Here is a 57,671-nt window from a genome sequence, read left to right as displayed (position 1 = left end):
ACTTTTCTCTTTTGATCGGCCGTGAATCTGCCGCCAGCTGCCCTATTCCGGGCGTGTTGGCGATCACAGTTGTGCATCCCGATACCGGTAAACATTGCCGAACCGCCTGCGTTAGTGCGATAAGGTAATTATTCTATCTTGAAAACTAAGTCCACTTTCATTAACGTAACTTTCACCTGCGGATCTGTTCACTCCCTGACCGGTTCCCTCACTCACGAGAACTCACCATGGCGAATCAAGGTGTCATTCGTCCGGCCACACCGGCGGACTACCCGGCGCTCTACCGCATCTGCCTGGAAACAGCCGATGCGGGCGGCGATGCCCGCGCGCTTTACTCCGATCCTGACTATCCCGGCCAGCGTTTTGCCGTGCCTTATGCGCGCTTTGCGCCTGACTTTGCTTTTGTACTGGAGCGGGACGGTGAAGTGCAGGGTTACGTCGTCGCGGCGCCTGATACCCGCGCGTTTGAAGCGCAGCTTCAGGCCGAATGGTGGCCGCAGCTGCAGGAAAAATATCGTGATCGCAGCGCCAGCGCCCCGCTCGACAGCAAAGTGCTCGATTCAATCCGCCATCCTGATCAGGCCGCAGACACCCTGGTGACGCAGTGGCCCGCTCATCTGCATATCAATCTGCTGCCAGCGGCACAGAAAGGCGGCTGGGGTCGCCGGATGATTGAGCATGAACTGGCGGCGCTGCGAGCTGCGGGTATCAGCGGTGTCCATCTTGGCGTCAGCCTGCAGAACGAGCAGGTCTGTGCTTTCTATGAGCGCATGGGGTTTACCCCAATCGTGCGCAGCAATGCCATCTACATGGGCCAGTTACTCTGAGTGAGGTAGCCGATGACCAGCCTGCGCTTGCAGAATGTGAAGAAGTCGTATGAACACGTTAATGTCATTCATGGCATCGATCTGACAATCAACAGTGGCGAATTTGTGGTGTTTGTCGGGCCATCCGGCTGCGGCAAATCGACGTTATTGCGAATGATCGCCGGGCTGGAGGAGATCAGCAGCGGTCAGTTGTTGATTGAGGAGCAGGACATGACGCAGCAGCCCGCCACCGAGCGCGGCATTGCTATGGTGTTTCAGTCTTATGCGCTCTACCCCAACATGACGGTGCGCGGTAACCTGGCTTATCCGCTGGAAGTCATGAAAAAGTCCAAAGCAGAGATCAACGAGGCGATTGCCCAGACGGCTGCTCGTCTGCACCTCACCGAACTGCTCGATCGCCTGCCGCGCGCGCTCTCTGGCGGACAGCGACAGCGCGTGGCAATTGGCCGGGCGATTATCCGTCATCCGCGCATTTTCCTGTTTGATGAGCCACTCTCTAACCTTGATGCCGAGCTACGTTTACAGATGCGCATTGAGATTGCCCGGCTGCACGCCTCGCTCGGCAACACCATGATTTATGTCACCCACGATCAGCTGGAGGCGATGACCCTGGCTGACCGCATTGTGGTGCTGCGTCAGGGCCGCATTGAGCAGGTCGGCGCGCCGCTAACGCTCTATCACGATCCGGATAACCTGTTTGTCGCCGGCTTTATCGGCTCGCCAAAAATGAACTTCCTGCAGGCGGAAATCAGCGCCACGGGCAAAGGTGAAGTGCAATTGCGGGTGCCGGAACTGAAGATTGAGGGGCTGGTGCTGAAAATCGCCGCCGACTGTCGCGAGGGGCAAACCGTGACGCTCGGCATTCGTCCTGAGCATTTCCAGCCCGCCGCGCAGACGCCGGATGCACAGCGCTTTCACGGCGAGCTGGCTTATGGCGAGATGCTGGGCCACACCAACTACCTCTACCTGGATATCGGGCGTGAACAGATGCTGGTCGTGGAAGAGCGCGAGGCGATTACGCGCGATCTGGGAACCCAGGTTGAACTGGGCTTTTCTGCCGCGCACTGCCTGCTGTTTGATGAGCAGGGAATGCGCCTGCGCTAACGAAGCGTGGAAACAAAAACGGGCGCCGCAGCGCCCGTTTTTTTATTTGAGAGGTCACTCAGGTAACCGGCTCTTCATCGGCCTGTGCCGCGAGCAGATCAAGCAGCCGGTTGACGGCAAAACCCGCCGCGCCCAGCGCCCACATGCGGTTCGATTCTGTCAGGAACTGCAGCGGCGTCATGTGTGGCGTCAGTTTAAGCCGGTAGGCCTGGAAGCTCTGGGTGATGTGATCGAGCAGAATGCGCGATGCCATGTGCGGCTCCATCGCCAGATAGACGACATCCGGATCGTAAGCCACCGACAGGTTCGCCAGCGAAATCCCCAGCTCACGCCCGGCTTCCTGCAGGACCGCCAGCACGTCGGGTGTTGGCCGCTGATCCAGCGCCTGCAACGTAAGGCCTTCCACCGACTCCTGGTCAGCCAGCCGCTGCAGAATAGCGCGCGATGAGGCGACATCCTCCAGCAGACGCAGCGAGCCGTCGCCCACCAGCCCGTTGCCGATCTCCCCCGCCTTGCCGTGACGACCACGATAAAGCTGACGATTCAGAATGATGCCCGCACCAATCCCTTTACCGTAGGTGGCGATCACCGCCGACTGGGCATTGCCGAGCTGACCAAACACCAGCGCCGCCATCGCCATGGCGTTGGCGTCGTTCTCAATAAACACCGGTAGCGAGAAGCGCTCTTCCAGCAGACGCGCAATCGGGACGTTGTCCCAGTCGAGCACTTTGGAGCGGATGCAGTAGCCGTTTTCGGCATCAACCAGCCCCGACAGCGCCAGCCCAATTGCCCCGACCCGCTTCTCCTCCACGCCGCGCAGGAACTTCGCCAGCGCATCGCCGAGCTGGCGCGGTGTCAGCGTGCCTTTGGGCATCTGCTGTTCGCCCAGCAGGTTGCCGCTGAGATCGGTCATGACGATCAGATTACGTTCCGCATTGAGCTGAATACCAATCACGCTGGCGCGATCGGGATTAAGTCCCAGCAGGGTTTTAGGCCGCCCCATCGACACGCGACGCAGCCCCAGTTCCTGCACAATCTCCTGCGCCAGCAGGCGATTAGTGGCCTGCGACACGGTTGACATGCTCAGTCCGCTGCGAACTTTCAGGTCTGACTGGCTGATCGGCGCATGTTCAACAATCAACCGCAGAATACGTGCGGTTACGTTGGGAGCGGTCATAAGTTCCTCGGATTATCTGGCGGAAGAGACTCAGCCAGCGTCAGATCGGTAATCGGACAGGCGTCAGCTGCTGCGCCAGTGTCAGCGCCCCGCTCAGGGCATCGCCCTGCGGCGTCACCAGCCGGGCCTGAATATCGTCGTCCAGCCAGCGCTGAATCGGCGTGGACAAGCCACCCATCAGCGCTACCCGTCCACTGCTCAGCGCAATCAGACGGCGCACCATCAGGCCGATATCGGTGGCGGTCTGATGCAACAGATCCTGAGCGTGACGATCGCCTGCGTCGGCGGCCGCAAAAATCTGTGGCACCACGCGCGCCCAATCGGCAGGCGTCGCTGATCGCGTCCAGAGCAGCATCGTTTCGGGGCTGTCACCGAACGGCATCATCAGCTGCCGCGTAAAAGCGGTGGGCGGGATAATCGACTCCTGGGCCAGCAGCGCCAGACGCAGTGCCCGACGGCCCAGTTCCGCGCCGGATCCCTGATCAGAAAGGGCGAAGCCCCAGCCGCCAAGCAGCGTAAAGCGTTCGCCATCCCAGGCGGCCCCCTGACTACCGGTGCCGATGATAAAGACGGCGCCTGGTGCGCCACCGTGGGCGCCCGCACAGGCGATCTCCACGTCACTGACCACCTGTAACGCCGCGCAGGCAGGCTGCCAGCTGGCGAGTCGCGCCTGCACTGAGGCGACATTGGCACCGGCTAATCCGGCAACCAGCGCGGTCTGCGCCAGCGCCTCCTGGGGTAATCCCGCCTGTGACAACACCCGGTCAATCAGCTGCCCGACGCAGGTCAGCGCCGCATCATAGTCTGACCAGACGTTGGCTGGCCCGCCAGTGGTTTGCGCCAGCACGCGACCCTGCAGATCAGTTAACCGCGCGCGACACTGTGTACCGCCGCCATCAATGCCAAGGAGATAGTGTGGTTGCACGCGCTTCCTTCCCTGATTAAGGGTTATAGCCATAATGAGCGAACGATAGGATAAAAAAACTTAAATCGCAATAACAAATAAATATGGCAAAAACATATCGAAACTTTTTATTTAATTTACATAGAGATAATAAAAAACACTCCGCAAAACGCGCAGCGCGTTATTGACATTAGTTTTTCTGTCGTAATAAGTTGATGGTCAGATTATCAACAGGCGCGCCCGATCACAGGTGAGCCAGGCATCATCCGATTTCAGGAGCAGGGGTTTAACATGAAAGTAGGCATTATCGGTCTCGGCTTTCGTCTGTCCCACGTGATCAAAGAGTTCAGCAAAGCCGACGACGCCTTCTCGGTAGTGGGTTATTACGATCCGGCTCCAGCTGGACTGCCTAATCTGCACAGCTTTGGTATTGCACCCGGCCAGTCCTTTGCGTCCATTGATGCGTTGCTGGAGCACGGCGGAATGGATTTGGTACTGGTTGGCTCACCCAACTTCCTGCATCTGGAGCATGTGGGTCAGGCACTGGCGGCGGGTTATACCGTGTTTACCGAAAAGCCGGTGGTGATCAATGAAGAGCAGACCATGGAGATGGCGAAGCTGGTCCGTCAATATGGCGAAGCGCGCATTCTGGTCGGCCTGGTGCTGCGCTACTCCCCGCTCTATCACGATCTGCTGGCAGCACGCGATGCCGGTCAGTTGGGCGAAATTACCTCGATTGAGGCGACAGAACATATCAAGCCTTACCATGGCGCATTCTTCCAGCGCGACTGGCGACGTCTGGAGAAGTATGCCGGTCCTTACATTCTGGAAAAGTGCTGCCACGACATCGATCTCTACCAGGGCCTGTTACAGGAGCGCCCAATCCGCGTCGCCAGCTTTGGCGGCCGTAAATCTTTTACCCCGGCTCATGCGCCGCAGGGTGCCATCACCGCTGAGTCAGAGCTTTACCACGTAAAACCCAGCGGCTGGTCGAGTACCGATGCCGTCTTCGACAGCGACGCCGATATTGTCGACTACCAGACAGCCCTGATTGAGTACGAAGGCGGCGCGACACTCGCCTTCCACGCCAACCTGAACGTGCCGGATGAGTTCCGCCGTTTCTGCGTCATGGGCACCGACGGCATGGCCGAAGGCGACTTTGTACGAAACTACTTCCGCGTGCACAACGCGCGTAGTGGTGAGAAAGAGGTGGATACCGCCTACAGCGGCAATGCTTATGATGGCCACTACGGCGCAGATGCGCTGATGGCAGAAGAGATTGTTAAACATATTAAACAGGGAACACCGCTGAAAGTTTCAGTCGTGGACGCGCTGGAAGCGGGCCTCACCGCCATAAAAATCGATGAGGCGCGCAAAACCCGCAGCGTAGTGGACATGCGTGAAAGCTGGCTAACATTTGACGCCAACCTGGGAAAAACCGGGGCCTGATAGCCCCAGCCTGCGGGTCGACCTCCCCCGCCGACCCCGGGATTGAAATGGCAGTACGACTGGTAACTTCCTGTACTGGCCTTCGGGCCAGTTACAACTTATGTACTGAGCTGGCTAATAAAACCTGCGCCAGCGACCACCAGCTCACCGCAAAAATCCCCACCCACGCCTCAACCCGAGGCAACTTACGCACTTATAGCGATGGGAGCATACGCCTGCTGCAAATCAGCGCGGGCCTGGACAAAAGCCGGAGGTGTTTTTGAACAACGCAAAGCATTGACCCGACCAGAGGCGCACTGAGCCTGCACCGGGTAACCTTATGTTGACAGGCGATAGTCTTTCATCCCTGGCAGTAATGCGTTTTTTAGTGACCTAGTTTCGATCTTCTCTGGATGAAATCATCCAGGCTAACCAGTAAAGAATCAGGCCAGCGATAAAGACGAGTAAGGGAGCGATAACGCGCATAATTCCTTCATTCGCAAATATTGCGATAAAAATCCCTATCACTACGGCGCTGATAATAACCGCACCTGATAGCTCAGAAATAACTTTTCTTATGAGTCTAAAGATTTTCGATTGCACCCAGAAATTGCTCCGTTTTCGAAGGATTTTTACGAAGAGTCTCACCAAGCTCAATGTAGTTAGCTAACGGTTCTTCAAAGAGGAAGTAAAGCATTTCAAAATCAAGTATATAAAGCTTTGACCATAATTCATGATTTTGATGCCTCAAACGCCGTGAAGCTGCAGAAGCACGCGAAAGCACTCCCTGCAGAACTATGCCGCCCGCAAGGGTGCCTGTCCATAATCGCAGTGATAACTTCGTTATCACGCTGGCCATCATCCCTCCAACAACTTTTGAACCAAGATAACCTGTGATAGCTAACTGCATGGACTGTCTTGAACCCAGTGAAGCCGCTTCTCCGATGAGTTTATCTGTGATTTTCTTGATGGCTGGATCCGGGAGATAGGCCAGAGAGTCTCTGATAATCATCTCCGCGATCTGCCCCAGAATGGCTCTGTTACGGAAGAGCTTGTTTAAAGCCCGATACATCCTCTCATCCTCACCGAAGTTACGGCGCTGAATGTTTCTGCCGCCATCTGCCAGGTTGAGATCCTGAAAGGTTCTTTCAATACCTAGATAAAAATCCATCGGAAGTGAAGCAATACCATGAGCAACCGATACGGCGAGCGTCTTTGCGTCCATTCATTCTTCTACCGTTTAAGATACCAGTCTGAAAAATATCAGGCGGTGCCGCCTTCCGTAAACGAAAACTTATCTTTTAAGTGCCATTAATATCGATTTAATTGGTCCTGATTTTTCATTCACTCCTATGCCAGGATCAAGAACTGGGATTTGGAAAGGGCATTTTTTAATCACCGTTGCTACGCGACCTCACTAAAGGCGGGAGAGGTAAAAATGCCGGAAATGAGCCGTTCATATCAGCAAAGCATTAAGGAACTTTCAAAGGATGCAGACCGGTTCAGGTCGCAAAAAAAATCCAGGCGATGGGAATATACGCCTGTAGCAAAGCATCGCGGGCCTGGGGGAAAAACGCCGGGAGCGTTTTTGAACAACGCAACGCGTTGGCCCGGCTACGGGCGCACCTCAGGGATGGGATGTATAGTCGCCGCGCTGAGCCTTACCTAAGAGGATATTTTTTGCGTCTTTATAAAAAGTGTATGTTCCCTGAGCCTGCACCGAGTGCATCAACGCAGAAATCCCCCAACCAGCCCTAAACCGGATCCACCTCATTCTCCAGCTTCTGACGCCGCCGCAGATGCGGAAACAATTTCATCCACAACGCCACCACAACCAGTGTACCGATGCCGCCAATCGCCGCCGCCGGGGCGGCACCGAACCAGGCCGCCAGCAACCCGGACTCAAACTCGCCAAGCTGATTTGATGTATTAATAAAAATCGCGTTAACCGCATTCACTCGCCCGCGCATGGTATCTGGCGTATCCAGCTGCACCAGCGCGCCCCGGATTACCATACTGACCATATCAAAGCCACCCAGCGCACAGAGAGCAATCAGCGACAGCCACAATTGCGTGGAAAGCGCGAACACCAATGTGGCAGCGCCAAATCCTGCCACTGAGCCAAACATAATCATCCCGACATGCTTTTCCAGTTTGTGACGGCTCAGCCAGATACCCACCAGCAACGCCCCGACCGACGGCGCGCCACGTAACATCCCCAATCCCCACGGCCCGGTATGCAGAATATCTTTGGCAAAAATCGGCAGCAGTGCCGTCGCCCCGCCCAGTAATACTGCAAACAGATCGAGCGAAATCACCCCAAGCACATCTTTGCGTTCACGAATGAAGTGAATCCCGGCAAAAAGATTCTTCATATTCATCGGCAGGCGGCTCTGAACCGGATGCTCATAACGCAGCAGACTCACCAGCGTCAGTGAAATCAGATAAAACACCCCGGAAACGCCATACACCACATGCGGTCCGGCGACATAAAGTAAACCGCCAATCGTCGGCCCGACAATCACCGCCGCCTGTCCACCCACGGAGTTCATTGCCATGGCGCGCGCCAGGATCGAAGGCGGCACCAGTGACGGCAACATCGAGGACATTGCAGGCCACTCCAGCGCCTTCGCCACCGCAATCATAAATACCAGCCCCCAAAGCGCGGTTTTATCAACGGTCTGGAATAAGGTAAGCACCACTAATGCTACCAGTGCGGCAAATTCCACCAGCTGACCCAACAGCACAATGCGCCGCCGGTCATATTGATCCGCCAGATGACCGGCGGGTAACGCCAGCAACACCGACGGCAGAAATTGCATCAGGCCAATCATCCCTAACGCCATTGCGCTGTTGGTCAGCGCATAGATCTGCCAGCTGATCGCCACCGAGAACATCTGAAAACCAAACGATGAACAGGTACGCGCCAGCCAGAAGGCGACAAATGTCCGATGTCGCCACAGCGACTCTTCAGCCGCGGATGCCATAAATCCCATGTCTTATCCCAAATCAGGTGAGGAAACCCGCGTCGTTGCGCGGTGTTATTGGTGTGGTTTTGACGACGCCGGGTTAACAGACTGGATGAGACCAGGAAGCGTGCGGCTCCAGCCCTGCCTCCCTGCGCAATACCCTGCGTCCCGCTCCGGCAAAGGCATATCAGCCCTATCCTGATTATTACCAGCCTATTTGTCCCTGCTATTGAATATATTGCAGCACATCATCAGACGCCAAAGGAATTATCATCTGTTTGCTACCAGGTTTATTTACTTTCTCAGGTAACAAAAGGATGATTTGGATTAAGCATGTGATCTATATTTATTCACGCGTTTAAAAAAATGCGACTTTTTATATGCTTAATTATCAAAATATCCTTTTTATTGCATTTCATAGAGATAATGAAAAACAGTTTATATAACCCCTATGTTACTGAACCTATCCATCACGTTAAGCGTAATGTCACTGGCATTTGCTATAGCGTGCCTTATCTTCCGCAAAACCAGGACAGCGGCAATATACTTAATACAAACAACATTATTTCATTACACAATCAAATTGCTAATGAAGCAGCATTAATGATTGTTCCGGTTGAAGATATTCGATTACGGGGAATGATCGCGGTTCCTGATGCCTATAAGCATTTACAGAATGACCGCATCCGGATTGGAATTAACTATTCAAGCTTAGCTGCACATAGTGCGTCACTGCTTGAATTAACAAAGAAATTTGATTTCTGGCTTTATGATTTTGCGCCGCCAGGTGCGGACTGGCGACTGCTGGAGTCCTTTCCTTTTTCAGGGATAGTTTTAACCGAATCGTTCTTTAATGATAATTATGAAAAATTTACTTTTCCCTTTTTTATGGCGACATTCCGTGAAAAAGGTGCAGAGGTCATTGTGCGAAGTCATACGCCGCCTTTAACCACTGAGCAGTTTGCTGAGATAAATATCAGCGGCTGGCAACAGCAACGCTCGGACGGCGATCTTATTAGCTGCTGATTCACAAATCCTGCCTTCCGGCGTTAAGGGCACACGGCGGTGCGCTTAACGTCCTTTAATCCCCCATAAAATGTCGTATTACTACAGTTGTTAAGCGGTTTAAGCCAAAAAAATCAAACCTCGATCTAATTTTGCTATAACATTTAACACAAAGGGATCGTCTGTCTTAACGGAAGAGATATTGAAGAACACCCTAATCATTTGTACTTGATAACTGGAAACAGCCTATCTGGTTGTTTTCGTGTGTTTTATGGCAACGAAACGAGGTCGATATTATGGGGAAAAACTCCTCATCTTTTGGCGTAATTCGTTTCCTGACAGTGCTGTTCGCAGTGCTGACGGGCGCGTTTATGCTCATTGGCGGTGGCTGGTTAGCCGCCATTGGTGGTTCCTGGTATTACGTCTTTGGCGGTGTGGTGATGCTGATCACCGCTTATCTGCTTTCCCGTCGTAAAAGCACCGCACTGGTTCTCTATGCGCTGCTGCTGATCGGCACCCTGATCTGGGGTGTGTGGGAAGTCGGTACCGACTTCTGGGCACTGGCACCGCGCACCGATGTGCTGGTGATCTTCGGTGTCTGGCTGATCCTGCCGTTTGTTTATCGCAGCTTCAACGCGGGCAGCAAAGCCGCGTTGGGTACCCTGGCTGTGGCGCTGATTGCCAGTGCCATCGTGCTGGCCTATGCGGTATTCAACGATCCGCAGGTCATTAACGGCTCTGTACCAGAAACCGCTGACAACGCCCCGCAGGCTGCACCGCTGAGCAACATCCCGGATGCTGACTGGCCCGCTTATGCGCGCGATCAGCAGGGAACCCGTTTCTCGCCGCTGAAGCAGATTAACCACCAGAACGTGAAAGAGTTGCAGGTTGCCTGGCAGTTCCAGACTGGCGACATGAAAACCCCTAACGACCCAGGTGAAATCACCGACGAAGTTACCCCAATTAAAATCCGCGACACGCTTTACCTCTGTTCGCCACATCAGATTCTGTTTGCGCTGGATGCGGCTACCGGTAAGCAGAAGTGGAAATTTGATCCGGGCATGAAGGTTAACCCGACCTTCCAGCACGTGACCTGTCGCGGTGTTTCTTACCACGAAGTGCCGGCAGCAGCCGATGCAGCGAACACTCAGCCAGCTCTCTGCTCACGCCGTATCTATCTGCCTGTCAACGATGGTCGTCTGTTTGCGCTGGACGCAGAGACCGGCGAACGCTGCCCGTCATTTGGCGTCAACGGCGAGCTGGATCTGCAACACAAACAGCCTGTTACGACTGCAGGTATGTATGAGCCGACCTCTCCGCCAATCATTACCAACACCACCATCGTGATGGCGGGTGCAGTAACCGATAACTTCTCAACCCGCGAGCCATCAGGCGTCATTCGTGGTTTTGATGTGAATACCGGCAAACTGCTGTGGGTGTTTGATCCCGGCGCGAAAGACCCGAATGCCATTCCGGCTGATGAACACACCTTCACCATGAACTCACCGAATTCATGGGCACCGGCAGTTTACGATCCGAAACTGGATACCGTTTACCTGCCAATGGGCGTGACCACACCGGATATCTGGGGCGGTAACCGTACACCAGAGCAGGAACGCTATGCGAGCAGCGTACTGGCTCTGAACGCCACCACCGGTAAGCTGGTCTGGTCTTATCAGACGGTGCATCACGACCTGTGGGATATGGATCTGCCGTCGCAGCCGACCCTGGCTGACATCACCGATAAAGATGGCAACACCGTACCGGTTGTTTACGCGCCAGCGAAAACCGGCAACATCTTTGTCCTGGATCGCCGCACCGGCAAGCCAGTCGTCCCCGCGCCAGAAACACCGGTGCCACAGGGCGCCGCTAAAGGCGACCACGTTGCCGCCACTCAGCCCTACTCTGAGCTGACCTTCCGTCCGAAACAGAACCTGACGGACAAGGATATGTGGGGCGCGACGATGTTCGACCAGCTGGTGTGCCGCGTGATCTTCAAGCGTCTGCGCTATGAAGGTCCGTTCACTCCGCCATCTGAGCAGGGTACTCTGGTGTTCCCGGGTAACCTCGGTATGTTCGAATGGGGCGGCATCGCAGTCGATCCTCATCGTCAGATCGCGATTGCTAACCCAATGGCGCTGCCGTTTGTCTCTAAGCTGGTTCCACGCGGCCCGGGCAATCCGATTGAGCCGCCGAAAGGCGCTGAGGGAGGTTCAGGTACGGAAACCGGTATTCAGCCACAGTATGGCGTGCCGTATGGCGTTGAGCTGAATCCGTTCCTGTCACCGTTTGGTCTGCCATGTAAACAGCCTGCCTGGGGTTATATCTCCGCGGTGGATCTGAAGACCAACGATGTGGTGTGGAAACAGCGTATCGGTACCGTTCGCGATAGCGCACCGGTTCCACTGCCGTTCAAAATGGGTATGCCGATGCTGGGTGGTCCTATCACCACCGCGGGCAAGGTATTCTTCATTGGTGCGACCGCAGATAACTACCTGCGTGCTTTCAGCACCGATACCGGCGAGCTGTTGTGGCAGGCACGTCTGCCAGCGGGCGGCCAGGCGACGCCAATGACCTATGAAGTAGATGGCAAGCAGTACGTTGTCATTGCGGCAGGTGGTCACGGCTCGTTTGGCACTAAGCTGGGCGATTATGTCATTGCCTACGCGCTGCCAGACCAGAAGTAATTCACGCAGTTGTGAATAAACTAAGGCGGACTCCGGTCCGCCTTTTTTGATCGCGCTATTTTTTCATTTCGCGCCAGTTCAGCCAGGCACAAAACAGCATCACCGCGCACGTTGCCAGAAACACAGGTCGCATCCCGAACGCACCGCCCACCAGTCCACCGAACAGCGGGCCGCTGACCTGACCGATATATTGTGCTGAGGTCGAATATCCCAGCATCCGCCCTACCTGTGAGGTTGGCACGTTATGACGAATAATCGCCGTGATACAGGGCACCAATCCGCCCAACGCCATCCCCATCAGAAAGCGCAGCAGCACCAGTTGCCAGGCCGCCTTGATAAACGCCTGCGGAATCAGCAGCAGTCCGCTCATCAGTAATCCGCCGGTCAGCACACGCCAGTGCCCCACCCGATCGGCCAGACGCCCCAGTCGTGGCCCGGCAAGCACAGTGCCCAGCGCTGCTGCGGACATCACCAGCCCGGATATCAGGGTGATCTGATGGTTACCCTGCATAAACTCGCCCACGTAAAGCGTGATAATCGGCTCAATCGACATGCTGGCGAAGATCAGTAACATGCCCGAGAGCCACATCAGCCGCACCAGTCTGTGATTAACAGGCGGGTCTGCAGGCTGCTGTTGCTGGCTTGTGCGTGACATCGCGGCAGCACGGGGTTGTTCTTTAAGTAAAAAGGTCGTGGCGAGGAAGGCGAGAAAAATCACTGCGCCGGTCAGCCAGAACGTCTGGCGAATACCGATCAGCGGCGGTAACACTCCTCCCAGCAGCGGCCCGACCACGTTGCCTGCCATAATGCCGGAGGACAATACGCCCAGCGCCCAGCCGGTCTGCGCTTTTGGCGTCTGCGCCGCCACCAGAATGGTCGATCCCGACGCGTAGCCGCCCAGCAGCCCCGCCAGCAGACGCAGCGCCACCAGCTGCCAGGGCGCGGTCGCCATGCCAATCAGCGACATCGCAATCGCCATCCCGAGACTGGCCCGGATCAGCATCAGCTTACGACCATAGCGATCAGCCAGCCTGCCCCACAGCGGCGCAGTCAGCGCGGCGCTGAAAAAGGTCGCGCCGTAGGCCAGACCTGACCAGCGCGCGATGGCGGCAGGCTGCTCAACACCGAGTTGCTGAACATAGAGCGGCAGAAACGGCAGCAGCAATGTCATCGCTACGATAGTGGTAAAAGAGCCGACGACGCAGACCGCTAAGTTACGTCGCCAGTGCTGAAACGCTGCCGTTTCGGGTGACTGTTGCATGAGGTTATCCATTGAATGATCAGGGATACAGGCTAACCGGAGCAGCGGAGTAACAACAGTCGCGGTGGAATAGTTACTCTGTGGCACTGATTGTTGTCAGCACGCAACAATCAGCCCGTATTCAGCGCCGCAACCAGGGCATCGCACAGCAGCGTCACCGGCGACGCCGGTTCAGGCGTGTCGTGCAGCAGCAGATAGCTTTGCAGTCGATCCATCTGCCACTCCGGCAGGAGTTGCTGAATATCTCCACGCGCCACCGCCTCCTGCGCCATGTAGGAGGGCAGATAGGCGATGCCACTTCCCGCCAGGGCCGCATTAAGCAGCGCCATGCTGTTGTTGGCCCGGAACCGACTGCGCACGTCCAGCGCCAGACGCTGTTTATCACGGCGAAACGGCAGCGCGGCGGTGTGTGCCGGACCATGAAACATCAGCAGGTCGTGGCGCGGCAGCATCTCAGGATGGGTGATGGCAGCTCGCTGCGTCAGGTAGGCGGGCGCGGCATAGAGCCCCCACTCGATATCACTCAGTACCCGAAAATTGCCCTGCTGCGGCGAGCGGGATCGGATCACAATCGCCAGATCCACCTGATCGTCCAGCCGATCGTGATTGCGGTCGGTCAGATCGAGATCGACGTTGATATACAGGTGGCGGTGCAGAAAACGATTCAGAACGGGAACCACACACTGGCAGCCGAACGTGACGGGCGCCTGTAGCCGGATTTGGCCTGTGGGCTGCTGATGCAGCTGCTGCACGAACGCTTCTGCGCGCTGGACTTCAGCCAGCATCCGCACACAGTAGGGATAGTACGCCTGCCCCTGCTCAGTCAGTGCCAGCCGCCGGGTGGTACGCTGCAGAAGCCGGATACCGAGCCGCAACTCCAGACGAGCGATCTCCCGGCTGACATGGGATTTGGACCAGCCGAGTGCGCGAGCGGCCTCACTGAAACTCTGTAATTCCACAACCCGGGCAAACACCAGCATGGCGGTTAAATTCGCGCCGTTTTCCATGTTTCCCGACTCCGACAGTAAAGAGATGCTGGCAACAAACTATCACGTTCGGGCGGGGCGAAGTAAAGGAGGATCGTATGGGCCGACCTTCCCCTCTGTATGCTGTGACGGGAAGGTCTTATCAGGCATCAGCTGGCCATCGCCAGCGGGAACAGCAGCCGATCCGGCTCGACGCGACGCTGACGCCGCAACTGGCCAGGCGTCACCATAAAGTAGTTTTTAAAGGTACGGGTGTAGGCCTGCTGAGTATCGAAACCGTAGTTCATCGCCACCTGCAGTATCGCTTCGTTGCTGCTCAGCAACGTGAGCGCAGACTCGGTTAAGCGACGCTGACGGATATATTCTGCCAGTGAAAAGCCGGTGTGCTGGCGGAACAGGCGTTGAAGATGCCAGCGCGAATAGCCCGAGCGGCGCGCCACCTCATCCAGATGCAGATCGTGTCCTAAGTTGTTCTCAATCCAGTCCAGCAAACTCCGAATAAACTCGCGCTGATTCATGGTTTCTCCTGTTGATGCTGATGTGCAGTGGAGTCACTCTACCCGCTAAAATTTATCCCTTAATTAGCAGAAAATTAGCGCAGAATTAGCAAGGGCTGAAACCGGGACGGAATGGCGCGGCCAGCGGGGCTTTGGGGGTGGTCTTTAGTGAGATTACTGTTGAAAAAAGAGGTGAGATGTTTAAAAAATTAGTCAGTCGGGAGCTTTTTTTGTGTGGGATGTGATGTGGTGATGAGTTCCTGGTAGCATCTAAAATTTACGTTATCAATAAATCTCTGCCCCACACACAGATCCTCTATTTCTGAGCAAATCCTGTCAAAGTATCGCTGTTGAACCATTTATAGTTCCAGAGGAAATTTATTAGCCTCCTGCTCTACTGATTTTGTTAAATAATCACAGGGGCCGAAGCCCCTGCAGATTTAATATCCACGCTTAAGTTTTTTTACTGCTGCCAGATGTACTGAAAAACCTTGAACACAAAGAAATGGCAGCTTTAACAAACGTAGTTAATGTAGCGATTGTAACCACCATTTTTGATGCTTTTTCTGGCATAGTATACCAGCCTGTATAGGAGACGCCTGCGCCACTCAAAAACATTGCGCCTACTAATATGCTGATTAGTATAGATAGATAGCAGACTATTTTTTGCATAAGACCCTCAGCTGTCATTAGTCGTGGAGACTAACTTCACCAGGTACATTGCCCACCAAAACTATTCCCAGCATTGCTGTTTCCAGAATTATTAAAACATGAACCAATACCACCACCAATGGCACTTGCCACAGCTGAGCCCGGACCACCTGCTGAACCAGCAATCATCCCGCCCAGAATACCATTGAGGCAGCCCGCAATTTCAGGATGAGCAGCCACGACCTGTACTACGCCATTACTCGGTCCAGATAGATTACTGGAACCACCCGACTTACTACCATGCTGGCTAGCATGAGAAGACGCTCCGGCATAAGCAGGGTCATATGCACCGCTTGCACCAGCAACTAAAAGCAATTGATTATTTTCTAACATTTTCATTTAACAAACTCCTTCTGTATTTTTATTTATTGATAGCAATCCCTATTGCCATCACTTTTATATCAATTGCGTTCTTCATGAGCAAATAGTTATTATCCTTGTTGAAATTTATAAAAAAGCACTCATATCAAACATATTGACAGAAAAAATATCCTTGTGAGATTTTTTACGTCTTTTAGGGTTAATAAAATTTTAATATTTACGTAATTTTGTGACATTAAGCACAATTCATTCCCAGAGTTAATTTTCATTGCATAATATTAACATTTCCTGCTCATTCTTTAATTAGCGAAACTAAAGCCTCTATCGAGTAACAATTATTTTTAACAGGTATTATTAATATAATGATGTAGTTACATAATTCCTGCAGATTCAGGATAGGGTTTACTGAATCCTCAAGGCTTCAACATTTTCACCCTTAAGTCAGTAGTTTTATTCTCGTTTAATTTGAAAAATGCGGGTAGGGTTCTGATGAAGCACTGTAGATGCAGTCATCGCCGCCTCAGTGCGAAGTATGAAGGCGGATAATTCTGGCCTAACAATTGGTGAGTAAACTCTCTCTTATCTTATGAAGGAGATCAGCCATGCGCGTGTTACTGGTTGAAGATGATGAAATGATCGGCGCGAACCTGCAGCAGGCACTGCAGGGCGCGGGCTGGTCTGTGGATTGGGTACGTGATGGCGTCTATGCCCAGAATGCATGGAGCGAGGGCGGCTACAGTTGCGTGCTGCTCGATCTCGGCTTACCGCGCGATGATGGCCTGCAGGTTCTCCGCCGGGCACGCGGGCGCGGCGACGCCACGCCGGTGCTGATTCTGACCGCACGCGACACGGTGGCGCAGCGTATTCAGGGACTCGACAGCGGCGCGGACGATTACCTGCTTAAACCGTTCGATTTACAGGAAGTGATGGCCCGGATGCGCGCCATCACCCGACGCAGCCACGGCGCGGCAGATTCCGTGCTGGGCAGCGGTGATGTGCAGCTGGATATGATGACACGCGAAGTGCTCTACAAAGGCCAGCGCGAGCAGCTTACGGCGCGCGAATATGCCCTGCTCTACGCCCTGCTGGAGCGGCCAGGCGCGATTCTGTCACGCGAGCAGCTGGAAAACCGCATCTATGGCTGGGGCGATGAAGTCAGCAGCAACGCGGTGGATGTGCTGATCCACGGCATGCGCCGCAAGCTGGATAACGACGTGATCCGCAACGTACGCGGGCTGGGCTGGCGGGTGCCGGCAATATGAAACCTTTTCGCTTTATGCGCTCACTGCGCAACAAATTACTCTCTACGCTGCTGATTATTCATCTGCTGATGATCGGCGGTGTCACCTGGTATTTCTTCAGTTGCTACGGCGATATGGTCGGCACCATGAAGGACGATCAGCTGGCGAAAATCGCGGATGCCTGGTCCACCAATAAACAGATGCCCGCCCTGATGCCCATGCTCATTGCACCTGACAAGGCGAAAAGCGCTTTTGTGGTTCAGCTTTGGGACGATCGGGGTCAGTTGCGGGCCAGCTCATGGCCGGAACTTCAGGCCCCGTTGCAAAACCAGCGTGGCTATCGCGACGTGCATATCGGTCAGTGCGACGACTGTGAATGGCGCATTTACACCCGGCCCGGCTTGCCTGGCAGTGAGATTAAAACCATTCAGGTGATGCACAACCTCAGCTATATGAAGGCGTTGATGGTCAAGCGGGCACTGTCGGCGATCATTCCATTGATCCTGATGATGCCGCTGTCGCTACTGGTGATCTGGCTGGTGGTGCGCAAGATCACCCGGGATCTGCAGGTCGCTTCGCGCCAGATCGCGGCGCAGGAGACGCATCATCCACACAATGTCTCACCGGAGGGTTTGCCGGATGAGATCCTGCCGCTGGTGGCCGCCTACAACTCGCTGCTGAGTAAGCTGCGGGAAGCCTGGTCGTCACAGCGTCAGTTCCTGGAAGATGCCGCGCATGAGTTGCGCACGCCGGTAACGGCGGTGACGTTGCAGCTGGAAAACCTGCGTCAGCATATTCAGCCGGGTGAAGCGAGCCGGCAGTTCAGCCAGCTGGAAGCGGGCGTCACCCGTACCCGACATCTGGTCACGCAGTTACTCAATGTTTCACGCCAGGATGACCAGAGCGTAGTCGCCAGCGTTGAGCATATTGACCTGGAAGATCTGCTGAAAGAGAGCATTGAGCAGCTGATGGTGGTGGCAGATAAACGCGGCATCGATATCGGTTTTAATGGCTCTACACAGTATCGTCTGCAGGCCAGCCGTTCCGAGCTGCGAAGTCTGTTCGACAACCTGATTGGTAACGCCATGTTGCACACGCCGGAAGGCAGCCTGGTCGATGTGCTATTGCATCGGGTAGCCGATAAAACAGTGGTTGATATCGTTGATAACGGGCCAGGCATGCCGGAATCCTTTATCGAACGCGCCTTTGATCGTTTTACCCGTTCGCCTGACGTTAAGGCCCAGGGCAGTGGGCTGGGATTATCTATTGTGCGTAACGTCGCACAGAAACATCAGATTCACGTCGCCCTTTCCAATTGCCTGACGCCACAGGGTGCCATTTGTGGTTTGCAGGTTCGCGTCACACTTCCCTGATCCCGCCCGTTTGATCACGAACCAGACAACGTAAACGGTTGCCTGGTTCCGTTCGATCCACGCCCTTATTGTGAAGCTCATCACATTTTAGCTGAATTGTAATGCAACACTTTTTGACAAACGTGAGCAAAATCTATTTTCTATCGATCTGTTACAGGCACGCTACGCGGGCTGAAGAACGGGCTGTTATTTGCTGTGAAACCCTCATTCCCATCAAGGGACCGATTTCTCTCTGACTGCGTCTGCTGTGCGGCGGTCAAAAGCATGTGGCTGATAATAATGAAATTTAAAACGTTGATAGCAGGTGCCGTGCTGGCATGTTCATTGAGTGGTGCTGCGCAGGCCGCTGAAAGCGATCCGCAGTATGTCTCCGACTGGTGGCATCAGAGCGTTAACGTGGTAGGCAGCTATCACACGCGTTTCGGACCGCAGTTTAACAACGACGTTTATCTGGAATATGAAGCGTTTGCGAAGAAGGACTGGTTCGATTTTTATGGCTACCTCGACCTGACCAACTTCTTCGGCGCAGGCAACAGCAACGCCAACGGTATTTTTGATCACGGTTCACCGATGTTTATGGAAATTGAACCGCGCTTCTCTATCGACAAACTGACCGGCACCAGCCTGGCCTTCGGCCCATTCAAAGAGTGGTATTTCGCCAACAACTACATCTACGACATGGGCCGCAACAGCGACAACCGCCAGAACACCTGGTACATGGGTCTGGGCACCGATATCGATACGCACAGTGATGTCGGCCTGTCGCTTAACGTCTACGCAAAATATCAGTGGGAAAACTACGGTGCGGCGAACGAAAACAGCTGGGACGGCTATCGCTTCAAGGTGAAATACTTCGTGCCAATTACCACGCTGTGGGGCGGTAATCTGGGCTATGTGGGCTTCACTAACTTTGACTGGGGTTCTGATCTCCGCGATAAAGGCGGTTCATCACGTACCAGCAACTCTATTGCCTCCAGCCATATTCTGTCACTGGGTTACGATCACTGGCACTTCTCTGCGGTAGCGCGTTACTTCCACAATGGCGGACAGTGGGCGGACGGTCAGGAGCTGAACTTCGGCAGAGGGCCGTTTGAAGTGAAATCAACTGGGTGGGGTTATTACCTGGTGGCGGGTTATAATTTCTGATCACGCGCGGCGGCCTGAATAGCCGCCGCTGATTAAAACGGGTCGTTGAAATGGCGCCGCACAGTGCGACGCCGACTGACCCGATTATTCCTGCGGCTTCTCTACATTGATGCGCCATGGAATGTTGAATTTATCAATGAACATCGCGAATCCGTTCGACCAGAACGTCTCCTGCCACTCCGTTGTCACCTTGCCGCCTGCCGACAATTTCTCAAACCAGGCTTTACCCTTTTCAACATCATTGGTGGAAAGGCTGACCGCGTAACCCGCATGTTCAGACGCGGGTGGCTTCTCGGTATTGCCATCACTGAGCATCAGCTCACCGTCACCAATACGCAGTTGCGCATGCATGATCTTTTCTGGTGGTTGCGGCGCGGCAGACTGATCGCCGACCTGCTCACCCTGATCCGGCATATCACCGAATTTCATTTTAGAGAGCAACTCTCCCCCAGTCGCCTGCAGGTAAAAGTCGATAGCCTCTTCGCAACGGCCATAGAGAAACAGATAAGGACTGACTTGCATCGTAACCTCTATTTGTCGGGTGGATTTATTACAGCACCTTAAGAGTGTAGACGATCGACTTTACTCACTGATTTTACTGGCAATAACGGCGAAAAAGTTGTGCCATATAACTGCTCATTGGGGTCAGCGTCGTGTCTTTGCGCTGAATCAGATAGAAGATTGCTTTCGGCAAGGGGTCGTCGAGTGCCAGCGCCACCAGCGATCGGCCCAGAATCGGATCGTCAATCACGTCAACCGACAGAATACTGATGAAATCGCTTTGCGCCACCAGGCTGGTGCAGGCCATAAAGGTTTCACAGGTCACCACGATTTTGGGTGCCATGCCACGCTCGCCAAACAGATCATGCAGCAAACGGTAATAACTGCCTTTCGGGGTTGGCATTGTCCAGTCCGCCTGCTGTAAGGCTGCCAGAGTACGGGCCTTTTCCAGCGGATGGCCTTTGCGCACCACCACTTTGTACTCGCGCTCCATCATCCGCTCATACATCAGCTCCTGATCGAGATGGCTCTGATCGTAGGTATTGATGGTGAAATCGAGCGCCCCCTGACGCAGTTCATGCACCATTGACACCAGCTGGCCTTCAACGATGCGCACCTTCACCAGCGGGTATTCCCGATGAAACTGGTTTATCACCTGAGGCATGATAGTGCGCGCCACGCTGCCCCCCACTCCGATGTTCACCTGACCGCCACCCAGCCCCAGCCGCTGCTGGATATCCTCCTCAGCAACCCGCAGCTCCGCCAGCACCAGACTGGCATGACGAAAAAAGTTATCACCGATATCAGTCAGTACTACGCCCTGCTGACGGCGGATAAACAGCTTTGCCCCCAGCTCGCGCTCCAGTTCCTGTATCGCTTTGGTTAACGCCGGTTGCGACAGCCCGGAAAGACGGCTTGCCGCCCGGATACTCCCCTGTCGCGCCACGTCAACGAAGGCGCGCAGCTGATGAAGTTTGAGATTGGCAGACATAATTTTGCGATAACCGTTGTTTATCAGTCACAAGATATTCGCATCTTATGCCGCCCAACACCATTGTGTAGATTCGACGCAGTGCATAAAAAATCAACAACGAGGAGAAAGCCGATGAAACCCCTTTCAGACCACGTGAGCGCCCTGCTGCCACAGCTGCAACAGTGGCGTCGCGACTTCCATCACTACGCCGAATCGGGCTGGCTGGAGTTCCGCACCGCGACATTAGTTGCTGAAGAACTGAATAAACTCGGTTATCAACTGAAACTGGGCCGTGAGGTGATCGATGCCGACGCGCGGATGGGCTTACCCGACGAAGCCGTACTGAAGCAGCAGGAGGCGCGCGCATTGCAACAGGGCGCACTACCGCAGTGGATCAGCCACTTCTCCGGCGGATTCTGCGGCATCGTGGCAACGCTTGAGACCGGCCGTCCGGGTCCCGTGATGGGCTTCCGCGTCGATATGGATGCACTGGATCTCAATGAAAGCCAGGCCGACGATCACCTGCCGCAGCGTGAAGGGTTCACCTCCTGCAACGCCGGCATGATGCACGCCTGCGGACATGATGGTCACACCACCATCGGGCTGGGCCTCGCCACGGTGCTGATGGCGATGCAGGATCAGCTCAGCGGCACAATTAAACTGATCTTCCAGCCTGCAGAAGAAGGGGTACGCGGCGCAAAAGCGATGGTCGCAGCGGGCGTGGTCGATGACGTTGAGCGTTTCACCGCGATTCACATCGGCACCGGCGTGCCCGCCGGCGAAGTGGTATGCGGCAGCGACAGCTTCCTGGCTACCACCAAGCTGGATGTCCACTTCACCGGCGTCGGTGCCCATGCGGGCGGGCGCCCTGAAGAGGGCCGCAACGCCCTGCTGGCCGCCGCGCAGGCGACACTGGCGCTGCATGGTTTAACCCAGCACAGCGGCGGCGTAGCGCGGGTTAACGTGGGCGTGCTGCAGGCGGGAACCGGCCGCAACGTGGTGGCTGACTGCGCCCTGCTGAAAGTCGAAACCCGGGGCGTGACCAATCAGGTTAACGACGATATTTATCAACAGGCGCTGCGGGTCATTGCAGGTGCAGCAGCGATGTATGGCGTTGAGCAGCAGGTTTCGCTAATGGGGGCTGCACGCAGCTGTACGCCGACGCAGCCGTGGGTCGACTTCATCCACCAGCAGGCGGACGCACTGGGCATTTTCGATTCTGTAGTCGACCGAAAAACGCAGGCGGCAGGTTCGGAAGATGCGACCTACATGATGGAGCGGGTAAAGCAGCGCGGCGGTCAGGCGTCTTATGTCATTTTTGGCTGTGAACTGGCAGCGGGTCACCACAATGCGAAATTCGACTTTGATGAGCGGGTCATGCCAGACGCCATCACGCTGCTGGCAACGCTGGCGCTGAATCAGGCGCAGTTCGGGGGATCACGATGATGGAAGCGTTTATTGCCGATTATATTGATCGCCATCAGCTCCGCTTCAGCACGCTCAGCGACGCCATCTGGGACACGCCTGAAACCCGCTTCGCCGAGATCCGTTCCTCTGCTCTGCTGGCCGATGCGCTGGAAAGAGAAGGATTCACAGTGGAACGTGGTGTGGGTGGCATCGACACCGCCTTTATCGCCAGCGCGGGCAGCGGCAAGCCCGTCATTGCCCTCCTCGGCGAGTTCGATGCGCTGGCCGGTCTGAGCCAGCAGTCGGGTTGCGCCCGGCCGCAGCCGCTGGAGGCTAACGGCAACGGACATGGCTGCGGCCACAACCTGCTCGGGACAGCAGGTGTTGCCGCGGCCTGCGCCGTGAAAGCCTGGATGGAACAGCATCACACGGGCGGCACGGTTCGCTTTTACGGCTGCCCCGGTGAAGAAGGCGGCTCGGGCAAAACCTTTATGGTGCGCGAAGGGCTGTTTGACGACGTCGATGCCGCCGTGACCTGGCATCCGGAAGGTTTCAGCGGCATGTTTAACCTGCGCACGCTTGCCAATATTCAGGCAGCCTTCAGCTTTAAAGGCGTCGCCGCTCATGCCGCCAACTCACCCCATCTGGGCCGCAGCGCGCTGGATGCCGTCACACTGATGAATACAGGGGCTAATTTTCTACGCGAGCATATCGTGCAGGAAGCGCGTCTGCACTACGCCATCACCAACAGCGGCGGCGTATCACCCAATGTGGTGCAGGCCGATGCGGAAGTGCTCTACCTGATCCGCGCACCGGAACTGCCCCAGGCGCAGGCGATCTACGAACGGGTGATCAATATCGCAAGAGGTGCTGCACTGATGACCGACACCACGCTGACCGTGCGTTTTGACAAAGCCTGTTCAGACTACGTGCCTAATCGCGCACTTGAAGCGGTCATGGAGCGCTATTTGCATCAGTTTGGTTTGCCCGACTACAGCGACGAAGAGCGCGCGTTTGCGGCTGAACTGCGTGCCACCCTGACCGATGACGATCTGCGCAACGCCCGGCTCAATGCCGCCCGTACGGGTGGCGAAGCCGGTCACGCCTGGGCTGAGCAACTGGGCGATAAGCTCTTTATGGATGAGGTCGCGCCCTATGCGGTCACGCGTGAGCTGCTTTATGGCTCCACCGATGTCGGCGATGTCAGCTGGGTGACGCCGACGGCACAGTGCTTTGCGCCCTGCTTTACCTTCGGTACGCCGCTGCACACCTGGCAACTGGTGGCGCAGGGCCGCACCACTATCGGGCATAAAGGGATGTTTCTGGCGGGCAAAGTGATGGCGGCCACGGTGTTAACACTGTTAACGGATCCGCAGGCGCTGGCTGGCTGCCGGGCTGAGTTTGAACGGGTACGCGCGACGCAGCCTTATATCTGCCCGATCCCGGCGGGGATCACACCAACAAAACTGGCCGGATGAGCCAATGGCCGTGTTTCTGATGCGGACCACTATAAAAAATATTGCAAACACACTTCCCTGACTCAGCGGAACCGATGCTGAACTCACCGCCTGTCGCATACCACGACCGGCGTCAGATCGAAGCTTCGCCGATTAAGGGAACACAAGACGAGAATCAATACCATGGAAGCAACATCCGAGAACCGCAGCCCTGGCCGGCTCTTCAGCTGGATTGAGCGCGTAGGCAATAAAGTGCCTAACCCGTTTTTACTTTTTGTCTATTTGATCGTGGTGCTGATGGTGGCGACGGCCATTATCAGCGCGCTGGACCTGGTGGTAAAGAATCCCGGTAACGGTGAAATCGTGCGGGTGAACAACCTGCTGAGCGTCGCTGGCATTCAGTGGATCCTGCCCAATATCATCAAAAACTTCAGCAGCTTTACCCCGCTGGGATCGATTCTGGCACTGGTGATTGGTGCCGGGCTGGCAGAAAAGGTCGGTCTGCTGCAATCGCTGATGGTGAAGATGGCGTCACGCGTCAGCCGTCGTTACGCCAGCTATATGGTGCTGTTTATCGCCTTCTTCAGCCATATCTCGTCGGATGCTGCGCTGGTGGTGATGCCGCCGCTGGGCGCATTGATCTTCCTGGCAGTAGGTCGCCATCCGGTAGCGGGTTTGCTGGCCGCGATTGCCGGTGTGGCCTCTGGCTTTACCGCCAACCTGCTGATTGTCACCACGGATGTGCTGCTCTCGGGTATCAGCACCGAAGCAGCAAAAGCGGTCAGCGACACAGTGCATGTCAGCGTCATTGATAACTGGTTCTTTATGGCCACCTCGGTGATTGTGCTGACGATAGTGGGCGCGCTGCTGACCGATAAATTCGTCGAGCCGCGCCTGCCGCAGTGGCAGGGCAATGGTGAGAAGCTGGCGGCACTGACGCCACTGGAGAACCGGGGTCTGCGGGCCGCCGGAATCGCTGCGCTGCTGTTTATCGCTCTGATGGCGCTGCTGGTGGTGCCGGAACATGCACCGCTGCGCAATCCCACCACCGGCGCCATTATCCCCTCGCCTTTTATTCAGGGCATTGTGCCGATCATCATTCTGTTCTTCTTTGTGGTGGCGATTGCTTACGGCGTGGTGACCCGGCAGATCCGCCGTCCGGACGATATCCCGCAGCTGCTGGTCGATCCGATGAAGGGGATGGCGGGCTTTATTGTGATGGTGTTTCCGTTGTCGCAGTTTGTGGCGTTCTTTAACTGGAGCAACATGGGCAAATTCATGGCGATCGGGCTGACCGACGTGCTGGAGAGCGCAGGCGTCAGTGGCGCGCCCGCGTTTCTTGGCCTGATGTTCCTGTCGGCATTTCTCTGTATGTTTATCGCCAGCGGCTCGGCGATCTGGTCGATTCTGGCGCCAGTCTTTGTGCCGATGTTTATGCTGCTCGGCTTTCATCCCGCCTTCGCCCAGATGATTTTTCGCATCGCTGACTCCGCCGTACTGCCGCTGGCACCGATGTCGCCCTTTCTGCCACTGTTCCTGGCCTTTTTACAGCGTTACCAGAAGGATGCGCAGCTCGGCACCTATTACGTGTTGATCTTCCCCTATCCGCTGGTGTTCTTTATCAGCTGGATAGCGCTGCTGATGGTGTGGTATCTGCTGGGTCTGCCGATTGGGCCGGGTGTCTGGCCGAAACTGGCGTAAAGTAGAGGGCCAGGGATGGTACATCTACAGAGCATGTTAGATTCAAATTGCTATAAATTAAAAAAGTGCGCTAACAAGCTAATAACCTGGTTAATTCACATTTGAATTTTTAGTTTCAGAAACAGCCGAGCAGTAAAACCGCCAGTAGCTTACTGGTGTTTTAGACAAAATGTCATCACCTCTGCTTTTCAGGCAAACCCATTTCGACGGTCTCAAGAGATTTGAGCATATAGGGGGTGAAATCGACTTCCTTACCGTTGACGAGGTTGATCATTGAGCCTGAACCACAAAATGCAGCTTCGTCACGTATCAGGCAGAATGACAGACTTTTCTTCAGCCCTTTCTTTTTTTCCTGCAGGGGAATGTTACGGTCTATTACCGCATAGCCACGGGCATTGACGGACCGGATATTATAAAGATCCAGAGGCTGCAGCTCGCTCAGGCTTTTTATGCCATAAACGTCCAGAGAACGCCGGATTTCTTCTCTGTTTCGGTTATATTTTTTCTTTTTCCACTGTTCCGTTTTTTTATCAAAATAGACATTTTCAGCAAGCGATCTGTTTGGGCCATATCCGTCATGTATTACATCGACAGAAAACCAGCAAAACCAAGTGTCAAACGGAGGGTATTTTATTTTTGATGATATGTATTCAGGCGGGTAAAAGTTTTTAAATAAAATGTTATCGCATGAATTATTTCCGCTATTACTGGATATTGCGTCGTAATAATTAACAAACCTGTCTTTATTGAAATAAGATGGCATCTGTATTTCAGGGGTAATGGAACTTACGGCTTTTTGTGATAATAATGCCAAAGTTAATAAAATTAAAATTTCCCTCATCATCCTCTCCTTAGCTGGTCTGATTCGGGTTTTTCGTTGACCGGGCTGTTATGACCATCCGGGAATTTCTGCTCGGTGAGGACGGCTATCGCGCTGCCGTAGACACAGCAGCGGGTATCAAAACCATTCAGTCCCTGATAGTGTTCGTTATTGACCTGGTTCGGCAGATTAACGGCTGCGCTGGCCTGCCAGAATGCCAGGCTCCGATAGTAAATTTTTATCCCGCACCTCCGGGGGGTAACGCTGCACCGCTCAAGTACATGTTCCTTATCCGCGTAAGGCGCCATTCCCCTTGCAACCCAGTAAAACCCTGCGCTGCTGGCTGCTTCATACAGGTCGCTGCTGACGTTATCCCTCCACCGGAGAATGTTCTCCGGGACATGGTTTTCGGTATCAGACAGGTGATTGTCGGTGTAGCGAAGGGGCCGGTGTGCATACAGGCGGTTATATTCATTTGTCAGGATGTTCCTGATATTTTCCGGGCAGGTCCGCCCCCTGAAGCTGAAGTAATCAAAGTAATTCACCGGGCTGGTAAGCTGTAACAGGCCGCGACCGTACCACGGGTAGTACCAGATGTTGTAGACCCGGATGACCTGACGCGTGCGCGGGTCTGTTTCCGTATAGCGGTACCCTTCCTCCATCGACCCCAGCCAGCCCGTTTCCTGAATGCCGTTCCCCAGGAAGCAGGCGATGCGCCGCGGGGTGGTAATCAGGTATTTCTGCATTGCCCTGTTCATATGCGTGCGGATAGTGTCCGCGACGCTGCCGGTGTCATCCCGGTAGGTGATGACTTCCCAGCGATAATCGTTCCGCCCGGCCGTTCTTAACGCGTGCCGGGGAACAAGCTGCTTCAGTTCAGATTTGCTCAGCCAGCAGCACTTGCGAAAATGCGTGATGAAGGCCACCGGGTGAAAATGCCATATCCTGCCTGTACCGAGTTCGCCCGTGTCAAAGCACAGTGCTGAGGCATGAATTTTCAGCCGGCTATAGCCTTCTTCTGACATGGCAGGAACATCGTCAGAGCCTGCTTTAAGCCAGGCATAACGCTGGTCAAAGGTGGCAGCATTCCACTCCAGCGGAAAATGGCAGACCAGACGGCTGCCCAGGTCGCTGAAATGCCCACCGTCCTGCAATCCGGCGATAAGGGGGGAATTACACTGACTGTTATTGTCCGTGTCATCGTCCACCATCCGCCACCCCGTCCAGTGCGGAAAGTCGGCATCGCTGAATTTTTTGATGTCAGGGGAAGCCAGATTGACCATGCCCGTTCCGCCGGGGAAGCTGACTGTACGCCACAACGGGGCATCAGCAGGCGTCAGGGTTTCATGTTCAGTGCTGATGACCCGCCCGAAACGGAGCAGCTCGAACCCGGCACAGGGATTCTGCGGGTACAGACGGCAGGCTGTCCGGTACAGATTGTATTCATACCTCAGACCCAACCTTCTTATGTCGTCAGTCTGGCTGGCATCAGTATTCACCAGCGGCTCCCCTACGGGGTCGAAACATGCCGGCGTGATGGCGTTCTGCCTGCGCGTGAGCATCGTGCAGTCGCCTTTTTCAAACGTCATGCTGACGAAGAGTGGTTCCGTGGAGGTATGAACGGTATTCAGGCGGTCAGTGTCCGGTGAGGCAGCGTCAGACACCGATTCATAAAAGTGTGTACCGGGCGGCAGATAAAAATGGATATCGCCGTAAACCGTGTCCGTTCTGCCGTCACGGGTGATATCGAGTTCAGTCGTGGTGCGTCCGGTCAGTTTCAGCATGTTTTCGTTGTCACAGAACACCGCAAAGTGAAAGGCGTTCACGTTATCCACCGTACCGCTCTGCCCGATGCGGTCCTTGCGCCAGACTCTGGCGCCGTCCCTGACGGCGGGCGCCAGCCGCTCCCGGAGATGCATGTACAGGGAGTAGTACACGACGCTGCAGTTCTCTCCAATATCGGTTTCATGCTTTAGCAGAATATACCCGTCATCCGTTCTGCCATTGTAATTCAGCGGAAAGGCATCGCGGCGGTCAGTGGAGGACGGTGCGCGACAAGAGACCACCACTCCGTCCGCAATGGCGCGGACAAACTCAATGCGATCGTAGCCTTCCTCACCATGGCGGTCAGTATGGAGAACGTGCACGCCCCCATGCCATGACGTGTGCCGGTTGAGCGGGAAATCCCGGTTTATATCCACAGGCATCATTCTGCTGACCCATGACGGGTCATTTTCTCCAGTGTTCCGGGGGCGGACAAACGGCGGGCTTATTATCATGCCGACTTCCTGTCGTGTCTGAATTCTGAGAGCTGCAGGGTAACGTACCCTTTTTTACAAAAACGTTGATTTCGAACAGGAAAGGAGCGAAGTCATTATGTTGACTCAAAAATTTTAAGCCGTGAATCAGGCTGTGGGCAATCTTCCTTATCCACTAGTGTTCTTTATCAGCTGGATAGCGCTGCTGATGGTGTGGTATCTGCTGGGTCTGCCGATTGGGCCGGGTGTCTGGCCGAAACTGGCGTAAGCCCTGGTGCCCGGATAGCCTTCACGTCGGCAACCGCGAAGCGGGTAACACGGCCAGGCTCCATGACGCCACTTTTGATCTCAACAGCTTCTTCAGCTCCGCTTTTACGCGTCCGTGATAAGTTGTCACAAAGCGGGACTATGCTGGCGCAAGGATGCCATTTGCATTCATGCAGACCTGCCCTGGTCGCCGCTGCCGGAGAACGCCTGCCACGGATGGCAAAACCTGCAACGTATATTGCTAAATCGTCAGCAACGTCCCTCTCGGCAACGGCGGATGAATTGACTATTCTGCTATTTCTTCGCTTGCTAACGGTTAACTATTTTAATAAGCCTCTGACCGGCTGCGAGTCGTCTCCACACTGCCTGAGGTTCACGCTGATATGAACACCACCTCCACCAGCCTGCCGCCGATGCATGCTTCATCGGCGGCCCGCAACAGCTTAGCTGCCCGGGTTGATGCACTGCCCTCCTCCGCAGGATTATGGCGCTTTATTACGCTGCTGGCGCTGGGCGGTTTTTTTGAGCTTTATGACCTGTTTGAAACCGGCTATATCAGTACCGGCCTGCTGTCGGCGGGCGTATTTCACACCGGCGCGGCAGGCGTGCTGGGCTTCTCCGATCAGGCGGCCTTCGCCTCGGCCACTTTTCTCGGTCTGTTTTTCGGTGCCAGCCTGCTGGCGCCCTACGCTGACCGGTTTGGTCGCCGTCTGACCTTTATGTGTGCGCTGCTGTGGTATGGGCTATTTTCGCTGCTGATGGCGTTCCAGCAGAGCGCGGAGATGATTATTCTGTTCCGCTTTCTGGTGGGGATTGGGCTGGGTGTCGAGCTGGTAACCATCGACACCTATCTGTCGGAATGGGTGCCGACCCCTCTGCGCAGCCGCGCCTTTGCTTTCTCCTTTTTCGTACAGTTTTTATCGGTGCCCGCTGTGGCGCTGATGTCCTGGTGGCTGATCCCGCAAACGCTGCTCAGCCTCGAAGGCTGGCGCTGGGTGGTAATCGCAGGCGCGGTCTGCTCGCTGGTGATCTGGCTGGTACGCAGAAACCTGCCGGAGTCGGCGCGCTGGCTGGCGCAGCAGGGCCGTCATCAGGAGGCGCATCAGGTGTTGTCCACGATGGAGCAACGCTGTGGCATCCCGGCCGGACCCGCTTTTTCAGCCGATGACGCCGCGGCGCAGCTGCCCAAAAGGGGCCGTTTCAGCGAAATCTGGTCACCCGCTTACCGCAAGCGCACCCTGATGCTGGTGGTGATGAATTTTTTCCAGGCGATCGGCTTTTTCGGTTTTGGTAACTGGCTGCCTGCGCTGCTGTCAGGCAACGGTGCCACGGTGACACACAGTTTGCTTTATGCCTTCTTCATCACGCTGGCCTATCCGCTGGGATCGTTGATTTGCAGCCGCTACGCCGACAGGCTTGAGAATAAGTGGCAGATCGTCCTGTCATCGCTGATGACGGTGGTATTCGGCACGCTGTTCGCCTTCCAGACGCAGCCAGTATTGCTCATTCTCTGCGGCTTCATGATCACCTGGTCCAACGCCTGGCTGACCTTCAGCTTCCACGCCTATCAGACCGAAATTTTCCCGACCCATATCCGGGCGCGGGCGGTCGGCTTCTGCTACTCCTTCAGCCGCCTTTCTACGGTCTTCAGCAGTATTCTGATCGGGGTGATATTGCAGTATGCCGGCACGCCAGGTGTGATTACCTTTATCGTGCTGAGCATGATGATGGTGATGTTGTCGGTAGGGATTTACGGGCCAAAAACACGCGGAATCGATCTGGAGAATATTTAAAACAACAGGCCGTCATCCTGATGATGACGGCCTCTTTTATTGCCGGTTATTTGCCTTCCAGTACTTTGATATCCGCACTGCCCAGCCGATCTTTCTCATCTTTACGCAGCTCAGCGACCTGTTTCGCGCTGACCGGCTCCGACGCCTTGTTGCCCCAGCTGTTGCGCACGAAGTTCACCACGTCCGCCACCTGCTGATCGTCCAGACGCCAGCCGAATGCCGGCATGGTAATGGTCGACGGTGCGCCATTCACGCCTGGTAACTGTCCGCCCACCAGCACGATATGGATCAGTGAGGTGGGATCCTCCGCCAGCACCACTGGATTACCGCGCAGCGCCGGATAGAAGCGTTTATAGCCGCTGCCATCGGTTTTATGGCACGCCGCACAGCTGTCGACGTAGGTCGCAGCACCGGCCTGGCTGTCATCGCCACGCCACAGCGCTTTTGCGGTGGCATCATCCACGCTGAACGCCGCCTGATGAGGATCTTTCGCGCCCAGCGACTTCAGATAGCGCGCAATGGCGGTGATATCGGACTCGCTCAGGTGCTGCAGACTGTGTTCCACCACGTCAGTCATGCCACCAAAAGCGGCGGTCTGATCGTTGCGGCCATAACGCAGGAACTGACGCAGGTCCTCTTCGCTCCAGCGACCCAGTCCATCGCGGTTATCGCCACGCAGGTTGCTGGCGGTCCAGCCATCAATCGGCGCGCTGCTGCCCGCGAGATAGTCACTGCCCTCACCATTGGTCAGCGCCTTCTCCTGCATCGTGATGCTGCGCGGCGTATGACAGGCACCGCAGTGACCCAGTCCTTCAACCAGATAGCGACCCCGCGCCAGCACCGGATCTTCCTGAGCGGCAGGCTGGAACGCTTTCACGTCGGGCGCAAAAATCCCACGCCAGATAGCCAGCGGCCAGCGCATCGACAGCGGCCAGGGAATGTCGCTTTCCCGGTTTGGCTGCCCGACCGGCGCAACGCCATGCATGAAGTAGGCATAAAGCGCCTTCATGTCTTCATCGCTGACCACCGCGTAAGAGGGATAGGGCATCGCCGGATAGAGCGTATCGCCGTTTTTCGCCACGCCCTGACGCACCGCTTTCTGGAAGTCGTCATAGCTGTATTCGCCAATGCCAGTGTCGCGATCGGGCGTGATGTTGGTGGAGTAGATGGTGCCAATCGGTGTCGCCATCGGCAGACCACCGGCAAACGCTGCACCGCCTTTGCTGGTGTGGCAGGCCACACAGTCACCGGCGCGCGCCAGATACTCACCCCGTTTAACCAGATCGTCCTGGCTGCTGTCCGCCAGAGCAACGAACGACAGGGAGCCAAGAATCAGAGCCAGAATGCCATTTTTCATCGCCATATCCTTATGCCTGCACCAGTGGACCGGGGTTTTTCAGGTAGTGTTCGCGAATCGCTTTGGCTGACCAGTAGGTCAGCGCCGCCACCATGCCGGTCGGGTTGTAGCCCAGTCCCTGCGGGAAGGCTGATGCGCCGGGAACAAACACATTCGGCACGTCCCAGCTTTGCAGATAACGGTTAACTGCACTGGTTTTCGGATCGTCGCCCATAATCGCCCCACCACTGATGTGGGTGGTCTGATACACCGTGGAGTCAAAATGGGTACCCGGCTTTTTCGCGCCGCCAATGATCATCTTCGGATTCATCGCTTCAGCAATATTGCGCATCTTACCGACCATAAACTGCGCCATTTTGATGTCGTTCTCCTGCCAGTCAAAGGTCATGCGCAGCAACGGCTGTCCATAGGCATCTTTGTAGTTAGGATCGAGATCAAGGTAGTTGGCGCGATAGGACTGGTGCGCGCCGTGCGCATCCATCGACAGGTGATGAGTGTAGGTATCCGCCACTGCGGCTTTCCATTTGCTGCCCCAGTTGGGCGTACCCGCTGGCACCGGCAGGCCGGAAATCGGTTTGGTACCCGCCTGGTTAACCCAGAATGGCGAACCGCCGACAAAACCCAGCGGCCCGTGATCGAAGTTATCCGCGTTGAAATCATCCACCGCAACACCCGCGCCACCCGCACCGATAAACGGATTAGTGGTGGTATTTTTATCAAACAGCGCCTTGAGCGTGGAGAGGTTCTGATAGGCAAAGTTGCGGCCTACGGTGCCTTCATTGGTCATCGGGTTATACGGTTTGCCGATTCCCGACAGCAGCATCAGATGCACATTGTGGAACTGGAAGGCGGAGAGGATCACCAGGTCAGCGGGCTGAACCTGCTCGCGACCCTGACCATCCACATAGGTCACGCCGGTTGCACGCGTTTTGTCATCGCTGAGATTGACCCGCAGCACATAAGAGTTGTTACGCAGCTCAAACTTCGGCTCCTGACGCAGCGCGGGCAGGATGTTGACGTTTGGCGACGCTTTAGAATACATGTAGCAGGCGTAGCCGCTGCAGTAACCGCAGAAGTTGCACGGCCCCATCTGCGCGCCATAGGTGTTGGTGTAAGGGCCCGAGGTATTGGCAGATGGCAGATCGTAAGGATGATAGCCAACAGACTCGGCCGCCTGAGCAAACAGCTGCGCCGAGTAAGTGCGCTTCTGCGCAGGCAGCGGGAAATTATCTGAGCGATCGGGCGCAAACGGGTTGCCGCCTTTATCTTTGCCGACCACTTTGCCCTTGATGCTCCAGGCGTTGCCTGAGGTGCCAAAGACTTTTTCCGCCTTGTCAAAGAACGGCTCCAGCTCATCGTAGCTGACGCCAAAATCCTGAATCGTCATGCCTTCCGGGATGAAATTCTTGCCATAGCGCTCTTCGTAATGGCTGCGCATCCGCAGCTCAACCGGGTCAACGCGGAAATGAACGCCCGACCAGTGCAGGCCTGCGCCACCAGTGCCGGTGCCGGGCAAAAATGCCGCCAGCTGACGATAGGGCACTGCGGTCTGCGACGCATCATGACGAATGGTCACGGTGCTTTTGGAGAGATCCTGGAACAGCTTTTTGCGGACGTTATAGGTCAGCTCATCAATGGACTGCGGATAGGAACCATCGGGATAGGTATCACGATGCGGTCCCCGCTCCAGCGCCAGCACGTTCAGGCCGGCTTCGGTCAGCTCTTTCGCCATAATCGCGCCTGCCCAGCCGAAGCCGACAATCACCGCATCCACTTTTTTCATTTCGTTTGCCATGCTTAGCTTCTCTCTCCGCGAATCGACACTGACGGGAACGGATACCGTTCGCCGCGCTCTACCCAGTCCATAAAGTCGGCGCGTGCGCCAGGGAAGTTGATCAGCTTCCAGCCGACCATGCCCTGATTCCCGCCGTGGATAGGATCGCTGAAGAAGCCTTCACGGGTGTTCTGCAACAGGAAGCTAAAGAAAACTTTTGCCGGCAACTGGCTGAACTCCGCGCTGCCACTCTCCATCGCCTGCAGTAAGGCATCCTGCTGCTCACCGCTGAGCTGGGCGAACACCTTGCCGTGCTGCTTTTTACTGTAGTTGTCGGCATCGGCCAGACCAAGGCGATAGATCTGCTGAGGCACCAGCGGCAGCTGATAGCCCAGCTCTTTTGGCAGATCGGGATTAAACGGCCCCTGCATATACCAGTTTGAACCCGTGGCATACGGTGTGTTCATCTGACGATCGATAAACTCCGGTACACCCGCTTCCAGCGCACCTGGCCCGCGTTCGTCGCTGGGGATCAGACGCGCTACGGCTGCAGTGATAAAGGCAAACTCTTCGGCGGTGAACCAGTTCGGCTGATAGTCACGCGCCTTCTGCGGCGCGGCCGGGGTTTCAGCCGCCTGCGCGGCCAGCGGCAGGGAGAGCGCGCCCATCGCGGTGGAACCTACCGCCATTGCAGGCGCCAGGGTAATGGTCTTCAGCAAAAAATCCCTGCGTGAATGACCCTTTTTTTGTTCTGACATGACATTGCCTCATTACCGCGCTGACTGGCGGTATGAAAAAAGTGGTGATTGCGTTGTAATGGTTTTTATCAGCAGATACAGGCGTGGAGCCTGGTTGTTACCGGTAACAACCGACATATTGTAACACTGCCATTCACAAAGATTTAGTTCAACGAAACAAAACCGCACAATTTCATTAACATCTATCTCCTTCCTGTCATGAGCAGAAACAACAGACTACAGACAGCGACCTGCCAAAAACGTTATAACAGGCAACACACAACAGCGGAGTGCCTATGTTTAAGTCTTTTTTTCCGCGGCCAGCGCTGTTTTTCAGCTCTGCGGCTGTCTGGAGCTTGTTAGCGATTTTTGCCTGGTTCGGCTTTGCCGCGCATCTGCCCGGCATCTGGCCCACTTTTGAAACAGCAATGAAGCAGCCTCTGCCGACCACAGCAGCGCGATTTATCGCCGTGAGTCAGCTCTGGTTCTATCTCTATTACTGGATAATGGTAGCCATTTTTGCCGTAGCCTGGCGGCTTATCGATCCGCATCCATGGCGACGCTGGTCAGTGTGGGGCTCCGCGCTGATCATCTTTGTGACCTGGTTTGGCGTGCAGGTCGGCGTAGCGATTAATGCCTGGTATGGACCGTTCTATGATCTGATTCAGAAAGCGCTGACCAAAGCGGGATCGGTGCAGATTGCGGCGTTTTACCATGAGGTTTTATCTTTCCTCGGTATCGCATTAATCGCAGTAGTGATTGGCGTCCTCAACTCCTTCTTTATCAGCCACTGGGTTTTCCGCTGGCGTACTGCCATGAATAACTACTACATGCATAACTGGCAGCGTCTGCGTCATGTCGAAGGTGCCGCACAGCGTGTGCAGGAAGACACCATGCGGTTTGCGACGACGCTGGAAAACTGGGGGGTGAGTTTTATTCAGGCGATTATGACGCTTGTGGCATTTTTGCCGGTGCTGGTCGCACTCTCCCATCACGTGAAAGATATTCCAATCCTTGGCAATATTCCTTATGCGCTGGTGATTGCCGCTGTGCTCTGGTCCGTTTTCGGCACCGGGTTGCTGGCGCTGGTCGGGATTAAACTGCCGGGGCTGGAGTTCCGCAATCAGCGGGTTGAAGCCGCCTACCGTAAAGAACTGGTCTACGGCGAAGACAATGCCGATCGCGCCGGGCCACAGACGGTGCAGGAGCTGTTCAGTCGGGTACGGGTTAACTATTTCCGTCTCTACTTTCACTATCTCTACTTCAACATCACCCGCATTCTCTATCTGCAGGTCGATAACGTGTTTGGTCTGTTCCTGCTGTTCCCGTCAATTGTCGCGGGCACCATTACGCTGGGCTTACTCAACCAGATCACCAACGTGTTTGATCAGGTCCGCGGCTCGTTCCAGTATCTGATCGCCTCCTGGTCAACGCTGATCGAACTGATGTCGATCTATAAGCGTCTGCGCAGCTTTGAGCAGATTCTGGATGATGTGCCGCACGATGAGATGATGCGCGAGGCATCGGAAGAGGTGTAACGGGTAAGGATGACCGTTTTTTGACATAAAAAAGCCACTCGTCAGAGTGGCTTTTTCGTTTACAAAATCTGGACGTAACCTCGTTCACCTCATCAGAAACGCCGCCAGGACGCCCGGAGGCGTCCTGTCAGCACAAGAGGGTAAAACTCAGCTTATTTCAGCAGCTCAGCGGTCATGTGAACGCCGTTGTTGGTGTAAGCTTCAGTGATTTTATATGAAGCACCAGCATCCTGAGCCTGCGCAGCGATTTTCGCTTCAGCACCATCCAGTGTAGAGTCGACAGCGGTCACAGATTGGGCGAAGCTGGCGAATGGCAGAACAGAAAGCGCGATAACAGCTGCAAAAGTTTTGATAGATTTCATGGTCAATTCCTCGGTTAATTTTTATCAGGTAAGGCGTGCTGCCTTGTTGATAGATATATTAGTCCGGAAGTTGATCAGTAAAAAGCGGAGAGTTTTGCTTAACTCATTCAGAAAAACTGATGATTAAAAGCACATTTCGCACAGTTATTGCTCAAAAGGTTAATAATCCACTCTATTAAAAAAAGGCAGCATAACCCGCTACCTTCATGAAATTATCCGTGATGCCTTACCCGGCTGAAGATAGTCAGCGCAGCCAGCAGCATCAGCACGCCGCTGGCAACGAACACCCCACCAGCCCCGCGCAGGTCAAACATCCAGCCACCTGCCGCCGCACCAACAGTAATCGCCAGCTGGATAGTGGCCACCAGCAGACCACCGCCCGATTCCGCATCATCCGGCACCGCGCGTGAAATCCACGTAGACCAGCCGGTTGGCATCGAACCAAATGCCATTCCCCAGATTGCCACGCCCGCGCCGACCAGCCAGCTGACATCACCAAAACTCACCAGCATCAGCGCAGTGACACTCATTAACAGTGCCATACCACTCAGCGTCAGCGACACGCTACGGGTGACCAGATAACCGGCCAGCGAGGTGCCAAAGAAATTCGCTACGCCAAACGCCAGCAACACCAGCGACAGTTGATTGAGGTTGAGCTGCGCGACACCTTCCAGAAACGGACGCAGATAGGTAAAGAAGGCGAAGTGGCCGGTAAACATCATGATCACGGCCAGCATTCCCCAGCGCATCACACCGATGCGCAGCAGTGCCAGCACCCCGCCGTTGCGGGCTTTGTTCTCTGCTGGCATCGCGGGCAGCGTAAAGAATTGCCACAGCAGCGCCACCGCCCCCAGTCCGGCGGTCAGCATAAAGATGTTACGCCAGCCTACCAGTCCGCCGAGGTAGCTGCCGAGCGGGGTAGCGATAATCGTCGCCAGCGAGATACCGCTGAAGACAATAGAGAGCGCGCGCGGCACCTGATCGCTGGGCACCAGACGCATGGTGATGGCGGTAGAGAGCGTCCAGAAGCCGCCAATGGCCATGCCCAGCAGCACCCGCGCCAGCAGAATCACCGTCAGGTCAGCCGCAAAGGCCACCATCAGCGCCGAGGCGATCAGCAGCAGCGAAAACACCAGCATCACAATGCGGCGATCGATGCGCCGCGTGACGCTACCGGTGACCAGACTGGTAAACAGCGCCACCAGTGCGGTGATAGTGACGGTCTGTCCCGCCTGCCCTTCAGACACACCAAGGCTGTGGGCCATCGGCGTCAGCAGACTCACGGGTAAAAATTCGGCGGTGATGAGGCTGAATACCCCAAACGCCATTGCAAATACCGCGCCCCAGGCGGGGCGGGTCGGCGAGGAAACCTCATCAGCCACTTCGGTTGTCAGACTCATGCTGCTTCTCCGGAAGATAAAAAAGTGAGTGTGAGCATAGAGCGCCGCGTCAGGACGATCTATGATGCTTACACCTTCATTCTTGATAATTCGTCTGGAATCACATGAGTCACTATGGAGATCTGACCAGTGAACTGCTGATGGGGATGCGCCTGTATGGCGTGAACTATCAGCGCATCGCGGTAAGCGCGCCGTTCGGGCTGCATTATGAACACGCACCGGGTCGGGCACAGTTCCACTTTGTCGGGCGTGGCGCACTGCTGGTGCGCAGCGCCTCCGGCGAGGTGTTTCAGCTCAACAGCGGCGATGCGCTGCTGGTGCCGCACGGTAAACCGCACAGCCTGATCTCCAGTGAGGAGGCGGACTGCCAGTGCATTAAAAACATGGCGAGCAAACCGCTCTGCGACAGCGTCTGCGCCATCGCCGCCCCGGAAGATGCCTGTGAAGACGAGCACAGCGTGCTGCTGTTCAGCGCCTGCATGGCGTTTGAGCTTGGCGGTATGCAGCCACTGATCAACACCATGCCGGATGTGATGCTGGTGAGTACCCTGCTGTCACAATATCCGGAAATCCAGCCGATTCTGGCGGCGATGGAGCGGGAGTCACGGACCCGCCAGGCGGGATTCGCCGGGATTCTGTCGCGTCTGGCAGATGTGGTTGCTGCGTTGATAGTACGCGGCTGGGTAGAGAACGGTTGCGGCCAGAGTAGTGGGCTGGTGCAGGCGATGCGCGATCCCCGCCTGAGCCAGGCGATTGCCGCAATGCATCGCGAGCCGGGCGAAAACTGGACGGTAGCGCGACTGGCCAGCGTGGCAGGCTGTTCGCGCTCAGTATTTGCCGGACGTTTTCTCACTGCCACGGGCATGACGCCGCTGCGTTATCTCACGGAGTTGCGGATGCGGCTGGCAGTGCAGCGGATTGTGAACAACGGTGAAGCGGTGGAAGCCGTCGCTTATCATCTTGGCTACGGCTCGATTGCGGCATTCAGTCGCGCCTTTAAACGGATTGTCGGGCAGTCACCAGGGGCGCTGCGTGCCGGACGCGACGGCACGCAGGCGCTGGCCTCTTAGCGAAAGACGCTGATCGCTTCCACCAGACGGTTAGCCTGATGGGTCATGCGACCAGAAGCCTCGGCGCTTTCTGTCACGCGGGCGGCATTCTGATGGGTGATGTCATCCAGATCTTCCACTGCTGAACTGACTTCGCTGAGCGCGGTCGCCTGTTCCGCCGTGGCGGCGCTGATCTGGGCAATCAGTGCGGTGACATTCTGCACCTGCGATACGATATCCTGCATCGTGCGCCCTGCCGCGCTGGCGTGCTCATTGCCCGAGTTAACCCGGCTGGCGCTGGTTTCAACCAGCATTTTGATTTCGCTCGCGGCTTTGGCGCTGCGCTGCGCCAGGCTGCGCACTTCGCCCGCCACCACGGCAAAGCCCTTGCCCTGCTCACCGGCCCGCGCTGCTTCCACAGCGGCGTTCAGTGCCAGGATATTGGTCTGGAAAGCTATCCCGTCAATGACGCTGGTAATATTGGCAATCCGCTTTGAGCTGTCGGCAATTTCGCCCATCATGCCCATCATTTCGGTCATCACTTCGCCGCCTTTGCTGGCCGCGTGGCTGGTGCCAGCTGAAAGGGTATTCGCCTCATGTGCAGTTTCAGTGTTGCTCTTCACCGTGGCGGTCATTTCGTTCATGGTGGCCGCAGTCTGCTGCACGTTGGCAGCCGCCTGCTCGGTACGGCGGCTGAGTTCGTTATTACTGCGTGCGATGGCGTCGCTGGCACTTAACACATTGATCGCCTGACCGCTGACATCATCCACCAGCCAGCGGAACATCAATCCGAGCTGCCCGATAGCGCGCAGCGTGATGCCGACCTCATCAACGCGGTCCATCTGCCCGACCTTGTGACTCGCACCGGTTGCCACACTCAGCGCCTGTTTGCACATCCGCTCGATAGGACGTGAAATCTGCTGCTCCAGCCACAAACTGCACATCAGAAGCAGTCCGGCCATGCCTGCGGTAAAACCTGCCAGGGCAGCGTGTGTCATGCCCAGTGCCCAGACGCCCGCCACCGAGAGGGGCAGTAACGCCAGCAGCGTGCTGCGAATCCGCCAGCGCAGGGGCAGCGTCTTCAGGATTGAGGCGGGGCGACGCCAGCCACTGCGCAACAGCAGGCCCTTGTGAAAACGTCGCCCTCTGGCACGGCCTTCACGAAAATCCTGATAGAGCGCTTCGGTCTGACGCACTTCTTCTGCCGTGGGTTTGGTGCGCACCGACATGTAACCCTGCACTTTACCGTCGCGCACCACCGGAATGGCGTTAGCCCGTACCCAGTAGTGATCGCCATTTTTACGGCGGTTCTTGACCAGCGCGGTCCAGGGTTCACCCTGTTTCAGCGTCGCCCACATATCGGCAAACGCTTCTGACGGCATATCGGGGTGACGCACCATGTTATGCGGCTGGCCGTTGATCTCATCGGCGGTGAATCCGCTCGCTTCGATAAACGCATCATTGGCATAGGTGATATGGCTGTTGAGATCGGTGGTCGACATCAGTGTCGCATGATCGTCGAACAGATATTCGCGCTGAGAGACAGGCTGGTTGTTACGCATCAAAAGTCCTTGAAGAACCGACGTCCAGCACGCGGCAGTCTGAGTGGCAGCGTGAAAACGGTGGGCTGAGAGATAACGATTACCTTTTTTTATATATTCGGCATGCTTCAGCCCACTCTTTAGCGATTAAGTTAAATTAATGGCAATAAAAAAGCCGCTTTGTAGCGGCTTTCACATTTTTGGCTGATTATTCATCTGTTAGCCGGACTTGAGGATTCCGGCAGCCGGCTAGCTGAGGTCGACATTACGGGTGCCAAACCACCAGGTGAGCAGGAATCCGCCCGTCCAGGCCACCATCAGCCCGGCCAGGTAAACCGCCATACCGGCGAAGATCCCCTGACTGGAGGTCATCAGTGGCAGTGTGACCAGCCCGGAGGGACCAAATACCGTGTTCATCCCCACCGGCAAACCCAGCCACGCCACCAGCCCGATAAAGAAACCGCCCAGCGCCCCGCCACCGCAGGCGGTGATAAAGGGTTTAAGGCGCGGCAGTGTCACGCCGTAGATCAGCGGCTCTCCGACACCAAGCAGGCCTGGCACGATAGCCCCTTTGATCTGCGCCCGCAGCAGCGCCCCTTTTTCGGCTTTGCACCACAACGCCAGTGATGCGCCGACCTGTCCTGCGCCCGCCATCGCCAGAATCGGGAACAGCGAGTTAAACCCCTGGGTTTCCATCAGCGCAAAATAGACCGGAATAAAGCCCTGATGGATGCCGAACATCACCGCGATCAGGAACAGCCCGGCCAGCAGCGCACAGCCAAAGGGATTGTTATTGAGGTGGATAAACAGCCACGACATCCCCTTAAACAGTTCGCCGCCCAGCGGCATGATCAGCAGATAGGTGATAGCCCCGGTGATCACCAGCGTGAACAGCGAGGTGAGGATCATATCGAGGTTGTCAGGAATGATTTTGCGCAGCTGTTTCTCGATCCACGCCCCGCTAATCGCCGCCATCAGCACGCCGATAATGTTGCCACGCGGATCGATCGTCAGGCCAAAGAAACTCTCCATGCCGCTGTAGTAACCCGTGGTGGCCGTGGGCACATAGCCGAGCACAAACAGTGAAGCGATGATGGCGCCATTAACGCCACTGCCACCAAACGCTTTCTGCGCATTGTAACCGATCAGGATGCTGAGGAAGGTGAATAGCCCTTTGCCGAACACCTTCATGTATGCCACGGTGTGCAGCAGCCAGGGCGCATGGTCGCCGGGGGCATTAAGGTGGAGGCTCTGCTCAATCAGCGTCGCGAATCCCAGCAGCAGTCCTGCGCCGATAAAACCCGGGATCAGCGGGGTGAAGATAGTGGCGAAGCGTGACAGGAACTGATGCACGCCACGGGTCTGTTTTGCTTTTAGCTGCTGTTTCTGCTGCGCCGCCAGCTGGCTGAGTTCGGGTGTTTCGCCCTGCGGAGCCAGCGTGGTATGCCTCTGCGCCAGCAGGCTTTGCATTCCTTCGGCGGCGGTTTGCGCTTTGCCCGGCCCCAGGACAACCTGCAACTGCGCCTCGCTATCAATAACGCCTAATACTCCCGGCAGGCTTTTTAACCGGGCCAGATCAACCTGTTCCGGCTGGTTCAGCGTCAGGCGGAGCCGTGTCATACAGTGACCGCAGGCCGCGATATTTTGCGCGCCACCGACCGACTGCAGGATGTCACGCAACAGTGCCTCGGTGATTTTCGCCATTAGCGTGCTCCCGCAGCCTGCAGAGCCTGACGGATAAAGCCTTCATGCTGACTGAGCAGTGCTTTGGCCTCATCGGCAGTCAGGCCAGCCAGCACCATCAGGATGGCAGTTTTGCAGTGTCCGCCACAGGCGGTGAGCGCGGCGCTGGCCGTCGCGTCGTCACAGTCCGTGGCCTGTTTGACGATGTTGACCTGCCGCTGCACCAGTTTCAGGTTGGTGGCTTCCACATCGACCATCAGGTTGCCGTACACTTTTCCGCTGCGGATCATCGATCCGGTGGTGAGCATGTTGAGCACCAGTTTCTGGGCGGTGCCCGCTTTCATGCGGGAGGAGCCGGTGACCACTTCCGGACCGACTACCGGCGTGAGCGCAATCGCGGCGACCTGCGACATGGCACTGCCAGGATTACAGGTCAGCGCCACGGTGGTCGCGTCAAGCGCGTTCGCGTAAGCCAGCGCACCGAGCACATAAGGTGTGCGGCCACTGGCGGCGATACCGACCAGCACATCGTGGCAGCTGAAGTGGATATCTTTCAGGTCCTGCGCGCCCTGCTCCCGGTTGTCTTCGGCGTTTTCTACCGCCTGGAGTATGGCGGTATGGCCACCGGCAATCAGACCGATGACCTGTTCACGTGGCGTACCAAAGGTAGGTGGGCATTCACTGGCATCCAGGATGCCCAGCCGCCCGGAGGTGCCCGCGCCGCAATAGATCAGTCGTCCACCTGCCCGGAATGCGGCGCAGATGGCGTCAACGGCGGCAGCGATTTCCGGCACGATAGCCTCCACCGCCAGCGCCACCTTTTTATCTTCATCATTAATGACGCGCAGCATCGCTTCTGTGGAGAGTTCATCAATGTTCTGGCTGGCCGGGTTGCGGCCTTCAGTGATCATCTGGCTGAGGTCGAGTTTCATGACGGGCTCCGCTAAGGAATAAATTATTCAAATTAACCATTATCATAACGAATGATTAATTCATTGGGTGAGATCTTTTTTCAATGGCTGTGGGGTGAATCATGCTGTGGGAGATTGACTGGCCAGCGCTGAGCGTAAACAGGGTACCTGGCATTCTGAGCTTAATGGTTTTTTGATCGGAGCCGGTCAGAAAAGGTTCATCTGATCGTAAAGACGCATTCGTCATCCATGAGGCGAGTAAACCGGCGGCCGAGGCCCCAGGGATGGGTTGACGCTGGCGTTACGCAGCCCCTTTATATCCCACTGAACGGCACACATGCTGGTCTTTGATTTCTGCATTATCGACCCTGTAAGAACTCAGCGACACAAACAAAAAGGGCCCAACTTTCGTTGAGCCCTTTTTGATGTTAACGCCGTATTCAGCTTGCGGTCTGTGTCCGCAGCTGCAACTCATACTCTTTAGCCTGTTCAGCGTCGAACTGGTTTTCCCAGCGGGCAATGACCAGCACCGCCAGCGCGTTACCGACCACGTTCAGCGCGGTGCGCGCCATATCCATGATGCGGTCAACACCGGCGATAAACGCCAGGCCTTCCAGAGGAATACCGACGCTGCCCAGCGTGGCCAGCAGCACCACGAACGATACGCCCGGCACGCCAGCGATCCCTTTCGAGGTCACCATCAGGGTCAGTACCAGCACAATCTCGTCGGTCAGCGACAGATCAATGCCGTAAAGCTGCGCAATAAAGATCGCGGCGATACTCTGATAAAGCGTTGAACCATCCAGATTAAACGAATAACCGGTCGGCACCACGAAGCTGGTGATCGCTTTCGGGGCGCCGTAGGCTTCCATCTTCTCCATGATGCGTGGCAACACGGTTTCTGAGCTGGACGTGGAGTAAGAGAGAATCAGCTCATCCTTCAGGATACGCATCAGCGTGGTAATCCGCAGCTTACAGAAGCGCGCCACCCCGCCCAGCACCACAAAGGCGAAGAACAGAATCGCCGCGTACACCAGCAACACCAGCTTAGCCAGCGGCCACAGCGAGGCAAAACCGAAGTTAGCAATGGTCACCGCGATCAGTGCAAACACACCTACCGGCGCATAACGCATGATCATGTGCGTCACTTTAAACATCGCTTCAGAAATGCCACGGAACAGGTTCACCAGCGGATCGCGCTGTTCTGACGGCAGTGACGACAGACCTAAGCCAAACAGCACCGAGAAAAAGATAATCGGCAGCATGTCGCCCTTCGCCATTGAGGCGAAAATATTCTGCGGGATCAGCGACAAAATGGTGGTCACCAGGCTGTGCGGACCGCCCTGTACCTCTGCCGTTGTCGCTTCATATTTAGAGATGTCCACCGTTGCCAGCGTTGACATATCAATGCCGGTGCCGGGTTGAAATACGTTAGCCAGCGTAATACCGACCACAATGGCAATGGTGGTGATCACTTCAAAGTAAAGAATCGTTTTGACGCCGATGCGTCCCAGCTTCTTTGCATCACCCACGCCAGCGATGCCGACAATCAGGGATGAAATCACAATCGGTACCACAATCATCTTGATGAGATGAATAAAGATATCGCCTGCCGGGCTGAGCACGTTGGTGACTAACCATTCACGATTGTCTGGCTGATTATGCAACACAGCACCCACAACGATGCCAAGCACCAGGGCTGTCAGAATCTGCCAGGCCAGGCTGATTTTAAAACCTTTCATAACGCGTAATTTCCTCAGTCAAAACCCGTTTCTCTCTACTGCGAAGGTGCAGAAGACAATACACACAGGGAGTGAGCAAAAAGCCCGGTAAATTAGAGGGTGTTTAGAAACAGCGCCTCGTATGAAAATCTGATGATTCCCATACCCATTTTCAGACGCGGTCTGAGTTGATACCTGCAGAACAGGGGCGAGATAAGTACCATTTTCACTGCAGTAAATGCAACCCCCGGAAGATCCGATTAAAAGTTAGCCACCTAAGTAGCATAAAGTGCTGCCAGGAGTAAAAATCCCTAACCTGCTGTTATGAAAAGTAATACTTCGATGACTTTACGCATAGCTATTCAGAGTTGGTTAAAAAGGCTGCCGGCGCGTTTGCTTGCTTTTTATCCAGCCTTTACCAGGATGACACCCTTTTTTAATTCCCCCTCGCCAGCAGGGAGTTAACAGGAAATATCAATCCGGCTGTACGCTTCGTGGCGAGAGGTTTATGACGTGATCTGTGGCGCAAAAAAGAAACAAAGACTCAGGGCAGGCTTTAATTAACCATTGATTGACATATCATTAACATCTTCAAGGAGATCCGTCATGAGCCAAAATCACATTCATCCCGTTCCGGATAATATTGCAGCAAACACCCTGATTACAGCTGAACAGTATCAGGCGATGTATCAGCAATCTGTCGACGATCCAGACAGCTTCTGGGGCGAACAGGGCAAAATCCTTGACTGGATCCAGCCTTACAGCAAAGTGAAAAACTGCTCGTTTGCGCCAGGTAACATTAACATTCGCTGGTACGAAGATGGCACGCTCAACCTGGCGGCAAACTGCCTTGACCGTCATCTCGCCACGCGCGGCGATCACCCGGCGATTATCTGGGAAGGCGACGACGCCAGCGAAAGCAAAACCCTGACCTTCCGCCAGCTGCATGCCGAAGTCTGTCGCTTCGCCAACGTGCTGGAGCTGCTGGACGTGAAAAAAGGCGATGTGGTAGCGATCTATATGCCGATGGTGCCAGAAGCCGCTGTGGCGATGCTGGCCTGTGCGCGAATTGGTGCCGTCCACTCAGTGATCTTTGGCGGCTTTTCACCGGAGGCGGTCGCTGGCCGCATTGTCGACTCCAGCGCCTCGCTGGTCATTACCGCTGATGAAGGGATCCGCGCCGGTCGCAGCATTCCGTTGAAGAAAAACGTTGATGATGCGTTAAAAAATCCGAATGTCACCAGCGTGAAAAATGTGGTGGTGTTCCAGCGCACAGGTAAAGATGTGGGCTGGGTTGAAGGCCGCGATCAGTGGTGGCATGCGCTGATGCTGAACGCCAGTACCAACCACTCTGCAGCCGAAGTCGGCGCAGAAGATCCGCTGTTTATCCTTTATACGTCGGGTTCTACCGGCAAACCTAAAGGTGTGTTGCATACTACCGGCGGTTATCTGGTCTATGCCGCCACCACGTTTAAGTTCGTCTTTGATTACCATCAGGATGATATCTACTGGTGTACCGCCGATGTCGGCTGGGTGACGGGTCACAGCTATCTGGTCTATGGCCCGCTGGCTTGTGGTGCGACCACACTGATGTTTGAAGGGGTACCGAACTGGCCGACGCCGAGCCGCATGGCGGAAGTGGTTGATAAACATAAAGTCACCCTACTCTACACCGCGCCGACCGCCATCCGGGCGCTGATGGCGGAGGGGGACAAGGCGATTGCGGGCACCGACCGCAGCAGCCTGCGCATTATGGGATCGGTCGGCGAGCCGATTAACCCGGAAGCCTGGGAGTGGTACTACAAGAAAATCGGCAACAGCCGCTGCCCGATCGTGGATACCTGGTGGCAGACCGAAACCGGCGGCTTCATGATCACGCCGCTGCCGGGCGCGACCGCGCTAAAAGCCGGTTCTGCCACCCGCCCCTTCTTTGGCGTACAACCGGCGCTGGTGGATAACGAAGGTCAGCCGCAGGAAGGTGCCTGTGAAGGCAATCTGGTCATCACTGAGTCGTGGCCAGGTCAGGCGCGAACGCTCTTTGGCGATCATGACCGTTTCGAGCAGACCTACTTCTCCACCTTTAAAAATGTCTACTTCAGTGGTGACGGTGCCCGTCGTGATGAGGATGGCTATTACTGGATCACGGGTCGCGTTGATGATGTGCTCAACGTCTCTGGTCACCGCCTTGGCACCGCCGAAATTGAATCGGCGCTGGTGTCGCATCCTAAAATTGCCGAAGCGGCCGTGGTCGGGATTCCGCACAGTATTAAAGGCCAGGCGATTTACGCCTATATCACGCTGAATCATGGCGAAGAGCCGTCACCGGAGCTGTACACCGAAGTGCGACAGTGGGTCCGCAAAGAGATTGGCCCGATTGCCACGCCTGATGTGCTGCACTGGACCGACTCACTGCCGAAAACCCGCTCTGGCAAAATCATGCGGCGTATTCTGCGCAAAATTGCCACCGGCGATACCAGTAACCTTGGTGATACCTCTACCCTCGCCGATCCTGGCGTTGTAGAAAAACTGCTTGAGGAGAAACAGTCGATCAAAATGCCTTAAGCGCACGCAGTCCGGCGGGAAGATCGCTTCCCGCCACACCCGCCCTACGCAGTCTGTTTCGGTAGTCACAACTATTATAACCAGCTGAATCCGCGCCCTGTCGTGAGGTTCTCGCCTGCAAGTCCTCTGGAGAAAATGTGATGAATGACGCCCTTTCGAATCAGGATGCAATCAATCAGCAGATTGAACGTAATCCCCTTTTTCATGAGTTAGTCCATAAACGCCAGGCGTTCGCGACGTTACTGTCGGTGATCATGCTGGTGCTCTATGTCGGCTTTATTCTGCTGATTGCCTTTGCACCCGGCTGGCTTGGTACGCCGCTGCATGCCGGTACTAACGTGACGCGCGGTATCCCGATTGGTGTCGGGCTGATTGTGATGTCGTTTGTGCTGACCGGCGTCTATGTCTGGCGCGCCAACGGTGAGTTTGACCGTTTAACAAAAGCCATCCTCAGCGAGGTGAAACCATGACCCGTCTCACCTTATGGCTGCTGGCCTTAATGTTGCCGTTTTCAGCGCTGGCCGCTGATGCGATTACCGGTGCGGTTCAGCGTCAGCCGACCAACTATCAGGCGATTATCATGTTTACGATTTTCGTCGGTGCCACATTGGGGATTACGTACTGGGCGTCGAAGCGGACCCGTTCGCGTAACGACTATTACACGGCCGGCGGCAATATCACCGGTTTCCAGAATGGTCTGGCGATGGCGGGTGACTTCATGTCAGCGGCCTCGTTCCTGGGCATTTCGGCACTGGTTTACACCTCCGGCTATGACGGGCTGATCTATTCGCTCGGCTTCCTGGTCGGCTGGCCGATGATTCTGTTTTTAATCGCCGAGCGGCTGCGCAATCTGGGTCGCTATACCTTTGCCGACGTCGCCTCTTATCGTCTGAAGCAGATGCCAATTCGCACCCTGTCAGCCTGCGGCTCGCTGGTGGTGGTGGCGCTCTACCTGATCGCGCAGATGGTGGGTGCCGGTAAACTCATCCAGCTGCTGTTCGGCCTTAACTATCATGTGGCGGTGGTTCTGGTCGGCATTCTGATGGTGATGTATGTGCTGTTTGGCGGCATGCTGGCCACCACCTGGGTGCAGATCATCAAAGCGGTCCTGCTGCTGTTTGGTGCGACCTTTATGGCGGTCATGGTGATGAAGGCGGCCAATTTCAGCTTTAATACGCTGTTCACCGAAGCGATGGCGGTCCATCCCAAAGGCATCGCGATTATGCAGCCAGGCGGACTGGTCAAGGATCCGATCTCGGCTCTGTCACTGGGGCTGGGGCTGATGTTCGGTACGGCCGGATTGCCGCATATTCTGATGCGCTTCTTCACCGTGGCGGATGCTAAAGAGGCCCGTAAAAGTGTCTTCTGGGCCACCGGTTTTATGGGCTACTTCTACTTCCTGACCTTTATTATCGGCTTCGGAGCCATTCTGCTGGTGGGCGCGAACCCGGCCTTTAAAGATGCCAGCGGCGCGCTGATTGGTGGCACCAATATGGCGGCGGTGCATCTGGCGAATGCCGTGGGCGGCAGCACCTTCCTGGGCTTTATCTCTGCGGTAGCCTTCGCTACGATTCTGGCGGTGGTAGCGGGCTTAACGCTGGCGGGCGCGTCGGCGGTGTCGCACGACCTCTATGCCAGCGTGTATCGTAAAGGTCAGGCGAGCGAGAAAGATGAGCTGCGGGTCTCCAAAATCACTGTGCTCGCACTGGGCGTGGTAGCGATTGCGCTGGGTATTCTGTTTGAGAAGCAGAACATCGCCTTTATGGTCGGGCTGGCTTTCTCGATTGCGGCCAGCTGTAACTTCCCCATCATCCTGCTGTCGATGTACTGGTCAAAACTCACCACGCGCGGTGCGATGGTGGGCGGCTGGCTCGGTCTGCTGACTGCCGTGATTCTGATGATCCTCGGCCCCACCGTGTGGGTTCAGGTGCTGGGCAACGCGAAGCCGATTTTCCCTTATGAGTATCCGGCGCTGTTCTCCATGGTGGTGGCCTTTGTCGGCATCTGGCTCTTCTCCATTACCGACCATTCGCAGCAGGGTGCAGAGGAGCGCTCACGCTTCCGCGCGCAGTTTATCCGCTCGCAGACGGGCACCGGCATTGAACAGGGCAAGGCGCACTGATCGCCGTTTACCGCGCATAACGTTCAGGCAACAAAAAAGGGCGACTACCTCGGTAGTCGCCCTTTTCTTTCACGCAACAGAATCAGAAGCGCAGCGATGCACCCACGTACGGGCCATCGACCAGCACGTTATCTTTGCGTCCATCTTTGTTGTTCAGTTCGATGTACTGATAACCCACACGCAGGTTAAGCAGTGAAACCGGCGTGAAGCTCAGGCCGCCAGCGGCTTCCTGATAGCTGTCGAGCTGATCGGTGAACGACTCTGGCGCGTAATAATACTCGCCATACAGGCCCCACATGCTGTTGATGCTGTAGTGTGCTGCACCACCCAGCGCCACCGCAAATCCATCTTTTCCATCTTCCGGATGGGTGAAGATCGCTTTTGCGGTCGGTGCCAGACGCAGTGGCCCGAAATCAACGTTGTAACCCAGACCTGCACCGTAGGTGCTGCCGTCATGGTCGCTACGCAGCCAGTTACCTTTCAGAAACAGACCGGGTGTTGTGGTGCCCAGACCCAGATTCAGGTTGGTGTTGTGTTCGCTGACATCAACACTGCCTTCAATCGCCTGAGCGGCACCGCTCAGTAAAACCAGCCCGAGGGCGCTCCCGGTAACAAGTTGCTTAAACATGATTCCACTCCGTGAAGGACAATTAATTCGGCCGCAAGGTTAACAGCCTGAAACGGGGAGACAACAAAATCTGGAAAACTTTACGTAAAAATACGTGTCTCTGCCAGGAGAGTTGCCGTTGGCAACGCAGTGTAGACTATATTGTCCACATCAGGTGTCCAATCAGCGGGGCCAGTACCACGGTCACAACACCAGACAGCATCATCACCAGGCTGGCGACCACGCCCTCCTGCTGCCCCAGCTGATAAGCGCGAGCGGTTCCCGCACCGTGCGACGCAGCCCCTAATCCGGCCCCTTTCGCCACGCCCTGCTTAATTGCGATGCGCAGAAACAGCACGTCACCGATTGCCATGCCAAACACGCCCGTCATCACCACAAACAGCGCCACCAGATCGGGCTGACCGCCAATCGGTCCGGCTGCGGCCAGTGCAAACGGTGTGGTAATGGAGCGCACGGCCAGGCTGCGCTGGATCGACTCCGGCAGGGTTAACAGTCGTGCCAGCCAGACCGAACTGCAGACGGCGACCAGCGTGGCGGTCAGAACACCCGCGCTCAGGGACAGCCAGTGGCGTTTAATAATCTCAACGTTCTCATAGACCGGCACTGCAAACGCCAGCGTCGCCGGTCCCAGCAGCCAGAGCAGCCAGTGGTTTTCTGCAATATAGTCCTGCCAGCTGATGTGCGTCAGCAGCAGAAGAGCCACCAGCACCAGCGGCGTCATCACCAGAGGCATCAGCAGCAGTGTGCGCCAGCGACGATAAAGCCGTTTATTCAGCGTATAAACCAGCAGCGTAACCGCCACACAGAGCAGGCTGAGCAGAACATCACGCATCGGGATCCTGCTTACGCGCGGCGCGCGCGACTTCATACTGATAGAGCCGGTCCACTACCCAGGCGGTGGATGCCAGCACCAGCATCGTGCTGACGCCGATGACCACGCAGATGCGCAGGCCATCGACCCGCAGCAGATCGCCATAATTCACCACCGCCACCACCGCCGGAATAAAGAACAGCAGCATCTCGGCCAGCAACCAGCGTGACCCGGCTTTTACCCAGTTCAGCGGCACAACCCGCGTCACGATTAACGCCAGCAGCAACAGCATCCCGACGATATTGGCGGGCAGCGGCAGGTGCAGCCAGCTCACCAGCCGATCGCAGGCGATAAACAGGCCGATATAGAAACCCAGCTGCAGTGGCAGGCTGAGCCATTGCACTGCGCGGTTGCTGCGGAAAGTGAGCGCTAACGCCATCACTTTGTCTCCCCCTTTAAATTGATGTCACCAGTATAAAACGCCAGCACAAGGTGAAAAAAATGAATTAAAATTATCTGAATCATGCCTGAAAGGAATAGTTATGGATGTTCGCGCCCTGCGTTACTTTACTGAAGTGGTTCGCCAGCAGAGCTTTACCCGTGCGGCGCAAAAGCTGTTTGTGACGCAGCCGACCATCAGCAAAATGCTGCGCCAGCTGGAAGAGGAGCTGGGCTGCACGCTGATCCTGCGCGATGGCCGTCGCCTGCACCTTACCGACAGCGGCCAGGCGGTCTATCAGCGCGGCCTGGCGATCCTGCAGGAGTTTCATCAGCTGGAGGCGGAGATTGGAGACATCAACCAACTCAAAACCGGTGAGCTGCGGCTCGGTATTCCGCCGATGGTGGGTATGCAGATAGCCGGATCGATTTCGGCTTTTCGCCGTCGCTATCCTGGCGTGAAGCTGAAAATTTCGGAGTTCGGCGGTCTGACCGTTCAGCAGGCGGTGCTGGCGGGCAGTCTTGATATCGCCCTGACCGCGCTGCCGGTCGACGCCGAGCTGCCGCTGAACACGCTGCCCCTGATGCATCATCCGCTCTGCGTGCTGCTGCCACGACGCCCGGAATGGCTCAGCCGCCAGCAGATTGGGCTGGCAGAACTGGCTGAGCATCCGCTGCTGATTTTCAATGAGGAGTTTTCGCTGAATCGTCAGCTGATGCAGGCGTTTCAGCGGCTTAACCTGACGCCAACGGTGGCGGTGCGCAGCGGTCAGTGGGATTTTCTGGCGGCGATGGTGCAGGCGGAGATGGGGCTGGCGATTCTGCCGGAGCCGATCTGTCAGCGGCTGGATAAGCAGTCGCTATTGTGGCTGCCGCTGGAATCGGAGCTGAAGTGGAGTCTGGGATTGATCTGGCGGGAAGGGAGTTATCTGTCGCGCAGTGCGCAGGCGTGGATAAACTGTTGCCGCGAGCACTGGCCGGATGAGCCTCCACGGCTATCGGTGTGAAAAGCTGGCACGCCCGCATAAATGCGCAGGCGTGCCAGTCAGGGCTTACTCTTCTTTTTCTATCAGCAATGCTTCCAGCAGATCCAGGTCGTGCAGTAAGGTCTGCATCGTCTCATTGGAGATCTGTTGGGTCGCGCGCAGATGATAAAGCTCAGCGCGTTCAGCGCGCAGCCCGGTCAGGCGGAATCGACGTTCAAGGTTCTCAGCGTACAGCGCATGCTCAAGGTCATTCTTGCCTTCGGCGCGACGACGTAAGTTGCCTGTTACGCGCAGACTCACCTCTTTCAGCAGTTCCGGATCGATGTTCTCTTCCGACTCATTTTCCAGCCGCTGTTCCATCTTATGCAGGCTCTCAACCGCTGCACCCGCCATCACCGCACGGGCATTTTGCAGCTCACGGCGATGCGCGCCTTTGTCGATGCTATCAATGCCGCGCAGCAGAATCGGCAGCAGTACCACGCCCACCAGCAATGAGACCAGAATCACGCCGGTAGCGATAAACACCAGCTCATAACGCGCCGGGAAGGGATCACCCGTAGTGAGGTAAAGTGGAATCGACAGCACACCTGCCAGGGTAATCGCACCCCGCACCCCGGCAAACGTGGCGATCAGCAGCTCACGCAACGAGTAGTTAGCAAACTCCAGCGGCTTTTTCTTCAACAGACGTTTGCTCAGACGCTGCATAATCCACAGCCAGCCAAAACGCACCAGCATCAGCGCCAGATAAACCAGTCCGATATCGGCGAACAGCATCCACAGCTCGACGTTGGTATCGGCCTGAGCCTGGTCGATTGAGGTCTGCAGAATGTCCGGCAACTGCAGGCCCAGCATCAGGAACACCATGCCGTTAAAGATGAACTCCAGCATCTGCCAGACGCTGTTGGCACGCAGGCGCATCGCCAGCGGTGCCTGACGAATAATACCGGAACGGGTGATGGTCATACCGGCCGCCACGGCCGCCAGAATGCCTGAGACACCCAGATGTTCAGCAATCAGATAAGAAGCGAATGGCAACAGCAGCAGCAGCACGGTCTGTGTGGCCGGATCATCCCCGCTCCAGCGGCTGAACAGGCGCAGTGATTTACCGTACAGCCAGCAGATCGCCACACCGGCAATCAGGCCGCCAATGGCGACTTTCATGAACTCAATGCTGGCACCGCCCCAGGTAAACACCATGGTGCCCATGGCGACGGCCACGGCAAATTTCAGTGATACCAGGCCCGATGCATCATTCATCAGGGCTTCACCCTGCACAATCGACATAATCTTCTTGGGAATGCGGCCTTCACCGACAATGCCGGAGAGCGCTACGGCATCGGTTGGCGACAGCACCGCCGCCAGCGCAAAGGCAGGAATCAGCGGGATACCTGGCACCATCCAGTAGATCAGATAGCCGATACCAATGACGGTAATCAGGACCAGCGCCAGCGCTAAGCCAATAATTTCGCGACCATGATGCAGGAACTCACTGATCGGCGTTTTCCAGCCATCCGCGAACAGCAGCGGCGGAATGAACAGCACCAGAAACAGTTCCGGATCAAAGTCGACATGCAGACCAAACGTTGGCCAGGCCAGCATCGCACCCACGGCGATCTGAACCAGCGGCAACGGGATCTGAAAAGGGAGAATACGGGCCGCGACGCCAGAGAGCGACACGACCAGCGTCATGATGAGAATAGTAAAAAAGATTTCCATGCTTTCCTTAGGCGTCGTTTCTTTCAATCATTGGTTAAGCGATAAAGTGTAAAACAAACGGCGGTGAAGATTGTCAGCTACGCGTGCGCCGGGCGGGAAAAAAGTGAAAAATTCCGGACGCGCAGTCGCACGCCCGGTTGTACAGTCAGATCGCCCAGCCACCGGCGTAAAACGCCACCAGCGCGACGGCAATAATCACGGTGCCGACGTTAAGCTTACGCCATTCACCGGCGAAGAGACGCCCTACTACCAGGCTGGCGAAACCGATCATGATGCCGGTCACGATGTTGCAGGTGAGCACAATGATCACTGCCGTTAACAGGCCCGACATCGCATCAACAAAATCACCGAAGTCGACTTTTGCCACGTTGCTGAGCATCAGCAGCCCCACATACATCAATGCCGGCGCAGTAGCATAAGCGGGCACCAGATAAGCCAGCGGCGACATAAACAGGATGGCGAGAAACAGCAGGCCGACCACAATCGCGGTGAGGCCGGTTTTGCCGCCCGCCGCCGTGCCTGCCGCCGATTCAATATAGACCGCAGCCGGTGACGCGCCCACCAGTCCCGCAAACAGGCTGCTAATAGAGTCGCTGGTCAGCGCACGGCCACCGTTGATAATCTGGCCCTGTTTATCCAGCAGGTTTGCCTGACCGGCGACCGCGCGAATAGTGCCGGTGGCGTCAAAGACCGCTGTCATCACCAGTGCCAGCACACTGGGCAGCACAGCAGGTTTTATTGCACCCATGATGTCGAGGCTGAACAGCAGCGACTGGCCGCTGGCGTCACGCAGGCTTGGCAGTGCAAACAACCCCTGATAGCTCACCGCCGGATCAAAAATCAGGCCCAGCAGCGAGATGGCGATAATCGTCAGCAGGATGCCGCCCGGCACCCGGCGCTTCTCAAGTCCAATAATCGCGGCCAGCCCCAGCAGCGTCATCATCACCGGGAATGTGGTGAAGTGACCCAGCGCCACCGGCAGGCCCGGTGCCGGATTTTTCACAACCAGACCCACGCCATCAGCGGCAATCAGCAGCAGAAACAAGCCAATCCCGACGCCGGTGCCGTGCGCCACCCCCATCGGCAGGTTACGCAGGATCCAGGCACGAATGCCGGTCACCGAGATCAGGGTAAACAGCAGGCCCATCAGGAATACTGCGCCCAGCGCCACCGGCACACTGATGTGCTGACCCAGCACAAGACTGAAAGCAGTAAAGGCGGTTAAAGAGATCGCGCAGCCAATGGCCATCGGCAGATTGGCCCACAGCCCCATAAGGAGGGAACCAACGCTGGCAACCAGGCAGGTGGCGACAAATACAGCCGAAGGGGAGAAACCGGCTTTGCCCAGCATTCCCGGCACCACAATGACGGAGTAGACCATCGCCAGGAAGGTGGTGAGTCCGGCCAGAATTTCCTGGCGTACGCTGCTGCCGCGCGCCGAGATCGAGAACCAGGCGTCCAGTTTTCCACTGGCCGGGCGTGATTCAGTTGACATAGTTGAGCCTCAAAAATTTTTGTTGTGTGGATCGCTCTGCGACCATCGCTGTCCCTGGAATAAGCGGGTAGACGGCGTCACTGTCGGGATTCACCCGGCAGGCAAACGTTTACCTTGCCGCAGATAGTTGGCCGTCAAAAGCAGCCAGATAAAAAGGCATGCGATTATCCGGCGTTTAGCGGCACATTTTCAACTGTCAGAGGGAGAATCTTCAGCATAAAGATCAGGCGTAAGCGGCTTCCTGGTGCGAGGCTTTCGTCAGCATAAAGTGCTGAGCTATTGAAGTTAAAGAACTTTTAAGGAGATGGACACCGGCGCAGCCCTGATAAGACAAGCTACGCCGGTGGAGAGGGGGCATTAACCTGGCAGCGAAAGCTCGCCGCCCTGCACAATCGCGCGTTGCCAGGCAGCACGCTCCTGCACAGTCTGCAGCCATTTCCCGGTAGCAGGCATCTGATCAAGTCCGGCACGTTGCGCCAGCGCCAGCAGTGGAAAGCTCATCTGGATATCCGCAATTGAGAAACGCTTACCGGCAAACCAGGGGTTAGCAGCCAGATGCTGTTCGATCATTTGCTTGTGCGGCTTCAGCTGTTTATCCAGGAACGCTTTCTGCACGCCTTTACCAAAAGCAGCCCCGACCGGGCGTAGCAGCCACGGCACCGGCGCCTTACCCATTTGACCGAAGATCAGCTTCATTACCAGCAGCGGCATTAGCGAGCCTTCGGCATAGTGCAGCCAGTAGCGGCACTGTAGCCGTGATTCCTCATCACTGACTTTCAGCCGGAACTCGTGATCATATTTCTCTTCGAGGTATTCAAGAATGGCGCCTGATTCTGCCACCACCTGATTGCCGTCAGTAATGACCGGAGATTTTCCCAGTGGATGCACTTTTTTCAGCGCCTCCGGGGCCAGCATGGTTGGTTCGCGTTGATAGCGTTTCATCTGGTACGGCACTTCCAGCTCTTCCAGCAGCCAGAGCACCCGATGCGAGCGTGATTTCTCAAGATGGTGAACGGTGATCATCATGATTCCCTGTGTTTTGACCTTCACCAAGTATAGACGTCACTCCACGTCCGGATGTTTATCATCCTGTTCCGGGTCGAGCAACACCGCACCGGAGCCCTGCTGACCCAGCCGGTCGCCGGGATTACGCAGTGGGCAGTCGCGCATCGACAGGCAACCGCAGCCGATACAACCATCCAGATCATTGCGCAGGCGGGTCAGCGTTTCGATGCGCTTATCCAGCTCTTCACGCCAGTGCTGCGTCAGCGCATCCCACTCCGGGGCTGACATGCGTTTGTTCGCGGGTATGTGATCCAGACTGTCGCTGACCGTGGCCAGCGGAATGCCGATGCGCTGTGCAATCTTGATAATCGCGACGCGACGCAGCACATCACGGCTGTACCGACGCTGATTTCCGCTGTTACGGGTGCTGGAGATCAGCCCTTTGGTCTCATAGAAGTGCAGCGCCGAGACCGCCACACCGCTGCGGCGTGCCACTTCGCCCGGTGTTAAAACCGGTTTTGGATAGTTGCGTTCTTTTTTCATCAGGCTCTTTACCTCAAGTTAACTTGAGGAATTATACTCGCTCTCCATTGAAACCCCTAAACTCCTATTACCACTGACTAAGCACCAGAAGGATGAGGCCATGATGCAAGAAGAGATCATTCATTCCCTGACGCACTGGATTGACCAGAACCTGGATAAGAGCCTGTCTATCGATGAAGTTGCGGCGAAATCAGGCTATTCGAAATGGCATCTGCAGCGTATGTTCCGTTCGGTAACGAAACAGACGCTGGGTGGCTATATTCGTGAACGCCGTCTGACGCTGGCAGCAGAAGCCCTGTCGCTGACACAGCGCCCGGTGTTTGATATTGCGATGCAGTATGGCTATGACTCGCAGCAGACCTTCTCACGGGTGTTTCGCCGTCAATTTGCCCAGACGCCTACCGCATACCGCCACACCATGCGACGCCAGGCGATTCAACGCCCTCGCCTGCTGAGTTTTGGCTGTAACGATCCGATC

The 57,671-nt window shown here is 55.9% G+C and carries 47 protein-coding genes and 1 pseudogene (1 of these 48 only partly in view); 20 read left to right on the top strand and 28 right to left on the bottom strand.

All coding sequences use genetic code 11. The features are described 5' to 3' along the window. Positions 1 to 227: 227 nt before the first annotated feature. Positions 228 to 827, top strand: coding sequence for a GNAT family N-acetyltransferase (locus HZZ01_RS10880; protein WP_179897304.1), 600 nt, complete (start codon positions 228 to 230; stop codon positions 825 to 827). Positions 828 to 839: 12 nt separating this feature from the next. Further along, positions 840 to 1,931: an ABC transporter ATP-binding protein gene (locus HZZ01_RS10875; RefSeq protein ID WP_179897302.1), complete on the top strand. Its 1,092-nt coding sequence runs from the start codon at positions 840 to 842 to the stop codon at positions 1,929 to 1,931. Positions 1,932 to 1,989: 58 nt separating this feature from the next. Here the strand turns inward: HZZ01_RS10875 and HZZ01_RS10870 are convergent, their stop codons facing one another. Together HZZ01_RS10870 and HZZ01_RS10865 are read right to left on the bottom strand one after the other, a co-directional pair. Continuing rightward, complete coding sequence (locus HZZ01_RS10870; protein WP_179897300.1) at positions 1,990 to 3,108, bottom strand: ROK family transcriptional regulator; 1,119 nt, start codon at positions 3,106 to 3,108, stop codon at positions 1,990 to 1,992. 40 nt (positions 3,109 to 3,148) lie between these two features. Then, positions 3,149 to 4,033, bottom strand: coding sequence for a BadF/BadG/BcrA/BcrD ATPase family protein (locus tag HZZ01_RS10865; protein ID WP_179897298.1), 885 nt, complete (start codon positions 4,031 to 4,033; stop codon positions 3,149 to 3,151). Positions 4,034 to 4,303: 270 nt separating this feature from the next. Here HZZ01_RS10865 and HZZ01_RS10860 point away from each other — a divergent pair, with 270 nt between their 5' ends. Next, a complete protein-coding gene (locus HZZ01_RS10860) occupies positions 4,304 to 5,461 on the top strand; it encodes a Gfo/Idh/MocA family protein (RefSeq protein WP_179897296.1) in 1,158 nt (385 codons plus the stop codon). A 562-nt stretch (positions 5,462 to 6,023) separates the two neighbouring features. On the opposite strand, the gene HZZ01_RS10855 is transcribed toward HZZ01_RS10860, so the two are convergent. Both HZZ01_RS10855 and HZZ01_RS10850 read right to left on the bottom strand, forming a co-directional pair. Then, positions 6,024 to 6,665, bottom strand: a complete 642-nt coding sequence (locus HZZ01_RS10855; RefSeq protein WP_179897294.1) for a hypothetical protein — start codon at positions 6,663 to 6,665, stop codon at positions 6,024 to 6,026. Positions 6,666 to 7,194: 529 nt separating this feature from the next. After that, positions 7,195 to 8,436 (bottom strand): MFS transporter, encoded by a 1,242-nt coding sequence (locus HZZ01_RS10850; protein WP_179897291.1) that lies wholly within the window; start codon positions 8,434 to 8,436, stop codon positions 7,195 to 7,197. 399 nt (positions 8,437 to 8,835) lie between these two features. Between HZZ01_RS10850 and HZZ01_RS10845 the strand changes: the two genes are divergently transcribed. Continuing rightward, complete coding sequence (locus HZZ01_RS10845; RefSeq protein WP_255434204.1) at positions 8,836 to 9,435, top strand: hypothetical protein; 600 nt, start codon at positions 8,836 to 8,838, stop codon at positions 9,433 to 9,435. A gap of 275 nt (positions 9,436 to 9,710) precedes the next feature. Then, positions 9,711 to 12,101 carry a glucose/quinate/shikimate family membrane-bound PQQ-dependent dehydrogenase gene (locus HZZ01_RS10840; protein WP_179897287.1) on the top strand — a complete coding sequence of 797 codons (2,391 nt, stop codon included), beginning with the start codon at positions 9,711 to 9,713 and terminating at the stop codon, positions 12,099 to 12,101. Positions 12,102 to 12,156: 55 nt separating this feature from the next. Here HZZ01_RS10840 and HZZ01_RS10835 read toward each other — a convergent pair whose 3' ends face one another. From HZZ01_RS10835 to HZZ01_RS10820, 4 genes are all read right to left on the bottom strand, one after another. Beyond that, on the bottom strand, positions 12,157 to 13,362 hold the full coding sequence (locus tag HZZ01_RS10835; protein WP_179897285.1) for an MFS transporter: 1,206 nt from the start codon (positions 13,360 to 13,362) through the stop codon (positions 12,157 to 12,159). 110 nt (positions 13,363 to 13,472) lie between these two features. Then, entirely contained in the window at positions 13,473 to 14,369 is an 897-nt protein-coding gene (locus HZZ01_RS10830; protein WP_179897283.1) for a LysR family transcriptional regulator, read from the bottom strand. Between the two features lie 128 nt (positions 14,370 to 14,497). Next, on the bottom strand, positions 14,498 to 14,866 hold the full coding sequence (locus tag HZZ01_RS10825; RefSeq protein ID WP_009092546.1) for a helix-turn-helix domain-containing protein: 369 nt from the start codon (positions 14,864 to 14,866) through the stop codon (positions 14,498 to 14,500). Positions 14,867 to 15,553: 687 nt separating this feature from the next. After that, a complete protein-coding gene (locus tag HZZ01_RS10820) occupies positions 15,554 to 15,895 on the bottom strand; it encodes a hypothetical protein (protein WP_179897281.1) in 342 nt (113 codons plus the stop codon). A 584-nt stretch (positions 15,896 to 16,479) separates the two neighbouring features. Here HZZ01_RS10820 and HZZ01_RS10815 point away from each other — a divergent pair. From HZZ01_RS10815 to HZZ01_RS10805, 3 genes are all read left to right on the top strand, one after another. After that, positions 16,480 to 17,139, top strand: a complete 660-nt coding sequence (locus HZZ01_RS10815) for a response regulator (RefSeq protein ID WP_003855687.1) — start codon at positions 16,480 to 16,482, stop codon at positions 17,137 to 17,139. Continuing rightward, positions 17,136 to 18,491 (top strand): HAMP domain-containing sensor histidine kinase, encoded by a 1,356-nt coding sequence (locus tag HZZ01_RS10810; RefSeq protein ID WP_179897279.1) that lies wholly within the window; start codon positions 17,136 to 17,138, stop codon positions 18,489 to 18,491. The genes HZZ01_RS10815 and HZZ01_RS10810 overlap by 4 nt, the downstream gene beginning before the upstream one ends. Before the next feature lie 279 nt (positions 18,492 to 18,770). After that, complete coding sequence (locus HZZ01_RS10805; protein ID WP_179897277.1) at positions 18,771 to 19,637, top strand: nucleoside-specific channel-forming protein Tsx; 867 nt, start codon at positions 18,771 to 18,773, stop codon at positions 19,635 to 19,637. An 84-nt stretch (positions 19,638 to 19,721) separates the two neighbouring features. On the opposite strand, the gene yjdN is transcribed toward HZZ01_RS10805, so the two are convergent. Both yjdN and HZZ01_RS10795 read right to left on the bottom strand, forming a co-directional pair. Further along, on the bottom strand, positions 19,722 to 20,159 hold the full coding sequence (gene yjdN, locus HZZ01_RS10800; RefSeq protein ID WP_179897275.1) for a VOC family metalloprotein YjdN: 438 nt from the start codon (positions 20,157 to 20,159) through the stop codon (positions 19,722 to 19,724). A gap of 73 nt (positions 20,160 to 20,232) precedes the next feature. Next, positions 20,233 to 21,129 carry a LysR family transcriptional regulator gene (locus tag HZZ01_RS10795; RefSeq protein WP_179897274.1) on the bottom strand — a complete coding sequence of 299 codons (897 nt, stop codon included), beginning with the start codon at positions 21,127 to 21,129 and terminating at the stop codon, positions 20,233 to 20,235. 114 nt (positions 21,130 to 21,243) lie between these two features. Here HZZ01_RS10795 and HZZ01_RS10790 point away from each other — a divergent pair, with 114 nt between their 5' ends. The 3 genes from HZZ01_RS10790 (at position 21,244) to abgT (ending at position 25,676) form a co-directional block, all read left to right on the top strand. Then, positions 21,244 to 22,557, top strand: a complete 1,314-nt coding sequence (locus tag HZZ01_RS10790) for an amidohydrolase (RefSeq protein ID WP_179897272.1) — start codon at positions 21,244 to 21,246, stop codon at positions 22,555 to 22,557. Beyond that, positions 22,554 to 23,996, top strand: coding sequence for a M20 family metallopeptidase (locus tag HZZ01_RS10785; RefSeq protein ID WP_179897270.1), 1,443 nt, complete (start codon positions 22,554 to 22,556; stop codon positions 23,994 to 23,996). Before HZZ01_RS10790 ends, HZZ01_RS10785 begins: the two co-directional genes overlap by 4 nt. Positions 23,997 to 24,158: 162 nt before the next feature. Then, positions 24,159 to 25,676 (top strand): p-aminobenzoyl-glutamate transporter, encoded by a 1,518-nt coding sequence (gene abgT / locus HZZ01_RS10780; RefSeq protein ID WP_179897268.1) that lies wholly within the window; start codon positions 24,159 to 24,161, stop codon positions 25,674 to 25,676. Between the two features lie 175 nt (positions 25,677 to 25,851). On the opposite strand, the gene HZZ01_RS10775 is transcribed toward abgT, so the two are convergent. Next, positions 25,852 to 26,520 (bottom strand): hypothetical protein, encoded by a 669-nt coding sequence (locus HZZ01_RS10775; protein WP_255434203.1) that lies wholly within the window; start codon positions 26,518 to 26,520, stop codon positions 25,852 to 25,854. After that, the gene (locus HZZ01_RS10770; RefSeq protein WP_179897266.1) at positions 26,517 to 28,775 is read right to left on the bottom strand and encodes a M23 family metallopeptidase; all 2,259 of its coding nucleotides are present in this window, start codon (positions 28,773 to 28,775) and stop codon (positions 26,517 to 26,519) included. Before HZZ01_RS10770 ends, HZZ01_RS10775 begins: the two co-directional genes overlap by 4 nt. A gap of 142 nt (positions 28,776 to 28,917) precedes the next feature. Between HZZ01_RS10770 and HZZ01_RS10765 the strand changes: the two are divergent. Together HZZ01_RS10765 and HZZ01_RS10760 are read left to right on the top strand one after the other, a co-directional pair. Continuing rightward, positions 28,918 to 29,022, top strand: a pseudogene (locus HZZ01_RS10765) (AbgT family transporter); the annotation flags it as partial. A gap of 382 nt (positions 29,023 to 29,404) precedes the next feature. Beyond that, positions 29,405 to 30,814 carry an MFS transporter gene (locus tag HZZ01_RS10760; RefSeq protein WP_179897264.1) on the top strand — a complete coding sequence of 470 codons (1,410 nt, stop codon included), beginning with the start codon at positions 29,405 to 29,407 and terminating at the stop codon, positions 30,812 to 30,814. 46 nt (positions 30,815 to 30,860) lie between these two features. Here HZZ01_RS10760 and HZZ01_RS10755 read toward each other — a convergent pair whose 3' ends face one another. The 3 genes from HZZ01_RS10755 to HZZ01_RS10745 are packed head-to-tail and all read right to left on the bottom strand — an operon-like array spanning position 30,861 to position 34,703. Further along, entirely contained in the window at positions 30,861 to 32,171 is a 1,311-nt protein-coding gene (locus HZZ01_RS10755; protein ID WP_179897262.1) for a cytochrome c, read from the bottom strand. A gap of 10 nt (positions 32,172 to 32,181) precedes the next feature. Then, positions 32,182 to 33,966, bottom strand: a complete 1,785-nt coding sequence (locus HZZ01_RS10750; protein WP_136198245.1) for a GMC family oxidoreductase — start codon at positions 33,964 to 33,966, stop codon at positions 32,182 to 32,184. Between the two features lie 2 nt (positions 33,967 to 33,968). Then, the gene (locus tag HZZ01_RS10745; protein ID WP_179897260.1) at positions 33,969 to 34,703 is read right to left on the bottom strand and encodes a gluconate 2-dehydrogenase subunit 3 family protein; all 735 of its coding nucleotides are present in this window, start codon (positions 34,701 to 34,703) and stop codon (positions 33,969 to 33,971) included. A 275-nt stretch (positions 34,704 to 34,978) separates the two neighbouring features. Here HZZ01_RS10745 and sbmA point away from each other — a divergent pair, with 275 nt between their 5' ends. Beyond that, entirely contained in the window at positions 34,979 to 36,220 is a 1,242-nt protein-coding gene (gene sbmA, locus HZZ01_RS10740) for a peptide antibiotic transporter SbmA (protein WP_179897258.1), read from the top strand. Positions 36,221 to 36,372: 152 nt separating this feature from the next. Here sbmA and HZZ01_RS10735 read toward each other — a convergent pair whose 3' ends face one another. Next, positions 36,373 to 36,582, bottom strand: coding sequence for a DUF1471 domain-containing protein (locus HZZ01_RS10735; protein WP_003855705.1), 210 nt, complete (start codon positions 36,580 to 36,582; stop codon positions 36,373 to 36,375). 212 nt (positions 36,583 to 36,794) lie between these two features. Next, a complete protein-coding gene (locus HZZ01_RS10730; RefSeq protein ID WP_179897257.1) occupies positions 36,795 to 37,982 on the bottom strand; it encodes an MFS transporter in 1,188 nt (395 codons plus the stop codon). A gap of 104 nt (positions 37,983 to 38,086) precedes the next feature. Here HZZ01_RS10730 and HZZ01_RS10725 point away from each other — a divergent pair, with 104 nt between their 5' ends. Beyond that, positions 38,087 to 39,052: an AraC family transcriptional regulator gene (locus HZZ01_RS10725; RefSeq protein WP_179897255.1), complete on the top strand. Its 966-nt coding sequence runs from the start codon at positions 38,087 to 38,089 to the stop codon at positions 39,050 to 39,052. Here HZZ01_RS10725 and HZZ01_RS10720 read toward each other — a convergent pair. The 4 genes from HZZ01_RS10720 to gltP form a co-directional block, all read right to left on the bottom strand. Then, entirely contained in the window at positions 39,049 to 40,593 is a 1,545-nt protein-coding gene (locus HZZ01_RS10720) for a PAS domain-containing methyl-accepting chemotaxis protein (RefSeq protein ID WP_179897253.1), read from the bottom strand. The two genes, HZZ01_RS10725 and HZZ01_RS10720, sit on opposite strands and share 4 nt — an antisense overlap. A gap of 228 nt (positions 40,594 to 40,821) precedes the next feature. After that, positions 40,822 to 42,276 (bottom strand): PTS N-acetylmuramic acid transporter subunit IIBC, encoded by a 1,455-nt coding sequence (gene murP / locus HZZ01_RS10715; RefSeq protein ID WP_179897251.1) that lies wholly within the window; start codon positions 42,274 to 42,276, stop codon positions 40,822 to 40,824. After that, positions 42,276 to 43,187 carry an N-acetylmuramic acid 6-phosphate etherase gene (gene murQ, locus HZZ01_RS10710; protein WP_179897249.1) on the bottom strand — a complete coding sequence of 304 codons (912 nt, stop codon included), beginning with the start codon at positions 43,185 to 43,187 and terminating at the stop codon, positions 42,276 to 42,278. The genes murP and murQ overlap by 1 nt, the downstream gene beginning before the upstream one ends. A gap of 419 nt (positions 43,188 to 43,606) precedes the next feature. Beyond that, on the bottom strand, positions 43,607 to 44,908 hold the full coding sequence (gltP, locus tag HZZ01_RS10705) for a glutamate/aspartate:proton symporter GltP (protein ID WP_179897247.1): 1,302 nt from the start codon (positions 44,906 to 44,908) through the stop codon (positions 43,607 to 43,609). Positions 44,909 to 45,493: 585 nt separating this feature from the next. Between gltP and acs the strand changes: the two genes are divergently transcribed. The 3 genes from acs (at position 45,494) to actP (ending at position 49,571) form a co-directional block, all read left to right on the top strand. After that, on the top strand, positions 45,494 to 47,449 hold the full coding sequence (acs, locus tag HZZ01_RS10700; protein ID WP_179897245.1) for an acetate--CoA ligase: 1,956 nt from the start codon (positions 45,494 to 45,496) through the stop codon (positions 47,447 to 47,449). A 140-nt stretch (positions 47,450 to 47,589) separates the two neighbouring features. After that, positions 47,590 to 47,919 carry a DUF485 domain-containing protein gene (locus HZZ01_RS10695; protein WP_179897244.1) on the top strand — a complete coding sequence of 110 codons (330 nt, stop codon included), beginning with the start codon at positions 47,590 to 47,592 and terminating at the stop codon, positions 47,917 to 47,919. Beyond that, the gene (gene actP / locus HZZ01_RS10690) at positions 47,916 to 49,571 is read left to right on the top strand and encodes a cation/acetate symporter ActP (protein WP_179897241.1); all 1,656 of its coding nucleotides are present in this window, start codon (positions 47,916 to 47,918) and stop codon (positions 49,569 to 49,571) included. The genes HZZ01_RS10695 and actP overlap by 4 nt, the downstream gene beginning before the upstream one ends. A gap of 82 nt (positions 49,572 to 49,653) precedes the next feature. On the opposite strand, the gene HZZ01_RS10685 is transcribed toward actP, so the two are convergent. The 3 genes from HZZ01_RS10685 to HZZ01_RS10675 all read right to left on the bottom strand — a co-directional run bounded on the left by HZZ01_RS10685 (position 49,654) and on the right by HZZ01_RS10675 (position 51,449). Then, a complete protein-coding gene (locus HZZ01_RS10685; protein WP_179897239.1) occupies positions 49,654 to 50,199 on the bottom strand; it encodes a YfaZ family outer membrane protein in 546 nt (181 codons plus the stop codon). 136 nt (positions 50,200 to 50,335) lie between these two features. Continuing rightward, positions 50,336 to 51,031: an LrgB family protein gene (locus HZZ01_RS10680; RefSeq protein WP_179897237.1), complete on the bottom strand. Its 696-nt coding sequence runs from the start codon at positions 51,029 to 51,031 to the stop codon at positions 50,336 to 50,338. Continuing rightward, entirely contained in the window at positions 51,024 to 51,449 is a 426-nt protein-coding gene (locus HZZ01_RS10675; RefSeq protein ID WP_179897235.1) for a CidA/LrgA family protein, read from the bottom strand. Before HZZ01_RS10675 ends, HZZ01_RS10680 begins: the two co-directional genes overlap by 8 nt. Before the next feature lie 103 nt (positions 51,450 to 51,552). On the opposite strand from HZZ01_RS10675, the gene HZZ01_RS10670 reads away from it, so the two are divergent. Then, positions 51,553 to 52,455 (top strand): LysR family transcriptional regulator, encoded by a 903-nt coding sequence (locus tag HZZ01_RS10670; RefSeq protein ID WP_179897233.1) that lies wholly within the window; start codon positions 51,553 to 51,555, stop codon positions 52,453 to 52,455. Between the two features lie 45 nt (positions 52,456 to 52,500). Here HZZ01_RS10670 and HZZ01_RS10665 read toward each other — a convergent pair whose 3' ends face one another. The 4 genes from HZZ01_RS10665 to soxR all read right to left on the bottom strand — a co-directional run bounded on the left by HZZ01_RS10665 (position 52,501) and on the right by soxR (position 57,193). Continuing rightward, the gene (locus HZZ01_RS10665; RefSeq protein ID WP_179897231.1) at positions 52,501 to 54,150 is read right to left on the bottom strand and encodes a Na+/H+ antiporter; all 1,650 of its coding nucleotides are present in this window, start codon (positions 54,148 to 54,150) and stop codon (positions 52,501 to 52,503) included. 145 nt (positions 54,151 to 54,295) lie between these two features. Further along, positions 54,296 to 55,645 carry an NCS2 family permease gene (locus tag HZZ01_RS10660; RefSeq protein ID WP_179897229.1) on the bottom strand — a complete coding sequence of 450 codons (1,350 nt, stop codon included), beginning with the start codon at positions 55,643 to 55,645 and terminating at the stop codon, positions 54,296 to 54,298. A 357-nt stretch (positions 55,646 to 56,002) separates the two neighbouring features. Next, the gene (locus tag HZZ01_RS10655) at positions 56,003 to 56,668 is read right to left on the bottom strand and encodes a glutathione S-transferase family protein (protein WP_179897825.1); all 666 of its coding nucleotides are present in this window, start codon (positions 56,666 to 56,668) and stop codon (positions 56,003 to 56,005) included. A 39-nt stretch (positions 56,669 to 56,707) separates the two neighbouring features. Further along, on the bottom strand, positions 56,708 to 57,193 hold the full coding sequence (gene soxR, locus HZZ01_RS10650; RefSeq protein ID WP_090963716.1) for a redox-sensitive transcriptional activator SoxR: 486 nt from the start codon (positions 57,191 to 57,193) through the stop codon (positions 56,708 to 56,710). Positions 57,194 to 57,293: 100 nt separating this feature from the next. Between soxR and soxS the strand changes: the two genes are divergently transcribed. Next, positions 57,294 to 57,671: the 5' portion of a superoxide response transcriptional regulator SoxS gene (gene soxS, locus HZZ01_RS10645; RefSeq protein WP_179897227.1), read on the top strand. 48 nt of this gene lie beyond the right edge of the window; the window shows 378 of its 426 coding nt (coding positions 1-378); it begins with the start codon at positions 57,294 to 57,296; its stop codon lies beyond the right edge, outside the window.

It is taken from the genome of Pantoea sp. WMus005 (assembly GCF_013415305.1).
Taxonomy (GTDB): Bacteria; Pseudomonadota; Gammaproteobacteria; order Enterobacterales; family Enterobacteriaceae; genus Pantoea; species Pantoea rara.
This window is presented reverse-complemented; position numbering and strand designations above follow the sequence as displayed.

Coding starts and splice junctions, on each gene's coding strand:
- HZZ01_RS10735 (WP_003855705.1), bottom strand. CDS start 36,582: ATGAAATCTATCAAAACTTTTGCAGCTGTTATCGCGCTTTCTGTTCTG.
- soxR (WP_090963716.1), bottom strand. CDS start 57,193: ATGAAAAAAGAACGCAACTATCCAAAACCGGTTTTAACACCGGGCGAA.
- HZZ01_RS10785 (WP_179897270.1), top strand. CDS start 22,554: ATGATGGAAGCGTTTATTGCCGATTATATTGATCGCCATCAGCTCCGC.
- HZZ01_RS10840 (WP_179897287.1), top strand. CDS start 9,711: ATGGGGAAAAACTCCTCATCTTTTGGCGTAATTCGTTTCCTGACAGTG.
- HZZ01_RS10660 (WP_179897229.1), bottom strand. CDS start 55,645: ATGTCAACTGAATCACGCCCGGCCAGTGGAAAACTGGACGCCTGGTTC.
- HZZ01_RS10775 (WP_255434203.1), bottom strand. CDS start 26,520: ATGATGAGGGAAATTTTAATTTTATTAACTTTGGCATTATTATCACAA.
- HZZ01_RS10760 (WP_179897264.1), top strand. CDS start 29,405: ATGAACACCACCTCCACCAGCCTGCCGCCGATGCATGCTTCATCGGCG.
- HZZ01_RS10795 (WP_179897274.1), bottom strand. CDS start 21,129: ATGTCTGCCAATCTCAAACTTCATCAGCTGCGCGCCTTCGTTGACGTG.
- HZZ01_RS10685 (WP_179897239.1), bottom strand. CDS start 50,199: ATGTTTAAGCAACTTGTTACCGGGAGCGCCCTCGGGCTGGTTTTACTG.
- HZZ01_RS10850 (WP_179897291.1), bottom strand. CDS start 8,436: ATGGGATTTATGGCATCCGCGGCTGAAGAGTCGCTGTGGCGACATCGG.
- HZZ01_RS10670 (WP_179897233.1), top strand. CDS start 51,553: ATGGATGTTCGCGCCCTGCGTTACTTTACTGAAGTGGTTCGCCAGCAG.
- HZZ01_RS10755 (WP_179897262.1), bottom strand. CDS start 32,171: ATGAAAAATGGCATTCTGGCTCTGATTCTTGGCTCCCTGTCGTTCGTT.
- HZZ01_RS10680 (WP_179897237.1), bottom strand. CDS start 51,031: ATGCGTGATGTTCTGCTCAGCCTGCTCTGTGTGGCGGTTACGCTGCTG.
- HZZ01_RS10730 (WP_179897257.1), bottom strand. CDS start 37,982: ATGAGTCTGACAACCGAAGTGGCTGATGAGGTTTCCTCGCCGACCCGC.
- HZZ01_RS10880 (WP_179897304.1), top strand. CDS start 228: ATGGCGAATCAAGGTGTCATTCGTCCGGCCACACCGGCGGACTACCCG.
- HZZ01_RS10825 (WP_009092546.1), bottom strand. CDS start 14,866: ATGAATCAGCGCGAGTTTATTCGGAGTTTGCTGGACTGGATTGAGAAC.
- abgT (WP_179897268.1), top strand. CDS start 24,159: ATGGAAGCAACATCCGAGAACCGCAGCCCTGGCCGGCTCTTCAGCTGG.
- HZZ01_RS10810 (WP_179897279.1), top strand. CDS start 17,136: ATGAAACCTTTTCGCTTTATGCGCTCACTGCGCAACAAATTACTCTCT.
- HZZ01_RS10875 (WP_179897302.1), top strand. CDS start 840: ATGACCAGCCTGCGCTTGCAGAATGTGAAGAAGTCGTATGAACACGTT.
- HZZ01_RS10855 (WP_179897294.1), bottom strand. CDS start 6,665: ATGGACGCAAAGACGCTCGCCGTATCGGTTGCTCATGGTATTGCTTCA.
- HZZ01_RS10665 (WP_179897231.1), bottom strand. CDS start 54,150: ATGGAAATCTTTTTTACTATTCTCATCATGACGCTGGTCGTGTCGCTC.
- murQ (WP_179897249.1), bottom strand. CDS start 43,187: ATGAAACTCGACCTCAGCCAGATGATCACTGAAGGCCGCAACCCGGCC.
- HZZ01_RS10835 (WP_179897285.1), bottom strand. CDS start 13,362: ATGCAACAGTCACCCGAAACGGCAGCGTTTCAGCACTGGCGACGTAAC.
- yjdN (WP_179897275.1), bottom strand. CDS start 20,159: ATGCAAGTCAGTCCTTATCTGTTTCTCTATGGCCGTTGCGAAGAGGCT.
- gltP (WP_179897247.1), bottom strand. CDS start 44,908: ATGAAAGGTTTTAAAATCAGCCTGGCCTGGCAGATTCTGACAGCCCTG.
- HZZ01_RS10750 (WP_136198245.1), bottom strand. CDS start 33,966: ATGGCAAACGAAATGAAAAAAGTGGATGCGGTGATTGTCGGCTTCGGC.
- HZZ01_RS10695 (WP_179897244.1), top strand. CDS start 47,590: ATGAATGACGCCCTTTCGAATCAGGATGCAATCAATCAGCAGATTGAA.
- HZZ01_RS10720 (WP_179897253.1), bottom strand. CDS start 40,593: ATGCGTAACAACCAGCCTGTCTCTCAGCGCGAATATCTGTTCGACGAT.
- HZZ01_RS10745 (WP_179897260.1), bottom strand. CDS start 34,703: ATGTCAGAACAAAAAAAGGGTCATTCACGCAGGGATTTTTTGCTGAAG.
- actP (WP_179897241.1), top strand. CDS start 47,916: ATGACCCGTCTCACCTTATGGCTGCTGGCCTTAATGTTGCCGTTTTCA.
- murP (WP_179897251.1), bottom strand. CDS start 42,276: ATGGCGAAAATCACCGAGGCACTGTTGCGTGACATCCTGCAGTCGGTC.
- HZZ01_RS10655 (WP_179897825.1), bottom strand. CDS start 56,668: ATGATCACCGTTCACCATCTTGAGAAATCACGCTCGCATCGGGTGCTC.
- HZZ01_RS10815 (WP_003855687.1), top strand. CDS start 16,480: ATGCGCGTGTTACTGGTTGAAGATGATGAAATGATCGGCGCGAACCTG.
- HZZ01_RS10830 (WP_179897283.1), bottom strand. CDS start 14,369: ATGGAAAACGGCGCGAATTTAACCGCCATGCTGGTGTTTGCCCGGGTT.
- acs (WP_179897245.1), top strand. CDS start 45,494: ATGAGCCAAAATCACATTCATCCCGTTCCGGATAATATTGCAGCAAAC.
- HZZ01_RS10790 (WP_179897272.1), top strand. CDS start 21,244: ATGAAACCCCTTTCAGACCACGTGAGCGCCCTGCTGCCACAGCTGCAA.
- HZZ01_RS10725 (WP_179897255.1), top strand. CDS start 38,087: ATGAGTCACTATGGAGATCTGACCAGTGAACTGCTGATGGGGATGCGC.
- sbmA (WP_179897258.1), top strand. CDS start 34,979: ATGTTTAAGTCTTTTTTTCCGCGGCCAGCGCTGTTTTTCAGCTCTGCG.
- HZZ01_RS10870 (WP_179897300.1), bottom strand. CDS start 3,108: ATGACCGCTCCCAACGTAACCGCACGTATTCTGCGGTTGATTGTTGAA.
- HZZ01_RS10770 (WP_179897266.1), bottom strand. CDS start 28,775: ATGATAATAAGCCCGCCGTTTGTCCGCCCCCGGAACACTGGAGAAAAT.
- HZZ01_RS10675 (WP_179897235.1), bottom strand. CDS start 51,449: ATGGCGTTAGCGCTCACTTTCCGCAGCAACCGCGCAGTGCAATGGCTC.
- HZZ01_RS10845 (WP_255434204.1), top strand. CDS start 8,836: ATGAAAAACAGTTTATATAACCCCTATGTTACTGAACCTATCCATCAC.
- HZZ01_RS10820 (WP_179897281.1), bottom strand. CDS start 15,895: ATGAAAATGTTAGAAAATAATCAATTGCTTTTAGTTGCTGGTGCAAGC.
- HZZ01_RS10805 (WP_179897277.1), top strand. CDS start 18,771: ATGAAATTTAAAACGTTGATAGCAGGTGCCGTGCTGGCATGTTCATTG.
- HZZ01_RS10860 (WP_179897296.1), top strand. CDS start 4,304: ATGAAAGTAGGCATTATCGGTCTCGGCTTTCGTCTGTCCCACGTGATC.